Annotated in this window: 50 protein-coding genes and 1 pseudogene (2 of these 51 cut by a window edge); 37 read left to right on the top strand and 14 right to left on the bottom strand. The window is 62.1% G+C overall.

What is annotated here, in order from left to right; genetic code table 11:
- A protein-coding gene (locus AC19YR_RS09100; RefSeq protein ID WP_095108463.1) for a hypothetical protein crosses the window boundary here: on the top strand, positions 1-222 show its 3' portion. Its footprint begins 9 nt before the window's first position; 222 of the gene's 231 nt are visible here — the last part of the coding sequence; its start codon lies beyond the left edge, outside the window; it ends in the stop codon at positions 220-222.
- Between the two features lie 15 nt (positions 223-237).
- On the opposite strand, the gene AC19YR_RS09095 is transcribed toward AC19YR_RS09100, so the two are convergent.
- Together AC19YR_RS09095 and AC19YR_RS09090 are read right to left on the bottom strand one after the other, a co-directional pair.
- On the bottom strand, positions 238-522 hold the full coding sequence (locus AC19YR_RS09095) for a hypothetical protein (protein WP_500598074.1): 285 nt from the start codon (positions 520-522) through the stop codon (positions 238-240).
- Between the two features lie 131 nt (positions 523-653).
- The gene (locus AC19YR_RS09090) at positions 654-845 is read right to left on the bottom strand and encodes a hypothetical protein (protein ID WP_095108461.1); all 192 of its coding nucleotides are present in this window, start codon (positions 843-845) and stop codon (positions 654-656) included.
- 225 nt (positions 846-1,070) lie between these two features.
- Between AC19YR_RS09090 and galU the strand changes: the two genes are divergently transcribed.
- Entirely contained in the window at positions 1,071-1,910 is an 840-nt protein-coding gene (gene galU / locus AC19YR_RS09085; protein ID WP_095108460.1) for a UTP--glucose-1-phosphate uridylyltransferase GalU, read from the top strand.
- Between the two features lie 129 nt (positions 1,911-2,039).
- Positions 2,040-3,398 (top strand): glutathione-disulfide reductase, encoded by a 1,359-nt coding sequence (gene gorA, locus AC19YR_RS09080; protein ID WP_500598071.1) that lies wholly within the window; start codon positions 2,040-2,042, stop codon positions 3,396-3,398.
- Here gorA and AC19YR_RS09075 read toward each other — a convergent pair.
- Positions 3,395-4,393 (bottom strand): DNA-binding protein, encoded by a 999-nt coding sequence (locus tag AC19YR_RS09075; protein WP_500598069.1) that lies wholly within the window; start codon positions 4,391-4,393, stop codon positions 3,395-3,397. The genes gorA and AC19YR_RS09075 overlap by 4 nt on opposite strands.
- A 178-nt stretch (positions 4,394-4,571) precedes the next feature.
- On the opposite strand from AC19YR_RS09075, the gene AC19YR_RS09070 reads away from it, so the two are divergent.
- The 3 genes from AC19YR_RS09070 (at position 4,572) to ahpF (ending at position 7,897) form a co-directional block, all read left to right on the top strand.
- Positions 4,572-5,510: a site-specific integrase gene (locus AC19YR_RS09070; protein WP_500598067.1), complete on the top strand. Its 939-nt coding sequence runs from the start codon at positions 4,572-4,574 to the stop codon at positions 5,508-5,510.
- Between the two features lie 137 nt (positions 5,511-5,647).
- Positions 5,648-6,211: an alkyl hydroperoxide reductase subunit C gene (ahpC, locus tag AC19YR_RS09065; protein ID WP_020294651.1), complete on the top strand. Its 564-nt coding sequence runs from the start codon at positions 5,648-5,650 to the stop codon at positions 6,209-6,211.
- A gap of 123 nt (positions 6,212-6,334) precedes the next feature.
- Positions 6,335-7,897 (top strand): alkyl hydroperoxide reductase subunit F, encoded by a 1,563-nt coding sequence (gene ahpF / locus AC19YR_RS09060; protein WP_095108456.1) that lies wholly within the window; start codon positions 6,335-6,337, stop codon positions 7,895-7,897.
- A gap of 73 nt (positions 7,898-7,970) precedes the next feature.
- Here the strand turns inward: ahpF and gloA are convergent, their stop codons facing one another.
- The gene (gene gloA, locus AC19YR_RS09055; protein ID WP_095108455.1) at positions 7,971-8,492 is read right to left on the bottom strand and encodes a lactoylglutathione lyase; all 522 of its coding nucleotides are present in this window, start codon (positions 8,490-8,492) and stop codon (positions 7,971-7,973) included.
- A 157-nt stretch (positions 8,493-8,649) separates the two neighbouring features.
- Here gloA and AC19YR_RS09050 point away from each other — a divergent pair, with 157 nt between their 5' ends.
- Positions 8,650-9,180, top strand: coding sequence for a DUF4946 domain-containing protein (locus AC19YR_RS09050; protein ID WP_500598064.1), 531 nt, complete (start codon positions 8,650-8,652; stop codon positions 9,178-9,180).
- A gap of 218 nt (positions 9,181-9,398) precedes the next feature.
- On the opposite strand, the gene AC19YR_RS09045 is transcribed toward AC19YR_RS09050, so the two are convergent.
- Together AC19YR_RS09045 and AC19YR_RS09040 are read right to left on the bottom strand one after the other, a co-directional pair.
- The gene (locus AC19YR_RS09045) at positions 9,399-9,761 is read right to left on the bottom strand and encodes a histone-like nucleoid-structuring protein, MvaT/MvaU family (protein WP_095108453.1); all 363 of its coding nucleotides are present in this window, start codon (positions 9,759-9,761) and stop codon (positions 9,399-9,401) included.
- A 203-nt stretch (positions 9,762-9,964) separates the two neighbouring features.
- The gene (locus tag AC19YR_RS09040) at positions 9,965-11,506 is read right to left on the bottom strand and encodes an EAL domain-containing protein (RefSeq protein WP_500598062.1); all 1,542 of its coding nucleotides are present in this window, start codon (positions 11,504-11,506) and stop codon (positions 9,965-9,967) included.
- Positions 11,507-11,896: 390 nt separating this feature from the next.
- Between AC19YR_RS09040 and AC19YR_RS09035 the strand changes: the two genes are divergently transcribed.
- The 12 genes from AC19YR_RS09035 (at position 11,897) to hppD (ending at position 26,624) form a co-directional block, all read left to right on the top strand.
- Complete coding sequence (locus AC19YR_RS09035) at positions 11,897-12,583, top strand: response regulator transcription factor (protein WP_095108451.1); 687 nt, start codon at positions 11,897-11,899, stop codon at positions 12,581-12,583.
- Between the two features lie 188 nt (positions 12,584-12,771).
- Entirely contained in the window at positions 12,772-13,413 is a 642-nt protein-coding gene (locus AC19YR_RS09030) for a fimbrial protein (protein WP_176465090.1), read from the top strand.
- Between the two features lie 99 nt (positions 13,414-13,512).
- Complete coding sequence (locus tag AC19YR_RS09025) at positions 13,513-14,298, top strand: fimbrial biogenesis chaperone (protein ID WP_500598059.1); 786 nt, start codon at positions 13,513-13,515, stop codon at positions 14,296-14,298.
- A gap of 93 nt (positions 14,299-14,391) precedes the next feature.
- Positions 14,392-17,043 carry a fimbria/pilus outer membrane usher protein gene (locus tag AC19YR_RS09020; protein WP_500598057.1) on the top strand — a complete coding sequence of 884 codons (2,652 nt, stop codon included), beginning with the start codon at positions 14,392-14,394 and terminating at the stop codon, positions 17,041-17,043.
- A gap of 136 nt (positions 17,044-17,179) precedes the next feature.
- Positions 17,180-18,160 (top strand): fimbrial protein, encoded by a 981-nt coding sequence (locus AC19YR_RS09015; protein WP_176465089.1) that lies wholly within the window; start codon positions 17,180-17,182, stop codon positions 18,158-18,160.
- A 14-nt stretch (positions 18,161-18,174) separates the two neighbouring features.
- Positions 18,175-18,909 carry a fimbrial biogenesis chaperone gene (locus AC19YR_RS09010; RefSeq protein ID WP_176465088.1) on the top strand — a complete coding sequence of 245 codons (735 nt, stop codon included), beginning with the start codon at positions 18,175-18,177 and terminating at the stop codon, positions 18,907-18,909.
- Positions 18,910-19,268: 359 nt separating this feature from the next.
- Positions 19,269-19,832 carry a fimbrial protein gene (locus AC19YR_RS09005; RefSeq protein WP_095108446.1) on the top strand — a complete coding sequence of 188 codons (564 nt, stop codon included), beginning with the start codon at positions 19,269-19,271 and terminating at the stop codon, positions 19,830-19,832.
- Between the two features lie 82 nt (positions 19,833-19,914).
- A complete protein-coding gene (locus tag AC19YR_RS09000; protein WP_095108445.1) occupies positions 19,915-20,703 on the top strand; it encodes a fimbrial biogenesis chaperone in 789 nt (262 codons plus the stop codon).
- A 50-nt stretch (positions 20,704-20,753) separates the two neighbouring features.
- Positions 20,754-23,444: a fimbria/pilus outer membrane usher protein gene (locus tag AC19YR_RS08995; RefSeq protein ID WP_500598054.1), complete on the top strand. Its 2,691-nt coding sequence runs from the start codon at positions 20,754-20,756 to the stop codon at positions 23,442-23,444.
- Positions 23,441-24,484: a fimbrial protein gene (locus AC19YR_RS08990; RefSeq protein ID WP_176465087.1), complete on the top strand. Its 1,044-nt coding sequence runs from the start codon at positions 23,441-23,443 to the stop codon at positions 24,482-24,484. The genes AC19YR_RS08995 and AC19YR_RS08990 overlap by 4 nt, the downstream gene beginning before the upstream one ends.
- Positions 24,481-25,206: a fimbrial biogenesis chaperone gene (locus tag AC19YR_RS08985; RefSeq protein WP_500598051.1), complete on the top strand. Its 726-nt coding sequence runs from the start codon at positions 24,481-24,483 to the stop codon at positions 25,204-25,206. The genes AC19YR_RS08990 and AC19YR_RS08985 overlap by 4 nt, the downstream gene beginning before the upstream one ends.
- A 341-nt stretch (positions 25,207-25,547) precedes the next feature.
- Positions 25,548-26,624, top strand: a complete 1,077-nt coding sequence (hppD, locus tag AC19YR_RS08980; protein ID WP_095108442.1) for a 4-hydroxyphenylpyruvate dioxygenase — start codon at positions 25,548-25,550, stop codon at positions 26,622-26,624.
- 57 nt (positions 26,625-26,681) lie between these two features.
- Here the strand turns inward: hppD and rarD are convergent, their stop codons facing one another.
- Positions 26,682-27,560 carry an EamA family transporter RarD gene (gene rarD / locus AC19YR_RS08975; protein WP_095108441.1) on the bottom strand — a complete coding sequence of 293 codons (879 nt, stop codon included), beginning with the start codon at positions 27,558-27,560 and terminating at the stop codon, positions 26,682-26,684.
- A gap of 138 nt (positions 27,561-27,698) precedes the next feature.
- Between rarD and AC19YR_RS08970 the strand changes: the two genes are divergently transcribed.
- From AC19YR_RS08970 to AC19YR_RS08960, 3 genes are all read left to right on the top strand, one after another.
- The gene (locus AC19YR_RS08970; protein WP_095108440.1) at positions 27,699-28,166 is read left to right on the top strand and encodes an Lrp/AsnC family transcriptional regulator; all 468 of its coding nucleotides are present in this window, start codon (positions 27,699-27,701) and stop codon (positions 28,164-28,166) included.
- A 370-nt stretch (positions 28,167-28,536) separates the two neighbouring features.
- A complete protein-coding gene (locus tag AC19YR_RS08965; RefSeq protein ID WP_095108439.1) occupies positions 28,537-30,162 on the top strand; it encodes a methyl-accepting chemotaxis protein in 1,626 nt (541 codons plus the stop codon).
- Positions 30,163-30,200: 38 nt separating this feature from the next.
- Positions 30,201-31,388 (top strand): pyridoxal phosphate-dependent aminotransferase, encoded by a 1,188-nt coding sequence (locus tag AC19YR_RS08960; protein ID WP_500598048.1) that lies wholly within the window; start codon positions 30,201-30,203, stop codon positions 31,386-31,388.
- Here AC19YR_RS08960 and AC19YR_RS08955 read toward each other — a convergent pair.
- From AC19YR_RS08955 to AC19YR_RS08945, 3 genes are all read right to left on the bottom strand, one after another.
- Positions 31,381-32,022 carry a DUF1345 domain-containing protein gene (locus AC19YR_RS08955; RefSeq protein WP_095108437.1) on the bottom strand — a complete coding sequence of 214 codons (642 nt, stop codon included), beginning with the start codon at positions 32,020-32,022 and terminating at the stop codon, positions 31,381-31,383. The genes AC19YR_RS08960 and AC19YR_RS08955 overlap by 8 nt on opposite strands.
- Positions 32,023-32,230: 208 nt before the next feature.
- Positions 32,231-35,329 carry a multidrug efflux RND transporter permease subunit gene (locus AC19YR_RS08950; RefSeq protein ID WP_500598046.1) on the bottom strand — a complete coding sequence of 1,033 codons (3,099 nt, stop codon included), beginning with the start codon at positions 35,327-35,329 and terminating at the stop codon, positions 32,231-32,233.
- Between the two features lie 15 nt (positions 35,330-35,344).
- A complete protein-coding gene (locus AC19YR_RS08945; protein ID WP_095108435.1) occupies positions 35,345-36,502 on the bottom strand; it encodes an efflux RND transporter periplasmic adaptor subunit in 1,158 nt (385 codons plus the stop codon).
- A gap of 276 nt (positions 36,503-36,778) precedes the next feature.
- Here AC19YR_RS08945 and AC19YR_RS08940 point away from each other — a divergent pair, with 276 nt between their 5' ends.
- The 4 genes from AC19YR_RS08940 to nudC all read left to right on the top strand — a co-directional run bounded on the left by AC19YR_RS08940 (position 36,779) and on the right by nudC (position 40,570).
- Positions 36,779-37,480: a response regulator gene (locus tag AC19YR_RS08940; RefSeq protein WP_095108434.1), complete on the top strand. Its 702-nt coding sequence runs from the start codon at positions 36,779-36,781 to the stop codon at positions 37,478-37,480.
- A gap of 4 nt (positions 37,481-37,484) precedes the next feature.
- A complete protein-coding gene (locus tag AC19YR_RS08935; protein ID WP_095108433.1) occupies positions 37,485-38,786 on the top strand; it encodes an ATP-binding protein in 1,302 nt (433 codons plus the stop codon).
- Positions 38,787-38,920: 134 nt separating this feature from the next.
- Positions 38,921-39,733 carry a crotonase/enoyl-CoA hydratase family protein gene (locus tag AC19YR_RS08930; RefSeq protein ID WP_095108432.1) on the top strand — a complete coding sequence of 271 codons (813 nt, stop codon included), beginning with the start codon at positions 38,921-38,923 and terminating at the stop codon, positions 39,731-39,733.
- Between the two features lie 6 nt (positions 39,734-39,739).
- On the top strand, positions 39,740-40,570 hold the full coding sequence (nudC, locus tag AC19YR_RS08925; RefSeq protein WP_095108431.1) for an NAD(+) diphosphatase: 831 nt from the start codon (positions 39,740-39,742) through the stop codon (positions 40,568-40,570).
- Here the strand turns inward: nudC and AC19YR_RS08920 are convergent.
- On the bottom strand, positions 40,538-41,317 hold the full coding sequence (locus tag AC19YR_RS08920) for a TSUP family transporter (protein ID WP_095108430.1): 780 nt from the start codon (positions 41,315-41,317) through the stop codon (positions 40,538-40,540). The genes nudC and AC19YR_RS08920 overlap by 33 nt on opposite strands.
- Before the next feature lie 187 nt (positions 41,318-41,504).
- On the opposite strand from AC19YR_RS08920, the gene pssA reads away from it, so the two are divergent.
- From pssA to nahK, 9 genes are all read left to right on the top strand, one after another.
- On the top strand, positions 41,505-42,848 hold the full coding sequence (pssA, locus tag AC19YR_RS08915; RefSeq protein ID WP_500598044.1) for a CDP-diacylglycerol--serine O-phosphatidyltransferase: 1,344 nt from the start codon (positions 41,505-41,507) through the stop codon (positions 42,846-42,848).
- Positions 42,849-42,940: 92 nt separating this feature from the next.
- Entirely contained in the window at positions 42,941-43,951 is a 1,011-nt protein-coding gene (locus AC19YR_RS08910; RefSeq protein WP_095108428.1) for an AraC family transcriptional regulator, read from the top strand.
- Positions 43,952-44,176: 225 nt separating this feature from the next.
- On the top strand, positions 44,177-45,835 hold the full coding sequence (locus AC19YR_RS08905) for an AMP-binding protein (protein WP_500598041.1): 1,659 nt from the start codon (positions 44,177-44,179) through the stop codon (positions 45,833-45,835).
- 16 nt (positions 45,836-45,851) lie between these two features.
- The gene (locus tag AC19YR_RS08900) at positions 45,852-46,619 is read left to right on the top strand and encodes an SDR family NAD(P)-dependent oxidoreductase (RefSeq protein WP_095108426.1); all 768 of its coding nucleotides are present in this window, start codon (positions 45,852-45,854) and stop codon (positions 46,617-46,619) included.
- 12 nt (positions 46,620-46,631) lie between these two features.
- Complete coding sequence (locus AC19YR_RS08895; protein ID WP_095108425.1) at positions 46,632-47,825, top strand: acetyl-CoA C-acyltransferase; 1,194 nt, start codon at positions 46,632-46,634, stop codon at positions 47,823-47,825.
- Between the two features lie 10 nt (positions 47,826-47,835).
- Positions 47,836-48,963, top strand: coding sequence for an acyl-CoA dehydrogenase (locus AC19YR_RS08890; RefSeq protein ID WP_095108424.1), 1,128 nt, complete (start codon positions 47,836-47,838; stop codon positions 48,961-48,963).
- Between the two features lie 14 nt (positions 48,964-48,977).
- Complete coding sequence (locus AC19YR_RS08885) at positions 48,978-49,751, top strand: enoyl-CoA hydratase (RefSeq protein ID WP_095108423.1); 774 nt, start codon at positions 48,978-48,980, stop codon at positions 49,749-49,751.
- 274 nt (positions 49,752-50,025) lie between these two features.
- On the top strand, positions 50,026-51,189 hold the full coding sequence (gene nosP / locus AC19YR_RS08880) for a nitric oxide-sensing protein NosP (protein ID WP_095108422.1): 1,164 nt from the start codon (positions 50,026-50,028) through the stop codon (positions 51,187-51,189).
- Entirely contained in the window at positions 51,119-53,758 is a 2,640-nt protein-coding gene (gene nahK, locus AC19YR_RS08875) for a hybrid sensor histidine kinase/response regulator NahK/ErcS' (RefSeq protein WP_176465086.1), read from the top strand. The genes nosP and nahK overlap by 71 nt, the downstream gene beginning before the upstream one ends.
- A gap of 92 nt (positions 53,759-53,850) precedes the next feature.
- Here nahK and AC19YR_RS08870 read toward each other — a convergent pair whose 3' ends face one another.
- Positions 53,851-54,516, bottom strand: coding sequence for a response regulator transcription factor (locus AC19YR_RS08870; protein WP_095108420.1), 666 nt, complete (start codon positions 54,514-54,516; stop codon positions 53,851-53,853).
- A gap of 57 nt (positions 54,517-54,573) precedes the next feature.
- Positions 54,574-55,131, bottom strand: a complete 558-nt coding sequence (locus AC19YR_RS08865) for a PQQ-dependent catabolism-associated CXXCW motif protein (RefSeq protein ID WP_500598038.1) — start codon at positions 55,129-55,131, stop codon at positions 54,574-54,576.
- A gap of 589 nt (positions 55,132-55,720) precedes the next feature.
- On the opposite strand from AC19YR_RS08865, the pseudogene AC19YR_RS08860 reads away from it, so the two are divergent.
- Both AC19YR_RS08860 and AC19YR_RS08855 read left to right on the top strand, forming a co-directional pair.
- Positions 55,721-56,377: pseudogene (locus tag AC19YR_RS08860) on the top strand (sensor histidine kinase); the annotation flags it as partial.
- Complete coding sequence (locus tag AC19YR_RS08855) at positions 56,374-57,015, top strand: response regulator (protein ID WP_095108417.1); 642 nt, start codon at positions 56,374-56,376, stop codon at positions 57,013-57,015. The pseudogene AC19YR_RS08860 and the gene AC19YR_RS08855, both read left to right, overlap by 4 nt.
- Before the next feature lie 106 nt (positions 57,016-57,121).
- On the opposite strand, the gene AC19YR_RS08850 is transcribed toward AC19YR_RS08855, so the two are convergent.
- Positions 57,122-57,488, bottom strand: the final stretch of a protein-coding gene (locus tag AC19YR_RS08850) for a pre-toxin TG domain-containing protein (protein WP_500598036.1). The gene runs 1,844 nt beyond the window's last position; the window shows 367 of its 2,211 coding nt (coding positions 1,845-2,211); the start codon falls outside the window, past its right edge; it ends in the stop codon at positions 57,122-57,124.

Raw genomic sequence — 57,488 nt, 5'->3', positions numbered from 1 at the left:
GAACACGTCACGCAACGGCATGCCGAGGGTCATATCTCGGCGACCCATGTGATTCAAAATCCGGCGAACTCCGGGGAATGGATCGTATTTTTCAAGAAAAGCGCTGGGCGCAGTTTTTTCCTGGTGGACGACAACGATGAGGTCGAGTCCTTCGCTCGCCTCGACGACTTGATCGAAGTGGTGCGCGGGTTGGGGATCAAGTTCGCGGAAATCCATATGTAGAAGGCCCAGGGCCTTTTACTTGCAAACGACCACCACGCTACGGCCCTTGAAGTTGCCCACGTCCACGCCCAGGGTCTTGTCGCTTTCCGGCACCGATGGGGTGCCGTCGGTGCCGATGATGTTGTAGCCGGTCCCGGCGCAAGACGCATCGGCCTTCTCATAGCAGGTGGCCCAGGAATTGGCTTCGCCTGAGCAATCAATCGTCAGCCCCTGCTGGCCGTTGTTCAGGTAGGTTTTTTCGGCCGTGGCGCAACCGCTCAATGTGACCGCGAAGGCGCAGATAAACAGGGCTTTTTTCATGTGTCGATTCATCCGGATGCTGAAGTCGCCGCGGGCGCGGCAAATACCTTTGCGCAGGCTATAGCCAAAGGCCATTTACGTACAGGCAAATACGCCGGGGCGTTGCGGGGAGCAAGGCCCTGGCGCGGGCATCAGGACTGTGGGTTCTTGCGTTTGCGGGTGAACGCAGTGGGCTGGTCTTGCAGCACGCTGGCCACTTCGATGGCCAGTTCCTGGGTGGGGAAGGGGCCGGCGATGTTTTCGCCGCCAACGCTGTCTACCCACCATTGGCCGTCTTTGGCCTGGTTGATCTGGTAACCGTTAACACTTTTTGTTGCCGACATCTAATCTGTCTCGTTGGTTGAATCAGGGGCGCAATGATAGCCCCAAATTCGCGCTCATGGCATTTCGTCGCAGGTGTGCGGCCCTTTATAGCGGTACGGCAGGAACTTACGGGCGGATTATTTCTCTATGTTGACATCGGTTCGCCATCGCAGGCCATTGTAAGCTCTACCGCGCCTGATTAGACTGCGCCAAAATTCGTCCATACAGCCCTTTCAAGGACTCATATGATTAAGAAATGCTTGTTCCCAGCAGCCGGCTACGGCACTCGCTTCTTGCCAGCGACCAAAGCCATGCCCAAGGAAATGCTGCCGGTGGTCAACAAGCCACTGATCCAGTATGGCGTCGAAGAAGCGCTGGATGCCGGCCTGACCGAGATCTCCATCGTCACCGGTCGCGGCAAGCGGGCGCTGGAAGACCATTTCGATATCAGCTATGAGCTGGAAAACCAGATCAAGGGCACGGATAAAGAGAAGTACCTGGTCGGCATCCGCAAACTGCTGGACGAGTGTTCTTTTTCCTACACCCGCCAAACCGAAATGAAAGGCCTTGGCCACGCGATTCTGACCGGCCGCCCACTGATTGGCGACGAGCCTTTCGCCGTGGTACTGGCGGACGACCTGTGCGTCAACCTGGAAGGCGACGGCGTGCTGACCCAGATGGTCAAACTGTACAAACAGTACCGTTGCACCATCGTGGCGATCCAGGAAGTCGATCCGCAGGAAACCCACAAGTACGGCGTGATCGCCGGCGACCTGATCGGTGATGACCTGTACCGCGTACGCAACATGGTCGAGAAACCAAAACCCGAAGATGCGCCGTCGAACCTGGCGATCATCGGCCGTTACATCCTGACCCCGGACATCTTCAAGCTGATCGAAGAAACCGAGCCGGGCAAGGGCGGTGAAATCCAGATCACCGATGCCCTGATGAAGCAGGCGCAGGACGGTTGCGTCATTGCCTACAAGTTCAAAGGCACGCGCTTTGACTGCGGCGGCGCAGAAGGCTACATCGAAGCGACCAACTTCTGCTTCGAACACTTCTACAAGACTGGCAAGGCCTACTGATACGTTCAGGCTGTGCTGTCAGGAAAAGCCACCTTCGGGTGGCTTTTTCATTTTTGATCACCAGGCCCCTTACGGCGCTGGCCGAAAAAAATACAGCGGGTATGCTGCTTGCCTGCCGAGGAGAATGAAATGGCCTACGATTTTGACCTTTATGTGATTGGCGCCGGTTCCGGTGGTGTTCGGGCTGCGCGCTTTGCGGCCGGTTTTGGCGCGAAGGTGGCAGTGGCCGAAAGCCGCTACCTGGGCGGCACCTGCGTTAACGTGGGCTGCGTGCCGAAAAAACTGCTGGTGTACGGGGCGCACTTTGCCGAGGACTTTGAGCAGGCGAGCGGGTTTGGCTGGTCGTTGGGCGAAGCGAAGTTCGACTGGGCGACCCTGATCGCTAACAAAGACCGGGAAATCAACCGGTTGAACGGCATCTACCGCAATCTGCTGGTCAATAGCGGCGTGACTCTGCATGAAAGCCACGCCAAGGTGCTGGGGCCACACGAAGTGGAGGTCGACGGCCAGCGCTTCACTGCCGAGCACATCCTGATCGCCACCGGTGGCTGGCCGCAGATTCCGGATATTCCGGGCCGTGAACACGCCATCAGTTCCAATGAAGCCTTCTTCCTTAAAGCGCTGCCCAAGCGGGTGCTGGTGGTGGGCGGTGGGTATATTGCGGTGGAATTCGCTGGCATTTTCCATGGCCTGGGCGCGCAGACCACGCTGGTGTATCGCGGCGATTTGTTCCTGCGAGGCTTTGATGGCGCGGTGCGTCAGCACTTGCAGGAAGAGTTGGTCAAGCGCGGGATGGATCTGCAGTTCAATGCCGACATCGAGCGCATTGAGAAGCAGGCCGATGGCAGCCTGAATGTCACCCTCAAGGATGGCCGCCAGTTGGCCGCCGATTGCGTGTTCTACGCCACCGGTAGGCGGCCGATGCTCGACAACCTGGGCCTGGAAAACACCGGGGTCACGTTGGACAAGCGTGGCTTCATCGAGGTCAATGACCTGTACCAGAGCGCCGAGCCGTCGATCCTGGCCATTGGCGATGTGATCGGCCGCGTGCAACTGACGCCGGTGGCGCTGGCCGAGGGCATGGCGGTGGCGCGGCGGTTGTTCAAGCCTGAGCAGTACCGCCCGGTGGATTACAAGATGATCCCGACGGCAGTGTTCAGCTTGCCCACCATCGGCACTGTCGGCTTGAGCGAAGAGCAGGCCCGGGAAGAGGGCCATACGGTGCAGGTGTTCGAAAGCCGCTTCCGCCCGATGAAACTGACCCTCACCGACTGCCAGGAGCGCACCTTGATGAAGCTGGTGGTGGACGCCAAGACCGATAAGGTTCTGGGTTGCCACATGGTCGGCCCGGACGCTGGGGAGATCATTCAGGGCCTGGCCATAGCGGTGAAGGCGGGCGCGACCAAGCGTGATTTCGACGAAACCATTGGCGTACATCCTACAGCCGCTGAAGAATTCGTCACCATGCGTACACCTGTCGAGCGTTAGCTATCGCTTTGCGTCGCCGCCTCTAGCGCGGCGGCTTGCAAAGCCTGTAGCTGGGCCTCGGTGTTGGCCAGGCGCAGTTGCAATTGCTGCCCGGCCTGCTGATGTTCCGCGCTGCTGCGCTGCAGGGTCTCGCACTCCAGGCTCGCCACCCGCAGGCGTTCCTGGAGGAGGGTGCGCTCGCTGTCGCTGTGACGGGAATGCGCCATGTGTTGTTCATGCTGCTGGCGAATCTCGCTCAGTTGCTCCCGGGTCAGGCTCAGTTCCCGCAGCGTGGCGCGGTTTTCCGTGAGTAAACGTTCGTTATCGCGGTGCAACTGGGTGATTTCATCCTGGCGCACCATGGCGCTTTGCTGCGCCTGACGCACCTCCATTTGCAGTTGCTGCAACTGCCCCTCATGCCGACGCTGTTCCTGTTCGCGCTGCTCCTTGATTGCACTGCGGTAATGCTCCAGTGCATCGCGGGCGTGCAGGTGTTTTTCCTCCAATGAGCTGATCTGCTCTTGCTTGTCCTTTAGGCGCACCTGTGCGTCGCTCAACGCCTGGCTGAGGCCGGCGTTGCGGGTTTGCTCGCTTTGCAGCATCGAGTGGGTTTCCCGCAAGCGGACGCTTTCCTCGCTCAGTGCCACGCCTTGGACGTTCAATTGTTGCTGCAAGCGAGCCTGTTCGGCCGTTGCCTGGGTGAGGGTTTGTTGCAGGCTGGCGCGCTGTGCTTCAAACGCCGTTGCGGCCTCGGCAAGCGGCGCTTGGGCCTGCTCCTCCAGGCGCTGAGCCAGACGCGCGACCAGTTCTGTCAGTTCTTCATTCAGAGAGGCCGTTGCACCGGTGGGCTTCGGATCGCTGCCCTCCAGCTCTTTTAAATAGCGGTGGATGGTGGTTTTGGAGCCGGTATTGCCCATCTCGATACGTACCGCGTCGATGCTCGGGTGCTCACCCCGGGCCAGCAGGGCCAGGCGTGCCGTTTGCACCACCGCTTTGTTTATACCGCCGCGCGCCATGTCATCTCCTACGATTTCGTACTGTGGTATGTACCCTGTAATTACATACCATATCATAACCCAGCAATATTGATATCAAGGCAATAACTGGCATGGGATATACTGGTATTACCCCGTGCCAGAGTCTTTTTCGCGAGATTTGGTCCCTTTATGCCGTACACCCGCCCGGGATTTGCCCATGAGTGATCTGGATCGCTATTTACAAGCGGCCACCCGCGACAACACGCGCCGTAGCTATCGGGCGGCCATCGAGCACTTCGAGGTGACCTGGGGCGGCTTCCTGCCCGCCACCAGCGACAGTGTGGCGCGCTATCTGGTGGCACACGCCGGCGTGCTGTCGATAAACACCCTCAAGCTGCGGCTTTCGGCGCTGGCGCAATGGCACAACAGCCAAGGGTTCGCCGACCCGACCAAGGCCCCAGTGGTACGCAAGGTGTTCAAGGGCATCCGCGCGCTGCATCCGGCCCAGGAAAAACAGGCCGAACCCTTGCAGTTGCAACACCTGGAGCACGTCATCGCTTACCTGGCGTTAGAGGCCGAGCAAGCATTGGCTGGGCACGATCAGCCCCGTTTACTGCGTGCCCGGCGCGATACGGCGCTGATTCTGCTGGGTTTCTGGCGTGGCTTTCGCAGTGATGAGCTATGCCGCTTGGAGGTCGAGCAGGTGCAAGCTGTCGCCGGCGCAGGCATCACCCTCTACTTGCCCCGCAGCAAAAGTGACCGGGAGTACCAGGGCAAAACCTATCAAACCCCGGCTTTGGCGCGATTGTGCCCGGTGCAGGCCTATATCGAATGGATCACCGCCGCGGCGTTGGTGCGAGGGCCGGTGTTTCGCAGCATTGACCGCTGGGGCAACCTGGGGGACGAGCCGCTGCACGCCAACAGTGTGATCCCGCTGCTGCGCCAGGCGTTGTCGCGCGCCGGGATTGCTGCCGAGCACTACACCAGCCATTCCTTGCGCCGCGGCTTTGCCACGTGGGCACACCGCAGTGGCTGGGATTTGAAGTCGCTGATGAGCTATGTGGGCTGGAAGGACATGAAGTCCGCGATGCGCTACATAGACGCCAGCCCCTTTGTGGGCATGACGCAACTGAGCGAGCGCAGCGTGGGCGACTGACTCAAGGTTTCTTCTATTAATAAGCTGCGCTGATAGTCAAAACCAATCGGTAGCATCAGCTTTGGCAATGAGCCAGTACGCCGATGAATGGCTAAGATTCTCCCCATCAACTTTTCAACCCTGACGGAGAATCAACGATGCCTATCATCAACAGCCAAGTTAAACCGTTCAAAGCCACCGCATTCAAAAACGGCGCATTCGTCGAAGTGTCCGACGCCGACCTGAAAGGCAAGTGGTCTGTGGTGTTCTTCTACCCGGCTGACTTCACCTTCGTTTGCCCAACCGAGTTGGAAGACCTGGCCGACAACTACGCCGAATTCCAGAAACTGGGCGTCGAAATCTACAGCGTCTCCACCGACACCCACTTCGCCCACGCGGCCTGGCACAACACTTCGCCAGCCATTGGCAAGATCCAGTACACCATGATCGGCGACCCGACCCTGACCATCTCGCGCAACTTCGATGTGCTGATCGAAGAAGCAGGCCTGGCAGACCGCGGCACCTTCGTCATCAACCCTGAAGGCCAGATCAAAATCGTTGAAATCAACGATGGCGGCGTCGGTCGCGATGCTTCCGAGCTGCTGCGCAAAATCAAGGCCGCTCAGTATGTGGCCGCGCACCCGGGCGAAGTCTGCCCAGCCAAGTGGAAAGAAGGCGAGGCCACTTTGGCGCCGTCTCTGGACCTGGTCGGCAAGATCTGACACTGCGTTCAGGTCGAGGGCGATGAGCACTTGAGCATGTAAACCGCATCGCCCCACAAAACGCCTGGGCGAATCTGCCCGGGCGTTGTTTTTTCTACCGAACCAAACATGGAGATCGCCCGTATGTTGGACGCCAATCTTAAAGCTCAATTGAAGTCTTACCTGGAGCGGGTCACACAGCCGATCGAGATCGTTGCCTCACTCGACGACGGTGCGAAATCCCAGGAAATGCTCGCGCTGCTCAAAGACGTCGCCAGTCTTTGCAGCCTCATCACATTGCTCGACAACGGCACCGATGCGCGCAAGCCCTCGTTCTCGTTGAACCGCCCGGGTGCCGATATCAGCCTGCGTTTCGCCGGCATCCCCATGGGCCACGAATTCACCTCCCTGGTATTGGCCCTGCTGCAAGTCGGCGGCCATCCATCGAAGGCCAGCGCCGAAGTGATCGAGCAAATCCGCTCGCTCAAAGGCGAACTGAACTTCGAGACCTATTTTTCATTGTCTTGCCAGAACTGCCCGGACGTCGTCCAGGCCCTGAACCTGATGGCGGTACTCAACCCCAACGTGCGCCATGTCGCCATCGACGGCGCGCTGTTCCAGGCTGAAGTGGACGAGCGCCAGATCATGGCGGTGCCCAGCATTTACCTCAACGGCGTGAACTTTGGCCAGGGCCGCATGGGCCTGGAAGAAATCCTCGCCAAAGTCGACACCAGTGCCATCGAGAAACAGGCGCAGAAAATCAGCGCCAAAGATGCTTTTGATGTGCTGGTGGTGGGTGGCGGCCCGGCCGGCGCGGCGGCGGCGATCTACGCAGCGCGCAAAGGCATCCGCACGGGCGTTGCGGCGGAACGCTTTGGTGGCCAGGTGCTCGACACCATGGCGATCGAGAACTTTATTTCGGTGCAAGAAACTGAAGGGCCGAAACTGGCCATGGCGTTGGAAGAACACGTCAAGCAATACGATGTGGACATCATGAACCTGCAACGGGCCAATGCCTTGGTGCCTGGGCAGCACGGCGTACTGCACGAAGTGCGTTTTGCCAGTGGCGCGAGTCTCAAGGCCAAGACGGTGATCCTGGCCACCGGCGCCCGCTGGCGCGAAATGAATGTGCCCGGCGAGCAGGAATACCGCAACAAGGGTGTGGCTTACTGCCCGCATTGCGATGGCCCGCTGTTCAAAGGCAAGCGCGTGGCGGTGATTGGTGGCGGCAACTCGGGTGTCGAGGCCGCCATCGACTTGGCCGGCATCGTCGCCCACGTCACCCTGTTGGAGTTCGACGTGCAATTGCGCGCCGATGCGGTCCTGCAACGCAAGCTGCACAGCCTGACGAACGTGACGGTGATTACCCATGCGCAAACCACTGAAGTCACCGGCGATGGGCAGAAGGTCAACGGTTTGCGCTACAAGGATCGCCAGAGCGACGAAATACGCAGCGTTGAATTGGAGGGGATTTTCGTGCAGATCGGTTTGTTGCCCAACACTGATTGGCTCAAAGGCACCGTCGAGTTGTCGCCCCGTGGCGAGATCATCGTCGATGCCCGCGGCGAAACCTCGATTCCGGGCGTGTTTGCCGCAGGCGACGTGACCACCGTGCCGTACAAGCAGATCGTGATCGCGGTGGGCGAGGGCGCAAAGGCTTCCCTCAGTGCGTTCGACCACCTCATCCGGACGTCGGCACCGGCCTGATTGCCCGATTGCAGGGCCCGTAAACGACAAACCCCAGGAGCGATCCTGGGGTTTTTTTTTGTATGCGCGGCGTTTACAAGGCCGCAGGCTGGATGATTTCCACCCAATAGGCGTCAGGGTCTTTGATAAAGGCCAGGCTTTTCATGCGCCCGTCGTTGAGGCGTTTCTGGAAGTCGCAGCCCAAGGCTTCAAAGCGCTCGCACGCGGCGCGGATGTCCGGCACCGAAATGCAGATATGGCCAAAGCCGCGTGGGTCGGTGTTGCCGTTGTGGTAGCTGAAGGTGGGGTCGTTCTCGGTGCCGTGGTTGTGGGTCAACTCGAGAATGCCGGGGATGGATTTCATCCACTCGGTACGGGCCCCAGAGTCGGCGGGGATGCTGTTTTTATCGACGAGCGCGAGGAAGTACAGGCTGAACTCGGCTTCAGGGAAGTCGCGTTTTTCCACCAGCGAAAAGCCGAGGATGCGGGTGTAGAAGTCCAGGGATTTGGTGATGTCCTTGACGCGCAACATGGTGTGGTTAAACACGAATTGGGCGGTGGCGGCGTCAGGTTGGGCGGTCACGCCCGGGAAGGTGTTCAGTTCGTGCAGGCTCATGAGCCCTCCGGAAAATAGAGAAGTGGGCAAACGGCGTGGCTTGCGGTCAACCGCTGGCATGATACGCAACGGCTGGTGCCAAGGCCAACGGGCTATTGCCTCGCTGCCCGCGTGGGCCCAGACTTTACCGCTTCGCCCGTGAGCCTTGAGTACCTTGATGATCCCCCGTGTGCTGCGCGCTTTACTCTGTGCCCTGGCCCTGCCGGCCACCGCCAATGCTTTGGCTGCCGCCCCGGTCGTCAACTGGCCTGCTGGCTGGCAACCCGAGGAGGTGACGGTGGATGCCCACGCGGCAGCTTCCTCTCTATCCCGGCAACGTGCGGTCAAGTATGACGCCACGGGCACGCCGGTGATGGTGATGGAGTTGACCATGACCGAGGTGGCTCTCGACCATGTTGTCAATGTGCAGGGTGTGTTATTGGAAATGCGTAAAGCTGTCCAAAAGGATTTTTCCGCCGCGGGTTATCAAAGCGTTTGTAATCGAATACATCCAGCCAAGTTGGCGCAGTTGCCGGCATTCGAGACAACCTGCACTGTCACCCGCAACGGCGAACATGTGTTGTTGCAAACACTGGTCACGGCTGTGGATGCCCGCCGGGCTTTTGTTTTTTCCTATGCTGGACAGGCTGCCGAGTTTTCCTTGAATCAGGCGCAGATACTCGCTACGCGCAATAGCTTGCAGCTCTAGTTTAAAAGTCGATGTTCAAAAGCGTGCCTTCGTGGCTAAAAACTAATCATAAGGCGCTATGTAAAAAGTTGTGCGACAGGTTGATCCGGTGAATTTCCGCGGATCTGCGATGGGTATACATGGGGGACTACGGCGCAGGCCTATTTGAACCGCCCCGCAACTTTCGGCATAACTAAAAAAGCCCTGCACAGGCAGGGCTTTTGATGAGCGGGTATCGCTTACCCACGTAGCCAGGAATCAACGGTCGTAGCGCCGTATTGTTCCTTCCAGGCCTTGAGGCCGCGGTGGTTGCCACCCTTGGTCTCGATCAGTTCGCCGGTGTGTGGGTTCTGGTAAACCTTGACCACACGGGCGCGGCGGGTTTTCGGCGTGACTGCCAGCGGGCTCGATTTGCTCGGGTGCGGATCAAGGATCGCGATAATATCGCGCAGGCTTTTACCGTAGGTTTTCATCAGGCCCTGGAGTTTTTCCTCGAACTCGATTTCTTTTTTGAGTCCGGCGTCATTCTTCAACGATTCCAGCTGCGCGAGCTGTTCTTGAAGGGCCTTTTCAGCGGCACGAAATTCAGCGAGTCTGGACAATATCTTTACTCCAATAATGTATTTGGCTGATACCAACCGAGAACCTGGCTCTAAGCCAAAATCTTGAAATGACCTGGTGTAAATGGCGTGCCTGCGATTTTGCGCAGACAGGAAAAATTGTAGTAGTTAAAGACGCCGGAGTAAATCACGGCGTGGCGCTTATCTACTTCGAGCGGTTTAGTACGCTTGTATGTACAGCCTGGTTAATGTTTGCTTAATGCAACAAGGAACTCATCGCCTGGCATCGGGCGGCCGAACAGATAGCCTTGCAGATAGTCCACGCCCTGGGCGGCCAGATACTCACTCTGGAGCACTGTCTCCACCCCCTCGGCGACAATCCCCAGGTCCAGCTTGGCCGAGAGTTCGATAATGCTGTCGAGTATGTGCCGGGAGAGGGCGTCAATACCGATCATTGCCACAAAACTCTGGTCGATTTTCAAGAAATCCACCTTGAACTGGCGCAAATAATCCAGGCTGGAATGCCCCGTGCCGAAGTCATCGATGGCGATCAGCACGCCCAAGCCGTGCAATTGTTCAAACAGTTGATGGGTGATCTCGGTGGGCTGAATCAGCTCGCGTTCAGTCAGTTCCAGTACCAGGGAAACCTTGCCCGGTGGGAAAGCCGCCAGAAACTCGCGGCAATCGTCCACCAATGCCAAATCCAGGCAGTGGCTGGCGGTGATGTTCACGCCCACATGGAAGCCATCGACCAGTTGCGCGGCATGGGGGGCGAGCACGGTGGAGGTTTGGCGCATCAGCGAGCGGGTCATCGGCACGATCAACCCGCAGTGTTCGGCGAACGGGATGAACATGTCGGGGCGCACAAGGCCTTGCTTGGGGTGCTGCCAGCGCATCAACACTTCAATCCCGGCCCACTGCAGGGTGTCGCCGCGCACCACTGGCTGGAAATATGGAATGAACTCGCCGGCCTCCAGCGCGCGGTGCAATTCATGCCCGGGCCAGGACGTGCGTTTTTGCAGCCAATGGCCGAGGACGGCGGACAATGCCCCGAAAAAAATCAGCAGGCTGAACAGTGCAGGGTAGCGGGCCTTCATGTAGCGCCAGACCTCACCTTGCGGCATGCCCGCGGCGACGCTGTAGGGATAACGCGAGGAACTGAGGTGACTCGGCGCCACCGGGTAAGAGGGCGGCGTGGAATCGAGCACCTTGCCCTGTGAAGACAACCAGTTTGGCCCAACTTGCAATAGCAGATCGCTATAAGGACTGATGAGGCGCAGCGCATTGGTCAGGTGATAGCCATCGACCGTGGCCAGCGCCCCACGGCGGCCTTCGCTTTGGCGATAGACCAACAGTGCCGTGTCAGGGGTGACGGGATTGCCAGGCATTAGCAGCAACTGGCCCGCGACGTAATCCTCGGCCTTGAGTTCGGCCACGAAGCGGTCGCCAAAAAGCGAGCTGCAATAGTTGACGCTATCGAAAATCAGATTGGTAGAGCGCACGAACGGGCGCCGAGTCACTTGTTCACGCAACGCCAGTTGCCTGTCACGGTCGCATGCTTGTCCGGCCAACGGCAGTAGTGCGCGTGCGGCTTGTTCGGTGTTGTCGAGCATCAGGTCGAATTGACGTACCGCCTCCTGTGCGGTGCGGGCCGTGGAGTCCTCTAGGCTGCGCTGCGCCTGCAGATAAAGAATGGCGAAGCCCAGGGCGATGGGCACGGTGCCAATCAGCAGGGTGATGACCAAACGGGCTGATCGCGACCGGCGACCTTTGACAGTCAATGGCATTGGCAAAACCTGTGGGGAGCTTGAGGATCTTCGTTAAAGGGAAGAAGCCGCCAATGAAAGCGCTATCAGCAGATCAACGCATGATAGATGGCAACCGGGAAGTGCGCTTGTCTGAAAGGGCTTGGCGAGTGAATGCACCGTCAGGGGCGGGTCAGTAAATGGTCGCGAGGGCAACTTTTATGTTTCTCGTTATTTATGTTCACCGCAAATAAATAAATGGTCGGCGGGGGCAGGAATTGTATTGCGACAATAAATAAAACATTGTTTAAGTTGATTCATTTTGAGGTCTGTGTCTTTTTGCCGGCAGGGAGAGTAGGAGCCTGATATGCCTTGTATTTTTCAGGTGCGTGTCAGACATATTTTGAATAATCAGAAAAAGTTTCAGGTGATATGAGCGTGTCTACAGCTGCATTGTTAACCATTATCGTGCTGGATAAACAGGCCTTGATCCGAGAGGCGCTCGAGGCCAGATTGTCGCGGGAAAGCGATTTCCAAGTAGTGGGCGTTTATGCCTGTAGTGCGCAGCTAATAGAGGCCCTGCGCCGATCGGCCAGCGATGTGCTCATCGTGGACTATCAGTTGGGTGAGGAAGACCTTGACGGGGTGAGCCTTCTACAACTACTGCATAATCGCTACCCGCACCTGCGGATTCTCATATATTCCGCGCTGGAGATGCCATCAACGATAAAAATGGCTCTGCGGGCAGGCGCCAGCGGCTACTTTGGGAAGAGCCAAGCTACCGATCAGTTGATTCCAGCAGTGCGCGCAGTGGCCTCGGGGCGCCGTTATTTACCCCCGCCCTTATTGGCTGAACTCAACGCGTTCTCCGGCATGGCCATGTCCGGGTTAGATATGCCCAAGGCAAGAACCAAAAGCCCGATGGAGTGCCCGTTGCTGAGCCCGAAAGAAATAGAAGTTATCCGTTGCTGTTTACTCGGGATGTCGGTATCGCAAATTGCAACAAAATTTATGAAAAGCCGTAAAACCATTAGCGGACAAAAACAAGCAGCCTTCAGAAAACTAAGTATTCGTACGGATATAGAACTTTTCAAAATGCAGGCGAGCGGCGTGATATAACCACTCGGCTAACTGAGAATGATTATTGCGTCATATTCGCTAGTTGTATAGGCAACTAGCGAGTGCATCAAAAAATATAAAGCGCAGTAGATTTTGGGACTTGTCTCGTATCTGCATGCTCCCCACTTGTGGGATATTTTTCGTGTTCTGGCGCAGGTCGTCGGAACGTCGATGGATTAATTGGCGTCTTGAAAGGCAGTAAGTCCCTACTGTTGGTAAAGGCCTCTTTTTATTGTTCTTCTCTCGTGAGTGAAATTTTCATCATGAAAAAAAATGTAATTGCTTTGGGTTTTCTGGCGGCCTCCAGTGTATTCGCAGGAGCTGCTCTCGCAGCCGACGGTACTATTAACATCACGGGCGAGATCAGGGGCATTACTTGCACCATCAGCGGCGGTACCGGCGGTGCGCCGGGTTCGGGTGCAAACTTCCCGGTGGTGCTCGATACCATCCAGAACACCGCGTTGTCGGCAGAAGGTGAATCCGCCGGTGCCAAGCCTTTCGCTATCTATGTCGGTGGTCAGCATTGCCCGGACGGCACCAACGTTGCCGTGCTGTATGAAATCGGCAGCCCGGCGATCAGCCCGACTACCGGTAACCTGCGTAACCGTGCCACGAGCAGCCCGGCAAGCAACGTAGAAGTGCAGATCATTGATAGAGCGCTGGCCAACGATGCAGTCATCGATCTGCGTAAAGGCCAGAGCACCACGGCCGCTCAGGTCACTTCCGGCCTGGCCACCCTGCCTTTCGCCGCACGCTATGTGGCAGTAGGTGGGGCGGCCAGCCCAGGCAAGGTGGAAACCAGTGTCCAGTATTCCGTGACCTTCCCCTGATAAGTTCTGAGTTCGTTCGGGCTCAGTAACCTGATTGATAGGCTTGGCGCCCAACTTTCGCGGTTGGGCGCTACTTCCTAATCTGTAGAGATCAATGCAATGTCGTATTTACTTAGCGAATCATTTCGCCAACTTGCGGTGGGTGTGGTTTGCCTGTCGACCGCAATAGCGTCTTGGCACGCGAGCGCCGGCGTGGTTATTGAAGGGTCCCGCCAGATTTATCCAGAGCAGCGCCGGGAAATAACGGTAAGGCTGACAAATGATGATCGTCAGCAATCTCGCCTGGTGCAAGTCTGGTTAAGTGGGGCCGAACAAGACGCCGATGCCGCTGATGCGCCTTTTAATATAACGCCCCCGGTATTTCGCCTGGATGCGGGGAAAAGCCAGGCATTGCGCGTGACTTATACAAAGGAGCCGTTGCCTGTCGATAAAGAGTCGGTGTTCTGGCTCAATGTCCTGGAAGTTCCGCCAAAAGTTGACATTAAAAACCAAGAGTCCGATGAGGGCAGCAATCAGCTGACATTCGCCTTCCGCATTCGCACCAAGTTGTTTTTCCGCCCAAATTCCCTGCCGGGTAATTCAGAGCAGGCTCCCGCTCAGCTGCGTTGGACGCTGAGGCCAGGCAATAAAAATGGCACCCTGGAAGTATTCAATCCTTCGGCTTTCCACGTCACGTTCAATGAAGTGGCACTTACTGCGCCGGACGGCACACAAGTACCGTTGGCCTTGATCGCTAGCGATGCGATGGTTGCACCAGGCCAGGTAATGCGTTTTGCACAGGCTAATATTCCAAGTTCGTTTCCTCAGCAGATGCATGTTGAATTTAAATACATCAATGATTACGGCGGGTTTTCACTGCCACAGCGAGCCCCGCTGCACAGGTAGTGTTTGAAGGGTTAGATTAGTTCGATAACTACAGCCTGCTCTTTGTGTAGGTGTTCAGTTCGTCCTGCGAATTGTTTATATGAAGCGATAATCATGCCTGTCGAAAAGCAACTGTTGTTGCGCCGTCGTCCTGCTGTCGGCGTTATTTGTAATGGGTTCGCCCGTGTATTTCCGCTGGTCGGTTGTTTGTTTTTCACTGCAGGGCCGAGTGTGCAATTAATGGCGCAACCCCTAACGCCGCTCACTTTTGATCTTGATGCTTTTACCCAGACTATCGGGCCAAAAGTTGATTTATCGCGTTTTGAAAAGAGTACGCCCCTGGCACCAGGTACTTACCGTGTGGACGTATACATCAACGGTTATTCCACGGGCCGCTGGGACATTGATTTTGTCGACAAGGTCAATAGCTCTGAACTGGTTCCCTGTTTTAACCAGGTGCTGCTGACCAAGCTGGGTATTGCCTTGGAAAAAATCCCGCCTCGCAACAGCCAGGCGCCGAATGCGCTTGAATGTGCCGAGATCGGCAGTTGGCTGTTGGCCGCCGACGTCCTGTTCGATCCTGGCTCCCTGGCACTGACCCTCAGTATCCCGCAGCTGTACATGAAGCCTTCGGCCCGCGCTTATGTGGATCCGTCGCAGTGGGACAGTGGCATCACTGCCGGTCTGTTGAACTACAACTTCAGCACCTCCCTCACCACTGAGGGCGAGCGCAATGACCGCACCTACCTAGGCCTCAACGGTGGCGTCAACCTGGGTCAATGGCGCCTGCGGCACCAGGGCGCGCAGGCCTGGAGTAATCGTGGGCGTTCGCCATACCAGAGCACGGCCACCTATGTGCAGCGGTCCGTCGCGCCGCTTCAGTCGTTGCTGACAATCGGCGACAGCTTCACTGGCGGGCAGATCCTGGACAATGTCGGCCTGCGCGGCATCAGCCTGGCCACGGATGAGCGCATGCTTGCCCAGTCGCAGCGTGGCTATGCGCCGGTGGTGCGGGGGATTGCCGACAGCAATGCGACGGTGAGCATCAGCCAGAACGGTTACCGCATCTATGAAACCACCGTGGCGCCGGGCCCATTCGTGATCGATGACTTGTTCGCTACAGGCTATGGCGGTGACCTGACGGTCAGCGTGACCGAAGTGGGGGGGCGCAAACGCAGTTTTGTCGTGCCGTTTTCCGTTACCCCGCAACTGCTGCGCGCCGACGCCATGAAGTACAGCGCCGCGCTCGGCCAGGTCCGCCAGAACAGCAGCTCCCGCAGCTCCCCCGCGGTGGTGCAGGGCACTTTATCGCGCGGGTTGAGCAACGCGGTGACGCTGTATGGCGGCAGCCTGGTTTCCGAAGGCTATGCCCAGGCCAAGTTGGGTACGGCATTCAACACTTGGTTAGGGGCGTTTTCCTTGGAGGCGGGTGGCGCGCGTACCGCGATCCCCGGCCAGGGTACGTCCACGGGGACCAACTTCGGTATTGCCTATAACAAAAACCTTGTGGACTCGGGCACCAACGTAGTCCTGGGCGCGTACCGTTTCACCTCCGAGGGCTACCTGAGCCTGATCGATGCGATCAACATCCGGGAGTGGGCGCGCAAAGGCACGGATCCGTCCTCCTATGCCCGGCAGAAAAGCCGGGTCGACCTGACCCTCAGCCAAAAACTGGGGAGCGGCACGCTCAGCTTGTACGGCAGTTCGGCGGACTATTGGGGGCGCAGCCAAGGGCGCCAGACCTCATTCACCCTCGGCTATGGCGCGTCCTGGCAAAAGGTCAATTGGAACCTGTCCTGGCAGCGATCGCGCATTGACGATGGACGGCAGCTGTCTTCGCAGGAGTCTAGCGATGACGTGTTCTTTGGCCGGCAAAGCAACGCGGGGCGGGCCGACAACCGCTTTGTGCTGAGCCTGTCGTTGCCTTTGGGTGGGAGTTCGCGAGCACCCAGCCTCAATAGTTCGCTTTCGCGCAACAGTGGCAGCACTGACTCCAGTCACTATCAGGTCGGCCTTTCCGGCCTGGCCGGGGAGCAGAACGAACTCAGTTACGACCTGTCGGGAAGCCGCAATGCCGATGACGGGGCGACCCACGACAGTCTCAATGCCTATGGTGGCTACCGCACCAGCGCCGCCAACCTGCGGGCCGGCTACGGGCGCTCGGGGCATAACAGCCAATTGTCGTTCAGTGCCGATGGCGGGCTCGTGGCGCATCGCGAGGGTGTGACCCTCTCTCAGTCTCTGGGGGAAGCCGTTGCACTGGTGCATGTGCCGGATGCGCAGGGGGCCTTGTTGAGCAGTGCTGGCAATGTGCGGGTGGACGGGCGCGGTTACGCCGTGGCGCCATCGTTGCTGCCGTTCCAGCAAAACAGGGTGAGCCTCGACCCCAGTGGCACCTCTTTCGATGTTGAGTTGAGCGAAACCTCGAGAACGGTGGCACCCACCCTGGGGGCGGTGTCGTTACTGGAGTTCGCCACCGTCAGCGGCCGCGCCGTGGTTCTCAAGAGCCAGCAGGAAGGAGGACGCAACCTGCCATTCGCGGCGCAGGTATTCGATGAGCAAGGGGTCGAAGTGGGTGTGGTCGGGCAGGGCAGCAAGGCCTTTGTACGAGGGATTGCCGAGAAGGGAACCCTCACTGTCCGCTGGGGGGAAGGGCAGAGCGAGCAATGTCATATCGCCTACCAGCTACCCGCGCAGGACAAGCGCCAGCGCCAGGTTTCGGCGGATTGGCTGCAAGGGCAATGCCTGGCGCGCGCGGCCCCTTAACCGGCGCCATCGGACTGTGAAAGATACGGGGCCTGCCTGCTGGTCGGTGGCGGGCGCTCGACTCGTTATGAATTGAAAAGGTACGCACGTGTTTGATTATCGTTATTTCTGCGGATTTTTACTGGGTGGGTGCCTGATGGCCCAAGAGACTTATGGTTATGGCAAGTGCACGCCGCAGCCAGCGGCCCATATCAGTATTCCTCCCGTCACCCTGGCTGCCCCGCCTGTCGTGGGGGAGGTGATTGGGAATGCTGACGGGTACTTCTTTGGTGCCGATGCCGGGTTGATTTGTTACTACTACGGGCATCGAGAGTTCCACACGTCTTGGGCGCGGGTGGTTAACAGCCAGCCCACCGCACTGACCTTCAGCGCCATGGGCCTGACGATGCCGGTGTTCGCCACTAACGTGCCGGGCGTGGGCTTTGCCATGATGGCGCAAGACCCCAATCGCCCATTGCGTGCCATTGGCCTGGAGAACGTCGGCCTCTATGGCACACCCGACGAAATCCGCTATTGGGGCGTTCACGGGCGCGTCTTTCTGGTGGCCACGGGGCCGGTGACGGGCGGGACAATCAATGGATTCAATGTGGGCCGCTTCACGCTCGACAAGTCCGACATCAACAGCCCCGGCTACCATGCCATCAACTTCAATGCGACCGTTATCCACCCACCGAGAAAACCGACCTGCACGGTTTCGACCCCCGGGGTGAACATGGCCCTGGGCACTATCGCCACCCATGACTTCCAGGGCCCGGGCAGTACGGCGGGGTCTGTTACCGAATCAATTGCACTCGACTGCGCGGCAGGCACAGGCTCGAAGACCGACGTCCTGATTACCCTCACGGACCAGAGCCAACCGGCCAACCGCAGCGACGTGCTGTCCCTGAGTAATACTTCGACGGCGCAAGGCGTGGCCCTTCAACTGCTGCATGGCACGACACTGGTGCGCTATGGCCCGGACTCGTCGGCTATCGGCAATCCTAACCAATGGCTGGCTGGCAGCACGGGCAACGGCGTTTTCCGCATTCCCCTGACCGCGCGGTACGTGCAAACGGACACCCGCATTATCCCGGGCAAGGCCAATGGGGTGGCGACCTTCACCCTGAGTTACCGCTGACTGTGCCCGCGTTCATGAGTCGATCAAGGCGCCTGTGGCTGCCGGTGGTGGGCCTGGCAGCCAGTTTCCACGCCGCTTCGGCCTGCGCCGAAATAGTGCTGGGGCACACCCGGGCCGTCTACCACACCGAGAACCGCGATATCACCCTGGCACTGAGTAACACCGCACGCGGTCCGCGCCTGGTGCAGGCCTGGATTGACCGGGGTGACCCACAGGCAGGCCCGGGGCAGGCCGAAGCACCTTTTACGGTCGTGCCGCCGGTTCTGCGGATCGAAGGTGGAAAAAGCACCGCGTTACGCATTGCCTGGGTTCCCCAGGAGCAGGCATTGCCGGTTCATCAGGAGTCGGTGTTCTGGGTGAATGTGTTGAGTGTTGGGCCGCAGGCCCAGCATGCCCAGGCAGGCTCGGTGAGCTTTGCCTTTCGCACCCGGATCAAGCTGTTTGTGCGCCCGCCCGGGTTACCCGGGAAGGTGGAAGAGGCGCCGGCCGCGCTGCAATGGCGTTTGCCCGACCCGGGCCGGGCAGAGTTGGAGGTGTACAACCCGACGGCTTACCACGTGACCCTGTCTCGGCTGTCGTTGATGACCGACAGCGCCTACACCGCCGCCGACCCGCCGATGGTCGGCCCTGGGCAGGTACTGCGCATTCCTCTTTCGGGCGCAGCGCTCAAGGCCAAGGGCACGGCCAGGCTGAGTTTCAGCAGCATCGACGACCATGGTGCAACCCAGCATCATCGCCTGGATCTATGAACATATCTCATGTTGCTTCGCCTGTTTTGCGCCCCTGATCTCGTTTTGCCAGTGGCGCAATCTGAACATTTTCTTTCCTGATTGCGACCGCCTATCCGTTCGGTCAGTGGTTAGAAAATGTGCACTTTGGCAAAGTGCGCGCCATCGCCAAGGGGCTACTGCTCCTTATTTAACGGGCACTGTTGGAAAAGTCGGGGTTGCTTTGGCGCGCACCCCGGAGATGGATTTCCACTGCCTGGCGACGTGTGCCCTACCGTGAGGTTCACGCCCTTGGGCCTGACTCTGACGGGATGAGCCAGCCTTGTCCGTTGATTGCACAGCGATAAAGCGTGATACCTAACCATGAGAGAAATTCATTTATGAAAAAGTGCGTACAGGCCATTGCCTTGCTGGCCGCTTCCAGTCTTGCTGCAACCTCCGCGTTTGCCGCAGACGGAACCATCACCATCACTGGGGAGATTGGTGGCACCACCTGCACCATCAGCGGCGGCACGGGAGGCGCGCCGGGTAGCGGCGCCAACTTCCCGGTGGTGCTGAACAAGGTTCAGACCAGCTCCCTGGCGGCCGACGGCGTGACCGCAGGCGCCAAGCCTTATTTCATCTACGTCGGCGGTTCGGCCACCTGCCCGGATGGCACCATCGTCGCGGTGATGTATGAAACCACCAGCCCGGCCATCAACCCGGCCACCGGCAACTTGCGCAATACCGCTGCGACGTCGCCTGCGGCCAACGTCGAAGTGCAGATCGTCGATGAAGCCACCAAAACCCCAATGGACCTGCGGACCGGCCAGAACTCCACGACGGCGACGGTCAACGCTGGCCTGGCAACCTTGCCATTTGCTGCCCAGTACATCGCCACTGGTGGCGCTGCCGGCGCCGGTATTGTCAGCACCGCCGTGCAGTACTCCGTGACCTTCCCCTGATCGAATCCCCCGGATTCGTTTGTTCCAAGCAGGCGCCCGCCCCAACCGGCCGGGCGCAGCCTTGATGTTGAGGGAAGTGAACATGTTTCGTTTTTCCAGCCGTTTGCCCCGTTGCCTGGTTTACGCCGCACTGGGCCTGGCTATTGGCGCGCCTCTGCTGCCTGCCCAGGCGGGCGTGATTATCAGTGGGACCCGCCAGGTTTATCCCGAACAGCGACGCGAGATCACCGTACGCGTGACTAACGATGACAAACACGCACCGCGTCTGGTGCAGGCGTGGCTCGATGCCGGTGATGCCAGCGTGACCGCTGAGCAAAGCGACGTGCCGTTCAGCCTCACTCCACCGGTTTTTCGCGTTGATCCTGGCAAGAGCCAGGCCATGCGCCTGGCTTACACACGTGAACCATTACCCAAGGACAAGGAGTCGGTGTTCTGGCTGAACGTGCTGGAAGTACCGCCGCTTGTATCGCCACCTCCAGGGGCCGCGCAAGACGAGGAGGACAACCTCAACCATCTGCGTTTCGCTTTTCGCATCCGCACCAAGGTGTTCTTCCGGCCTCAGAGCCTGCCGGGCAAGCCCGAAGAAGCCCCCGCGCAACTGCGCTGGAGTGTGCAGGGCTCGACACTGAAAGTGCACAACCCGTCGGCGTACCACGTGAGTTTCAATGAAGTGGCCGTGGCGCTTGGCACCCACGAGGGCGCCAAGGTAATCCAGACCGCCCAGCAGGGCATGGTCGCTCCCTTCACCAGCCTGGAATTTGCCCTGACCAGTGCATTAGGTGCGCCACCTGCCCAGGCGCGGGTGCAGTTCAAGTACATCGACGATTTTGGTGGGTTCTCTGCCATGCAGCAGGCCCCCCTGAACCCCTGATGCGCCCCATCGAGCCACAGGGGTCGACTCTTTACGCGTTAGCTGAAGCCATGACTATGCCATTTCAACGACCTATACGGGCGGGCCGCCATTTGGGCCCGTCGACCTTGCGCCTGGCCGGTGTCATGACCGGCGGTTTGATGTGTGCCGCCTTCGCCCGCACCGATGCGCTGGCGGCGCCTTTGCTGTTCGACCTGGACGCCTTTAGCAGTGGTGTTGCCTCAGCGGTAGACATTACCCGGTTCAACCAGGGTAATAACCTGAGCCCGGGTAAGTACCGCATCGATATCCTGGTCAATGGCCATCAGGCCGGGCGCCATGAGTTGCCGTTTAGCAGATTGCCCGGCGAAACCGGCGCTGTGCCGTGCCTGGATTGGGCGCTGCTCACGCGCCTGGGCATCTCCGAGGAAAAGATCGACGCCGAAAAGCCCAAAGACAATGCCCAGCCCCCAGCCGCCCCGGCACCCACTGCGATGTGCGGGGATATTGGCCAATGGATCCCCCAAGCCGTCGCCAACTTCGACGCCGGAGCCCTGGAGTTGTCCCTCAGCGTGCCCCAGGTGTACATGAAGAGTTCGGTACGCGGTTATGTCGATCCCTCGCTGTGGGATGACGGCATTGATGCGGGGCTGGCGAGTTATCACTTCGCCGCCTCCAGCGCCACCCGCGGTGAGGGTGACGACCGGGCCTATCTGGGGGTCAACAGCGGCCTGAACCTGGGCAGCTGGCGCTTGCGCCACCAGGGCGCGCAGGCCTGGAACTCGAAAACCGGCATACAGACCTACCAGAACACGGCCACTTACCTGCAACGCAACTTCAATACCTGGCAGTCGCGCCTGACCATCGGCGACAGTTTCAGCAGCGGCCAGGTGCTGGAAAGCACGCGGATGCGCGGTATCAGCCTGGCCACCGACGATCGCATGTTGCCGCAGTCGCAGCAGGGCTATGCGCCGGTGGTACGCGGTGTCGCCGACAGCAATGCCACCGTGACCGTCAGCCAGAATGGCTACACCATTTACGAAACCACAGTGGCCCCTGGCCCCTTTGTAATCGACGACCTGTTCCCGACCGGGTATGGCGGTGACCTGACCGTCCGTGTCACCGAGGCCAACGGGCGCATCACCAGCAACATCATTCCTTACTCGGTGGCGCCGCAGTTGCTGCGCTCCGGTACCAGCCGCTACAGCGCCACCTTCGGCCAGGTACGCCAGAGCGGTTTCAAGGGCGCTAACCCGATCACCTTCCAGGGCACGTTGCAATATGGCCTGCTCGATGACCTGACACTGTATGGCGGCACCACCTATTCCGAGGGTTACCTGCAGGGCAAGGTGGGCGTGGCGGTGAACACGCCGCTGGGGGCGTTTTCCCTCGATGCCACCGATTCGCGCACCCAAGTACCGGGGTATGGCGATGGCGTGGTGTCGGGGCGCAACCTGGGTATCAGCTACAACAAGAACCTGCCCCAGTCGGGGACCAATTTCGTGCTGGGTGCCTACCGTTTCTCCACGCCGGGCTACTTGAGCCTGAGCGACGCGGTCAGCGTGCGGCAGTTGAACAGCCTGGGCAGGGATATCGACACCTATGCCCGGCGCAAAAGCCGTATCGACCTGACGGTTAGCCAGAAAGTCGGCAGTGGTTCGCTGAGTTTCTATGCCAGTTCGTCCGATTACTGGGGCCGCCAGCAGGGTCGCGAAACGTCCTACAGCATTAGCTACGGCGCAGCCTGGCGCCGCATCAATTGGAACCTCTCGGCCCAACGCTCGCGCGTCGAAGACAGTGGCGAGCCCAGCCAACAACAATTGAGTGATGACGTTTTCTTCAGCCGCACCAGCGCTCTCGGCAGGGTCGACAACCGATTGATGTTGACCCTGTCCATGCCTCTGGGCGGCGGTGTGCGCGCTCCGAACATCAGCACCACCCTGGTACGCAATACCGGGCAAACGGGCAGCACCCTGCAAGAGCAAGTGGGCATCGACGGAATCCTCGATGACGAGGCGTCCCTCAGCTACGGCCTCTCGGGCAGCCGGGCCACGGGCGCCGGCAACCCCCAGGGCAACTTCAATGCGTATGGCAACTACAACGGCGGCCTGGCCAACATGCGCGCTGGCTACAGCCATGCCAACGACGACAGCCAGGTGTCCTTTAGCGCCAACGGTGGGCTGATTACCCACGCGGGGGGCCTGACCTTCTCTCAATACCTGGGCGAAGCTTCGGCCCTGGTGCATGTGCCCAACGCCGAAGGGGCGTTGTTGAGCAATAGCTACAACGTCAAGGTGAACAAGGCTGGCTATGCGGTGGTGTCATCCCTGCGGGCCTATCAGACCAACAATGTGGGCATCGACCCCCATGGCACGGCCCAGGATGTGGAACTCAAGGAAGCGACCCAAACCGTGGTGCCGACCTTGGGCGCGGTGGCGTTGCTCAAGTTCGAGACAGTCAGTGGCCGCGCCGTGGTGGTCAAGGCCGCGCAGGAAAACGGCCAACCCCTGCCATTTGCCGCCCAGGTGTTCAATGAACAGGGCACTGAAGTGGGGGTGATCGGCCAGGCCAGCAAGGCGTTTGTGCGGGGGATCGCCGAGCAGGGCACCCTCACCGTGAAATGGAGGGACGGCGCCGATGGCCGCTGCTACATCCACTATCAACTGCCGCTGCAACCGCGCGGGCAACGGCAGCAGAGCGCCGACCTGCTGCACAGCCGTTGTGTCTCCACGCCCGTACGTCAAGAAGTGAGTACCCGATGAAGCAGTGCACTGCGAAAACACTCCTGGGCGCAGCAGGGCTGTTCGCCTGCGCCGTCTTGAACATCCCTGTGGCCCACGGCTTGGGCATTAGCTGTGACGGAAACCCGCCAACCGTACTGTCGGTGCCGCCAATCAGCGTGCCGGCCAACCCGGTTGTGGGGCGCCCGATTGGCGAGCCCGACGGTTATGTCATCAACGCCCCCAACGGCTTGCGCTGCACTTACGACCCCACCGTTGTGATTGACCGTTACTCGCATATGGGCATGCCGGCCAACACACCATGGACAGGCTTGGAGTTCGGTCATTCCGGCCTGGCCTTGCCGGTCTATGCAACGGGCTTGCCCGGCGTTGGCTTTGTGATGATGGCTAAGGATCGCGACATGGGGCCTATGAAACGTGTTACTACCGGGGTGACCATTCTGCGCGGGCCCGAGAGGCCGGGGCTGCCGGTCTGGGGAATGGAGGGGCGGGTGATCTTCATCGCCACGGGGCCTATCCAGGGCGGCGCGATACCGTCGCGTTACTACGCACACCTGAGCGCCGGCTACTACCAGCATCACCAGTTCCACTTCGGCAACATTATCGTTAACCCTCCGCGCAAACCCACGTGCTCGGTATCCACCCCGGCTATAGCGATCAACCTGGGCAAAGTCGCGGCGCGGGAGTTTACCGGGGTGGGCAGCGTCGCCGGCTCGGCCAGCGACACTATTGCACTGCAATGCAGCGGCGGCGAAGGACCGACCCGGGACGTATGGGTGACCCTGACCGACCAGACCAACACCGCCAACCGTGGCGATCAACTGTCCCTGACCCCAACCTCCACCGCCCAAGGCATCGCCCTGCAATTGCTCCACAACGGAACACTGCTGCGCTATGGCCCGGACTCCGCGGCCGAGGGCAACCCCAATCAGTGGCAGGCCGGCGCTGCCGGAAATGGTGTATTCAACATTCCCCTGGCGGTGCGCTACATCCAGACCGAAGCGGTGGTCAAGCCTGGCAGCGCCAATGGCCTGGTCACATTCACGATGAGCTACCGATGAAGCGCCGTTTGCTCTGGGGGTGGGTGGCGGCGTTGCTGGTGGGCAGTGCCCGGGGGGAAATCGTGATCGACAGCACCCGGGTGATCTTCCCCATGGAGCGGCGCGAGGTCACCCTCAAGTTGAAAAACGAAGCCCCGGATCCACGGCTGGTGCAAGTCTGGATCGATGAAGGCGACCCCCAGGTGCAAGCCGAATACAGCGATGTGCCGTTCACCATCAGCCCGCCGATCCTGCGCATGGAGGCCGGCAAGAGCGCGGCCCTGCGCGTGGCTTACCAGGCAGCGCAAGGGCTAGGGGTGCCGACGGACAAAGAGTCGGTGTACTGGCTCAATGTGCTGGGTATCCGGCCCAAACCTGCCCAGGCCGACGAACAGGCCAGCAGCCTGCAGTTTGCCTTCCGCACCCGCATCAAGTTGTTTTTGCGCCCCGTTGATCTGCTGGGGCAGGCCCGCGACGCCCCTGCTCAACTGCAGTGGCGTCGAGGGGAGGGCACGGTGGTGCAGGTGCACAACCCTGGCAGCTATCACGTCACCTTGTCTTCGGTGGTCGTGAGCCTGGGGGGGGTGGAGTATCGTAATGAAGACCCGCCGATGATCGCCCCGGGGGCCTCGGCGACCCTCCCGCTTGATGGCTTGCCCGACACATGGCCGCCCAACGTCAAGTTGCGCTTTAGCACCCTGGACGACTACGGCAACACCCAACAACACGAGGCCACTCTATAAGGCGGTAAACACCCGGCGTGCCCCGATGCGTTGGTTCTGCTGGGGGCTCTACAGGTGCAACAAACCCCTTGTCTCTAGGGCAGAGAAAGGGATTTGATACAGAATGCGGACAAAGCCATTTACGCTGTGTAGAATCCGGTTACGCATACAATAATAAAGCCTCCTGTGCAGAGGCCTCGCCCGTACGAGAGTGGGTCGACAATGAAGCTACTCGGGTTCCAACTGATCTACGGTGATTTTCTTGCCCGCAGCGTGCGTGGCATCTCCTGCGCGCCACCCGCGCCCATCGGTTATTGAGCAACTAACGTTCCGTTAACTCTAATAATGATGAGGCGCCAACCATGGCAGATTTATACGAAAACCCAATGGGCCTGATGGGCTTTGAATTCATTGAATTCGCATCGCCTGTGCCCAACACCCTGGAACCGATCTTCGAGATCATGGGTTTCACCAAAGTCGCGACCCATCGCTCCAAAGCCGTGCATCTGTACCGCCAGGGCAGTATCAACCTGATTCTCAATAACGAGCCCAACAGCGTGGCCTCGTATTTTGCCGCCGAGCACGGCCCGTCGGTGTGTGGCATGGCGTTTCGCGTCAAGAATGCCCAACTGGCCTACTCCCGCGCACTGGAACTCGGCGCCCAGCCGATCCACATCGCCACCGGCCCGATGGAGCTGAACCTGCCGGCCATCAAGGGCATCGGCGGCGCGCCGCTGTACCTGATCGACCGTTACGGTGAAGGCAGCTCCATCTACGACATCGACTTCGTCTACCTCGAGGGCGTCGATCGCAACCCACCGGGTGCGGGCCTGAAGATCATCGACCACCTGACCCACAACGTGTACCGCGGCCGCATGGCCTACTGGGCCGGGTTCTACGAGAAGCTGTTCAACTTCCGCGAGCTGCGCTACTTCGACATCAAGGGCGAATACACCGGCCTGGCCTCCAAGGCCATGACCGCCCCCGATGGCATGATCCGCATCCCCCTCAATGAAGAGTCGTCCAAGGGCGCGGGGCAGATCGAAGAGTTCCTGATGCAGTTCAACGGCGAAGGCATCCAACACGTGGCCTTCCTCACCGATGACCTGGTCAAGACCTGGGATCAACTGAAAAGCATCGGCATGCGCTTTATGACCGCGCCGCCCGACACCTACTACGAAATGCTCGAAGGCCGCTTGCCCAACCACGGCGAGCCGGTAGACCAACTGCAATCGCGGGGCATCCTGCTTGACGGCGCCTCGGAATCCGGAGACAAACGCCTGCTGCTGCAGATTTTCTCGGAAACCCTGATGGGCCCGGTGTTCTTCGAGTTCATCCAGCGCAAGGGCGACGATGGTTTCGGCGAGGGCAACTTCAAGGCATTGTTCGAGTCCATCGAGCGCGACCAGGTGCGCCGTGGTGTGTTGAACGCCGAATAAGGCCATAGAAAATCCCGGGCGGCTGCGATGCCGTCCGGGATTTTTTTCGCCTGCCCGTCAGCGCCGCTGGCGCATCACGTGCTTGGCGCCTTCGCCCGCCAGCACCAGCACCGCGAGCCAGATCGGGAGGTAGGTCAGCCATTCCTCGGGCTTGATGCCGTCGCCCAGCATCAGCGCCACGGCCAGCAGCAATACCGGCTCGACATAGCTGAGCAAACCGAACAAGCCAAAGGCCAACAAGCGGCTGGCGATCACATAGCACGCCAACGCCGAAGCGCTGAGCAGCCCCAGCAGTGGAATCAACCCGTACATGGCCGGGTGGGTGGTGCCCACGGCAAAACCCTGGGCGCCGCTGTGCACAAACCACCAGGCAATGGGCAGCAGCAGCGTCATATCCAGCCACAGGCCGCCCATGTTGTCGGTGCCGATGCGCCGGCGCAGCACGAAGTAACCGGGGTAGCCCAAGGCCACCAGCAAGGTGGTCCAGTTCACGCTGCCCACTTGGTACAGCGCATTGGCCACGCCGAGCAGGGCCAGCACCGCGGCGATTTTCTGTGGGCGCGACAGGCGCTCACCGTACACCACGCGCCCGGTCAGCACCATGGTCAGTGGCAGCAGGAAATAGCCCAGGGACACGTCCAAGCCGTGGCCATTGACCGGCGCCCACAAAAACAACCACAACTGCACCCCCACCATCGCCGATGACAGCAGCAGCACCGGGATCAGCCGCGGAGCGTCCAACACCCGCCTCAGCAGTTGCGTAACCTGCTTGAGTTCGCCCAGGGCCAACATGAACAGGGTCATGCACGGCACCGTCAGCAGCATGCGCCAGCCGAAAATCTCCATCCCGTCCAGTGGCCCCAGCAACGTGGTGTAGAAGTACATGACGGCGAACAACACCGAGGCCAGAACCGATAAAGCAATACCTTTAGACACAGTGTCCTCGCGAGACCTTGGCGTTTTACGCAGATGAAGGGTGGTTGTTCTGGGGTGGGAATATATTGCTTTTGCTGTGAGACGTTTACTCTGTTTCCGGGCTTAATATGGGAAATTTTCTCGCATCTGGATTTGGCCATGTCCTACCCCGACCTCGACGCCTTCGACCTGGCGATCCTTGAGCACTTGCAGCGCGACAACAGCATGGCGCTGCGCATCATCGGCGAGCAGGTCAGCCTGTCCACGGCAGCGGTACAGCGGCGCATCAAACGCCTGCAAAACAAAGGGGTCATCACCGCCAATACCGCAGTGATCGACCCGCAATCGGTGGGCAAACCCATCACCTTGCTGGTGGAAGTGCACGCCGAACGCACCCACATCGAAGACCTCGACGTGCTCAAGGCGCAAATGTCGGTGCCGCAAGTCCAGCAGTGCTACTACGTCACCGGCGAAGCCGATTTCATGCTGGTGATTGTGGTGGAGACGATGAAGGCCTATGAAATCCTCGCCCGCCAACTGTTCTACGAAAATCGCAACATCAAGTGGTTTCGCAGCATCGTGGTGATGGACCGGGTCAAGGTCAGCCTGGATGTGCCGTTGGCTTGATAGCGCGGCAGGGGTAGGCCTTATGTGGGGACAAGCCTGCTCGCGATAGCGATCTATCCCCTACCTCAGTACTGGATGTAGCACTGTCATCGCGAGCAAGGCTCGCTCCCACCAAGCCCCATGCATTGCGCCAAGGCCGGGTAAGGTTTATGGCCCTTTGCCCTGGGTCAACAACCCAACCTGGCACGATAGTCACAATTAGAAATATTTTTCCGAAATCCCCTACATAAAGCCTCAAGCCTGGCCGATATCCCAATCAGGCCCACACACTAACTACAACAGTGGCGCCAGCCTGTGAGGGGGAACATTCCCGGCCTGACAGTGTGAACGGCACGGAAGCTCGCCGCCCTACATCACCGAGAGTCGTCCTATGTCCCTTCGTCAACTGAACATTGCGCCAAGAGCTTTCCTGGGTTTTGCGTTCATCGCATTGCTCGTCGTCATCCTGGGGGTATTTGCGGTGAACCGCATGGCGGTGATCCGCCAGGCTTCAATCGATATGGAACAGGTACAACTGCCCAGCGTCGCTTACCTGGGCAACATCACCGATAACGTGTTGCGCTTGCGCATTATGTCGTTCCGTATCCTGGTCAACCGCGACCCCGCGGCGCTGCAAGAGGCCCAGACTCGCGTCGGTGATTTGGTAGGCAAACTCAAACAGGCGCAAAACAGTTATGCCGCGCTGCCGGCCGAAGTCGACGAGGCCGCGTTGTACAAAACCTTCGTCGCTACCCTGGACAACTACCTGCAAGCCCAGGAGCAGATGCTAGCGCTCTCGCGCCAGAACAAGCTCGACGAGATGCAGGCCCTGATTAACACCCGAATCAAGGACGGCACCGACAAAATGGGCGAGCAGCTCAGCCAGTTGGTGAACATCAACAATGCAGGTGCCAAGGCTGCCTCGGCAGTGGCTGGCGAGCATTACAGCGAAGCCATCAGCGGGATCGTCGGTGTCGCGGTGATCGCTGCGCTGCTTACCGTGCTGCTGGCCTGGCTGCTCACCCGCAGCATCGTCGCGCCGCTGAACAAGGCGCTGTACGCCGCGCAAACCATCGCCGGGGGCGATCTGACCAAAGCCATCGAAGTGGACGGCAAAGACGAACCGGCCCAACTGCTCAAGGCCCTTTCCGACATGCAAAGCAGCCTGCGCCGCACCATCGAGCAGATCGCCGGTTCGGCCACGCAGTTGGGCTCAGCCGCCGAGGAACTCAGTGCCGTCACTGAAGAAGCCTCCCGTGGCCTGCAACAGCAAAACAACGAAATCGAACAGGCCGCCACCGCCGTCAACGAAATGACCGCTGCGGTAGAAGAAGTGGCGCGCAACGCGGTGTCCACCTCCGAGGCGTCCAACCAATCGACCCAGGCGGCCCGTGAAGGCCGCGACCGTGTGGTGGAAACCGTCGGCGCGATCCAGACCATGACCCAGGACGTGCAAAACACCTCGGTGATGATCGAAGGCCTGGCGGCCCAGGGCCGGGATATCGGCAAGGTGCTGGACGTGATCCGCGCCATTGCCGAGCAGACCAACCTGCTGGCCCTCAACGCGGCCATCGAAGCGGCGCGCGCCGGTGAAGCGGGCCGTGGCTTTGCGGTGGTGGCCGATGAAGTGCGGGCCTTGGCCCACCGCACGGCGCAATCGACCCAGGAAATCGAAAAAATGGTCGCCGGTATCCAGAACGGCACCGGCGAAGCGGTCAACTCCATGCAGCAGAGCAACCAGCGCACCCAGACCACCCTGGAAATGGCCCGTGCCGCAGGCGTGGCCCTGGAACAGATCACCAGCTCGATCCACATGATTAACGAGCGCAACCTGGTGATCGCCAGCGCCTCGGAAGAACAGGCGCAAGTGTCCCGCGAAGTGGACCGCAACCTGGTCAACATCCGCGACCTGGCCACCCAGTCGGCGGCGGGCGCCAACCAGACCAGCGCCGCCAGCCACGAACTGTCGCGCTTGGCGGTGGATTTGAATGCGATGGTGGCGCGTTTTGTGATCTAAGGTTCAGGGTCCCATTCGCGCCACTCAAGGAGAAGTGCATGCGCTATTCGGCCCTGACTCAACGAATCGCCGGCGAGGGAGCGGCAGCCTGGCGGATTCATTACCGCGCTATAGAACTGATAGGGCAGGGCGTGGACGTCCTGCTGCTGTCGGTGGGTGACCCGGATTTCGACACCCCGGCGCCCATTGTCCAAGCAGCCATCGATAGCCTTCGCGCAGGCGATACCCATTACTCGGACACTCGCGGCAGGCCTGGGCTACGCGCCGCCATTGCGCGCCGCCAGCAGCAACGCAGCGGCCAAGCGGTGGGTATCGACCAAGTGCTTGTGCTGCCCGGGGCGCAATGCGCGGTGTACGCGGTGGCACGCTGCCTGCTGGACCCAGGGGATGAGGTGCTTGTCGCCGAGCCCATGTACGTGACCTATGAAGGCGTATTCGGCGCCTGCGCCGCCACGGTGGTGCCGGTGCCGGTGCGTTCGGCCAACGGTTTCCATATCGACCCCGCCGACGTCGCCGCGCGCATCACCGGCAACACTCGCGCGCTGTTGCTCAATAGCCCCAACAACCCGTCCGGCGCCAGCCTGTCCCTTGCGACCTGGCAGGCCCTGGCGCGACTGTGCATCGACCACGACCTGTGGCTTATCAGCGATGAGGTGTACAGCGACTTACTCTACGAGGGCGAGCACGTCAGCCCGGCGAGCCTGCCGGGCATGGCTGGGCGCACCGCGACCATCAACAGCCTGTCCAAGTCCCACGCCATGAGCGGCTGGCGCCTGGGCTGGGTGATTGGCCCGCCGGCCCTGGCCGATCATCTGGAGCATCTGTCGCTGTGCATGCTGTTCGGCACCCCGGAGTTTGTGCAAAAAGCCGCCCAGGTCGCGTTGGAGGCCGATTTGCCGGAGTTGGGGCGCATGCACGAGGAATACCGCCAACGTCGCGACCTGGTATGTGCCGCGCTGCTCGGCTGCCCGGGGCTTAACCCGGTCAAGCCCGACGGCGGCCTGTTCGTGATGGTCGATGTTCGTGCCACCGGCCTGGGTGCCCAGGCGTTTGCCGAACGGTTGCTGGAAGATCACGGCGTCGCGGTGCTGGCTGGCGAAGCGTTCGGGCCCAGCGCCGCGGGGCATATCCGCATAGGGTTGGTGGTGGATCAGGCGCGGCTGGCTGAGGCATGCCGGCGGATCACGCACTGTGCCGCGCAGTTGTTGGCGGTGCCGGTCAGTTAATCAAACCGGCGGCGATGTTGATGGAAAACCCCAGGATGGCGGTGTTGAACAGGAACCCGATCAGCGACTGTGCCAGCACCACCTTGCGCATGCCCCGGGTGGCAACGCCGACATCGGAGGTCTGCACGGCGACGCCGATGGTGAAGGAGAAATAAAGGAAGTCCCAATAATCCGGCGTGACCTCGCCTTCGGCAAAGCGCAGGGCCGGGCCTTTGCCGTCCCAGGTGTAGTACAGCCGGGCGTAATGCACGCTGAAGATCATGCCGATCAACAGCCACGAGCCGACCACCGTCAACCCGGTAAACCCGTAGTGCTGCCAGCGCTCGGCGCTGGCCAGTTCGCGGCTGCCGCTCAGTTCCAGGCCGATGGTGGCCAGGCTGGCAATCGCCGCCAGGCACACGATAAACAGCACCAGGGCGGCGTTTTCGTCCTCCACCTCGGCAATGCGCCGCACCCGGTCGGCGTTGGCCCGCAGGGTCAGCCACAGCATCAGTACCAGGTAGGTCCAGACACCGCTGTTCCAGCCGATGAGGATTTTATTGAGCAGGGTGTCGGCGGGTGCCAACACCCCCACCGCCACACCCAACAGGGCGGCGGCGGTGAGGCGAGGGTGGGTGCGGATGAGATGGGGCATGGTGGCTCGACGGCATTGATGTCAAAACACCATAGCCCAGTTGGAAGGGAGATTGCTGCAAATGTACGCTCCCGCGCTACGGGCGCGGGCTTGCGTGGGCGCGGGCTTTGCCAGCGATGAGGCCCGTACCGCCGACACAGGCCTATCAGCAGTCACGCTGTCATCGCGGGCGAGCCCACTCCCACAGGGTTTTGCCCCCTGCCATCGGTCAATCCTTGCCCGGGCGCTTACGCACCAGTTTCATCACCACCACAAAGAACACCGGTACGAACAGCACGGCCAGGGTGGCAGTTATCATCCCGCCAATCACACCCGTGCCGATGGCTTGCTGGCTCGCGGAACTGGCGCCGGTGGCCAGCGCCAGGGGCACCACGCCGAGGATGAAGGCCAGGGAGGTCATTACGATCGGCCGCAAGCGCAGGCGCGCGGCTTGCACCGTGGCGTCCAGCAGGTCGTGGCCTTCGTCGTAGAGGCTCTTGGCGAACTCGATGATGAGGATCGCGTTCTTCGCCGACAGGCCAATGATGGTAATCAGGCCCACTTTGAAGAACACATCGTTGGGCATGCCCCGCAACGTCACCGCCAGCACCGCGCCCAGCACGCCCAGCGGCACCACCAGCAACACCGAAGTGGGGATCGACCAACTCTCGTACAGTGCCGCCAAACAGAGGAACACCACCAGCAACGACAGCCCCAGCAGGATCGGCGCCTGGGCGCCGGACAAGCGTTCCTGCAACGACAACCCGGTCCATTCCTGGCCCAGCCCGGTGGGCAGCAGTGCCACCAGGCGTTCGACTTCCGCCATGGCTTCACCGGTGCTGTGGCCCGGCGCCGGTTCGCCGGAAATGGCGATGGCCGGGTAGCCGTTGTAGCGGGTCAACTGCGCCGGGCCCTGGATCCACTTGGCCTGGACGAACGCCGACAGTGGCACCATTTTGCCGCTGCTGTTACGCACGTGGATGTTGAGCAAATCCGCCACCTGGCTGCGCTGATCGCCTTCGGCCTGCACGATCACCCGCTGCATGCGGCCCTGGTTGGGGAAATCGTTGATGTAGGCCGAACCCACCGCCGTGGACAGGATGTTGCCGATCTCGGCAAAGGACACGCCCAAGGCGTTGGCCTGCTTGCGGTCTACCTCCAACTGCACCTGTGGCGCTTCGGCCAACGCGCTTTCACGCACGTTGACCAGCACCGGGCTCTTTTCCGCGGCGGCCAGCAGTTCGGTGCGCGCCGCCATCAGCGCTGCGTGGCCGAGGCCGCCACGGTCCTGCAAGCGGAACTCGAAACCGCTGGAGGTGCCGAGGCCATCCACGGGCGGCGGCAGGATGGCGTAGGCCACGGCGTCCTTGATCTGGCTCAGGGCGGCGTTGGCGCGGTCGGCAATCGAGGCCGCCGAGTCGTCGCTGCCACGGTCGGCCCAATCCTTGAGCGTGGTGAAGGCCAGCGCCGCATTCTGCCCGCTGCCGGAAAAGCTGAAGCCCAGGATCATCGTGGTGTCGCCCACGCCCGGCTCGCCGGCGTTGTGCGCCTCGATCTGCTTGGCCACCTCGATGGTGCGCGGCTGGCTGGCGCCTGGCGGCAACTGGATATCGGTGATGGTGTAGCCCTGGTCTTCCACCGGCAGGAAGGAGGAGGGCAGGCGGCTGAACAACAGCCCCAGGCCCACCAGCAGCACGCCGTAGATCAGCAAGTAGCGCCCGGTGCGCTTGAGCGCATAGGCCACCGAACGCTCGTAGCCGTCGCTCAACTGCTCGAAACGGCGGTTGAACCAGCCGAAGAACCCGCCCTTGGCGTGGTGTTCGCCCTTGGCAATCGGCTTGAGCAGGGTCGCGCACAGGGCAGGGGTCAGGGACAACGCTAGGAATGCCGAGAACAGGATCGACGTGGCCATCGACAGCGAGAACTGCTGGTAGATCACCCCCACCGAGCCCTGCATGAATGCCATGGGGATAAACACCGCCACCAGCACCAGGGTGATGCCGATGATCGCCCCGGTGATCTGGGTCATCGCCTTGCGCGTGGCTTCACGCGGCGAAAGGCCCTCGTTGACCATGATCCGCTCGACGTTCTCCACCACCACAATGGCGTCGTCCACCAGGATGCCGATGGCCAGCACCATGCCGAACATGGTCAGCACGTTCACCGAAAAACCCAGGGTCAGCATCACCGCAAAGGTGCCCATCAGCGCCACCGGCACCACCAGTGTGGGGATCAGGGTGTAGCGGATGTTCTGCAGGAACAGAAACATCACTGCGAATACCAGCACCATCGCCTCCACCAGGGTGTACACCACCTTGGTAATCGAGACTTTGACGAAGGGCGAGGTGTCGTAGGGGATCTTGTACTCCACGCCGGCCGGGAAATAGCGCGCCAAGTCGTCCATCTTCGCCCGTACCGCGTTGGCGGTGCTCAGGGCGTTGGCCCCTGGCGACAGTTGCACGCCCACAGCGGTGGACGGCTTGCCGTTCAGGCGTGTACCGAACTGGTATTCCTGGCTGCCCACTTCCACCCGCGCCACGTCCGCCAGGCGCACGGTGGAACCATCCGGATTGGCCCGCAGGACGATGTCGGCGAACTCTTCAGGTGTGGACAGTTGGCCCTTGACCAGCACAGTGGCAGTGATTTCCTGGCCCGGGCGGCTCGGCAAATCGCCGATGCTGCCCGCCGAGACCTGGGCGTTCTGCGCGGCGATGGCGGCATTCACGTCCGCCGGGGTGAGGTTGAAGCCCTGTAGCTTCTGGGGGGCGATCCACACCCGCATCGCGCGCTCGGCGCCGTACAACTGGGCCTTGCCGACGCCATCGAGGCGGCGGATCTCGTTCATCACGTTGCGCGCCAGGTAGTCGCTCAGGGCCACGTCGTCGAGCTTGCCGTCGCTGGAGGTGAGGGTGATGAGCAAGAGGAAGCCCGCCGACACCTTTTCTACCTGCAAACCTTGCTGGATCACAGCCTGGGGCAGGCGCGGCTCCACGGCTTTGAGGCGGTTCTGCACATCTACCTGGGCCATTTCCGGATTGGTGCCGGGTTGGAAGGTGGCGGTGATGGTGGCGCTGCCCAGGCTGCTCTGGGAAGAGAAGTACAGCAAGTGATCGGCGCCGTTGAGCTCCTGTTCGATCAGGCTGACCACGCTCTCGTCCACCGTTTGCGCCGAGGCGCCGGGGTAGGTGGCGTAGATCTCCACCTGGGGCGGCGCGACGTTGGGGTACTGGGCCACCGGCAACTGCGGGATGGCCAGGGCACCGGCGAGCAGGATGAACAGGGCGACCACCCAGGCGAAAATCGGGCGGTCAATAAAGAATTGCGGCATGAAAAGGCTTCCCGATTACTGGCCAGACGTCTGGGCAAGTGGCAGAGGGCTGCTGTCGATCTGTACTTTCTCGCCGGGGCGTGCGTGTTGCAGGCCCTCAGTGACGATGCGGTCACCGGGCTTCAGGCCTTCGGTCACAATCCAGCGGTCCTGTTGCACCGAGGCCAGTTGCACGTTCCGCTGGCTGACCCGCTCTTCGCCGTCCAGCACCAACACCTGGGCCTGGCCGGCGCTGTCCCGTAGGATCGCCCGTTGCGGCACGCTGATGCCCTGGCGATCGACGGCTTGCTCGACCCGCACCCGCACGAAACTGCCCGGGAGCAGGTCCAGGTCCGGGTTGGGGAACTCGCTACGCAGGATGATCTGCCCGGTGCTGGGGTCGACGGTGATGTCGGTGAACAGCAACTTGCCCGGCAAGGGGTAGAGGCTGCCGTCGTCCTGGATCAGCGTCGCCTTGGCCTGGCCCTGGCCGACCTGCTGCAACTGCCCGGCGCGCAGGGCGCGGCGCAGGTCGTTGAGTTCACGGGTCGATTGGGTCAGGTCGGCGTGGATCGGGTTCAGTTGCTGGATCAGTGCCAGGGGCGTGGCTTCGTTCTGGCCCACCAGGGCACCCTCGGTGACCAACGCACGGCCAATGCGCCCGGAAATCGGCGCCGTCACCGTGGCATAGCCCAGGTTCAACCGCGCCCGCTGCACCGCGGCCTCATTGCCGGCGACGTCGGCAGCGGTTTGCCGGGCGGCGGCGCGGGCGTTGTCGTAGTCCTGGGCGCTGATGGCTTTTTCTTCGATCAACTGGCTATAGCGCTGCTCTTGCAGGCGCGCCTGAAACGCATTGGCCTGAGCCTTGCGCAGGTTCGCCTCGGCACTGTCCAGGTCAGCCTTGAACGGCGCCGGGTCGATGCGAAACAGTACGTCGCCTTTTTTCACGTCGCTGCCCTCGGCGAAGGTGCGTTGCAGCACCACGCCCGCGACCCGGGCCCGCACCTCGGCCATGCGTGGCGCGGCAATGCGCCCACTCAATTCACTGCTGATGGACAGCGGCCGGGCCTGCACCGTCTCGATCCGCACGCTAGCCAGGGGGGGCGGAGCTTCGGCGGTGGACGTTTTCTCGCAAGCGCTCAATAACAAGGCCATGGCCAACAGGCACAGCGGCGCAACCAGTTTTCTCGACATGCGGATACCCCAATAATGACCCCGGCATGCTACGGGCAGCGGTCAAGGGCTGCTGTGAAGCTATGTAGTGCCTGTGTGAAAAAGTGTGAAGGCGGGATTCCCACAGGGCGCAAGGCGTATATCCTGCGCGGCTTGAACCTTGTGTTCGGCCCGTGGGAGCGAGCCTGCTCGCGATAGTGGCCTATCAGCCGATAAGAGGCTGGCTTGGGTCACACCATCGCGAACAGGCTCGCTGCCACAACCGGATACCGCCACCGCACTGCCCGGACGCCCCCCATGCCCAACATTCTCCTGGTCGAAGACGACCCCGCGCTCTCCGAGCTGATCGCCAGTTATCTGGAGCGCAACGGTTATCACGTCAACGTCATCAGCCGCGGCGACCAGGTACGCGAGCGCGCCCGCAGTACGCCGCCGGACCTGGTGATCCTCGACCTGATGCTGCCTGGCCTCGATGGCCTGCAAGTGTGCCGCTTGCTGCGCGCCGACTCGGCGAGCCTGCCGATCCTCATGCTCACTGCCCGTGACGACAGCCACGACCAGGTGCTGGGCCTGGAAATGGGCGCCGACGATTACGTGACCAAGCCCTGCGAGCCGCGGGTATTGCTGGCGCGGGTGCGCACCTTGCTGCGCCGCAGCAGCCTGGGCGAACCGCAGTCGGCCAGCGACCGTATCCTGATGGGCAACCTGTGCATCGACCTGTCCGAACGCACGGTGACCTGGCGCGAGCAACCGGTGGAGCTGTCCAGCGGCGAATACAACCTGCTGGTGGTGCTCGCCCGCCATGCCGGTGAAGTGTTGAGCCGCGACCAGATCCTGCAACGCCTGCGCGGCATCGAGTTCAACGGCACCGACCGCTCGGTGGACGTGGCCATCTCCAAGCTGCGGCGCAAGTTCGACGACCATGCCGGCGAGGCGCGCAAGATCAAGACCGTGTGGGGCAAGGGCTACCTGTTCAGCCGTTCGGAATGGGAATACTGAAGCCATGTTGCGGATTCTGGTGCGCCTGTACCTGATAACCATCGTCACCTTCAGCGCGGCGCTCTACCTGGTGCCGGACCTGGTGATAAAGGTCTTCAACGAGCGTTTCCTGAGCTACAACCTGGACCAGTCCCGGGGCCTGCAAAACCTCATCGTGCAGCAGTTTCGCACGCTGCCCGCCGAGCAGTGGCCGGCCCTGGCCGCCCGCATGGACGGCGAGTTCCACCCACTGCAAATCGCCCTGGTGCGCAACGACGACCCAGACTTCAGCCTGTATGAAACCGAACGCCTGCAACGGGGCGAGAAGGTCGTGCGCCTGGGCGCCTGGGGGTGGCGCACCCTGGCGGTGGCACCGCTGGACGACCAGGTGGCGGTGAAACTGGTGGTGCCGCCCGACCCGTTGGATGTCAACTTGCTGTACTGGAGCATCAACGTGCTGATCGGCGCCGCGCTGTTGGCGTGCCTGCTGCTGTGGCTGCGCCCCCACTGGCGCGACCTGGAGCGCCTGCGTAGCACCGCCGAACGCCTGGGCAAGGGCCACCTGAGCGAGCGCACCCATATTCCGCCCAGCTCCAACATCGGCGCCTTGGCCCACGTGTTCGACACCATGGCCGATGACATCGAAAACCTGCTCAACCAGCAGCGCGACCTGCTCAATGCCGTGTCCCACGAACTGCGCACGCCCCTCACACGCCTGGATTTCGGCCTGGCCCTGGCCCTCTCCGACGAAATGCCCGCCGCCAGCCGCCAACGCCTGCAAGGGCTGGTGGCGCATATCCGCGAACTGGACGAGTTGGTCCTGGAACTGCTGTCCTACAGCCGTTTGCAGCACCCGGCGCAGTTGACCGAACGGGTGCAGGTGTCCCTCGACGAGTTCATCGACAGCATCCTGGGTAGCGTTGACGACGAGCAGATCTCCCCGGAAGTGGTGATCGACGTGCTCCTGTACGGCGAACTCGACCGTTTCACCCTCGACCCGCGCCTCACCGCCCGGGCCCTGCAAAACCTGCTGCGCAATGCCATGCGCTACTGCGAAAAGCGCATCCAGGTCAGCGTCCAGGTGCTGGCCGACGGTTGCGAGGTATGGGTGGACGACGACGGCATTGGCATCCCGGACGACGAACGCGAACGGATATTCGAGCCGTTCTATCGCCTGGACCGCAGCCGCGATCGTGCCACCGGAGGCTTCGGCCTGGGCCTGGCCCTCAGCCGCCGGGCCCTGCAAGTGCAGGGCGGCAGCCTCACCGTAGAAGCCTCGCCCCTGGGCGGCGCGCGGTTTGTGCTGTGGCTGCCGGTGCAGGAGTGAGCACGGCGCGGTCAGGCCCGCCCCACTGGGGTTTGCTGGGCAGTCCCGCTTTTGGCCGATGCGCTGCCTTACTCCGCCGGGGGATGGCGCGTTATAGTTCGGCCTTCTTTTTTCTCCGGTAAAGGATCACTGCCATGTCGCAATACCAAGCGTTCAGCGTCGAACTGACAGACAACATCGCCCATGTGCAGATAAACCGCCCGGAAAAAATCAACGCCATGAACGCCGCGTTCTGGACCGAGATCATCGAGATCTTCCAGTGGGTCGAGGACACCGACGCCGTGCGCGTGGTGGTACTCAGTGGCGCCGGCAAGCATTTTTCTTCGGGCATCGACCTGATGATGCTGGCCAGCGTGGCCAACGAGTTCGGCAAGGACGTGGGCCGCAACGCGCGCTTGCTGCGGCGCAAGATCCTGCAACTGCAAGCCTCCTTCAACGCCGTGGACCAATGCCGCAAACCGGTGCTGGCGGCAATTCAGGGCTATTGCCTGGGGGGCGCCATCGACCTGATTTCGGCCTGCGACATGCGCTACGCCGCTGATGACGCGCAGTTCTCCATCAAGGAAATCGACATCGGCATGGCCGCCGACGTTGGCACCCTGCAACGCCTGCCGCGCATCATCGGTGACGGCATGCTGCGCGAACTGGCTTACACTGGGCGCACCTTTGGCGCCGAAGAAGCGCTGCGCATCGGCCTGGTCAACCGCACCTGGAGCGATGCCGCCGGCCTGCTCGACGGCGTACTGGGCATTGCCCGGGAAATCGCCGCCAAGTCGCCGATCGCCGTCGCCGGCACCAAGCAAATGATTAGCTACATGCGTGACCACAGCATCAACGATGGCCTGGAATACGTAGCCACCTGGAACGCCGCGATGTTGCAATCGGCCGACCTGCGCGTGGCCATGGCCGCCCATATGAGCAAGCAGAAACCTGAATTCGCGGACTGAGCACCTATGACTTCACGCTGGACCACCGCCGTACTGGATACCGATGTGCCGGGAGGCTGGGCCGTGGCCCGCAGCCGCGATGGCTTTTTGCTCGATGACAATGGCGCGCTGTTCCCGCGCGAATGGCTCAAGCGCCAGGATCTGTCGATCCTGGGCGAGCACGGCATCGGCCACCTCGATGGCGAGCCGGTGTACCTGCTGGAGCTCAATGCCCCCGCCGACGTGGCGGGTTGCCGTTGGCAGGGGCTGCGCGGTTTCATGCTCGACGGCGATCACACCCTCTACAAGGTGCTGGGCTACGCCGCGCAAATCGGCACCTGGGCCCGCGAACACCGCTTCTGCGGTAACTGCGGCCAGGCGATGGCGCAGATCCACTGGGAGCGGGCGATGTACTGCCAACCCTGTGACCTGCGCCATTACCCGCGCATCTCGCCGAGCATGATTGTGCTGGTTACCCGTGGCGACGAGGTGCTATTGGCCCGTTCGCCACGTTTTGTCAGCGGCGTCTACAGCACCCTGGCTGGGTTCGCCGAGCCAGGGGAGTCGGCCGAAGACTGCCTGGTGCGCGAAGTGCGCGAAGAAGTGCAGGTGCAGGTGCGCAACATCCAGTACGTGGGCAGCCAGTGCTGGCCGTTTCCCCATTCGATGATGTTGGGTTTCCACGCCGAGTACGCGGGCGGTGAGATCGTGCCGCAAGCAGACGAGATCGAAGATGCCCAGTGGTTCAACATCCATGCGCTGCCGCCATTGCCGGCGTCACGCTCGATCGCCCGCTACCTGATCGACCTGTATGTGGCGCGGCGCCTAGGCCACAGCGAACCAGTGCTGCCAGGCTAGGCGCACGGTCAGGCCCAGCACCACGGTAATGAACACCGGGCGAATGAACTTCGCCCCACCACTGATGGCCGAGCGCGCCCCGAAGAACGCGCCGACCATCACCGCCAGGCCCATGCTCAGGCCGATGATCCAGTCCACCTGCCCGGAAAAGATGAACACCGACAGCGCCGCGATGTTGCTGACGAAGTTCATGCTGCGTGCCACCCCGCTGGCCTTGACCAGGTCGATGGGGTAGAGCAGCAGGCTGCTGACGGTCCAGAACGCCCCGGTGCCGGGGCCGGCCACGCCATCGTAGAAACCCAGGCCGAAGCCTTGGGTCGATTGCCACTTTTTCTTGATCGGCGCGTCGGCGTCCAGCGGCGCCTTGGGCGTGCCGCCGAATAACAGGTACAGGCCACAGCCGAAGACAATCACCGGCAGCATCTTGTTCAGCCACTCGGCGGGCAGGTAATGGGCGACGATGGCGCCGGTCAGCGCCCCCACCAGGGTGCCGACAATCGCGTGCAGCCACTGGCGCGGGTGGAACAGTTTGCGCCGGTAGAACGTGAAGCTGGCGGTGGCTGAGCCGAAGGTGGAACTCAACTTGTTGGTGCCCAGCACCAGATGCGGCGGCAACCCGGCGGTGAGCAGGGCGGGAGTGGTGAGCAAACCACCACCTCCGGCAATGGCATCGATGAAACCGGCGACAAAGGCCACGAGGGCAAGAATGGCGAGGGTGGTGAGGTCTACGCTGAGTTCCAAAGGCATGGGATCGACTTATTCGGCGGGGCAGGAGGGCAAGGGCAGGGCGCTATCTTACCCATAAGCCCTCTACCTGTGGGAACCCGCTCCCTCAGGCGTTCCTGCCAGGCGATAGACATTCGCGCCACAAGACCCAAACCTTTCCTTGGTGTAAGCTCTTGCGCTCTTCGGAATAGACCTTTTTGCGAGCCTTATGCCGTCGCTTTTCAAACGCTCCCTGTTGCCCAAGCTGCGCGGTTTCCCGCTGACCGCCGACGCCGTGACCATCCTCGACAGTGCCGCCGACTACCGGCGTTGCCTGCTGGAGAAAATCGCCCAGGCCACGCGGCGCATCTACATCGTCGCCCTGTACCTGCAACACGATGAGGCCGGCCAGGAAATCCTCGACGCCCTACACGCCGCCAAGGCCGCCCGGCCGCAGCTGGATATCGTGGTCATGGTCGACTGGCTGCGCGCCCAACGGGGCCTGATCGGCGCCGGCAAGCAACCGGGCAACAGTGCCTGGTACCAGGAACAGACGCGCCTGCACAGCAGCGAAGTGCCGATCTACGGCGTGCCGGTGCAGACCCGCGAGCTGTTCGGTGTGCTGCACCTCAAGGGTTTCGTGATCGACGACTGCGTGCTGTACAGCGGCGCGAGCCTGAACAACGTCTACCTGCACAAATTCGACAAGTACCGCTTCGACCGTTATCACCTGCTGCAATGCCCGGCCCTGGCCGACTCCATGCAGCACCTGGTGGAACATGGCCTGGTGGCGTCGCGGGCGGTGCATCGCCTCGACCTGCCGAACCTGCCCACCACCCGCAGCCTGCGTAACGACATCGGCGATTTGCGTAGCCGCCTCAAGCACGCCGCCTACGACACCAGTGCCGGGCGTGTGGTGATGGGTGAATTGTCGGTCAGCCCGCTGCTCGGCGTGGGCAAGAACAACCCGCTGAGCCGGGTGATCTGCGAGTTGATCGCCAGTGCCCAGCAGCAACTGACCATCTGCACGCCGTACTTCAACCTGCCCCTGGCGGTGACCCGGGAGATCAACCGCGCCCTGGCGCGCGGGGTGAAAATCGACATCGTGGTCGGCGACAAGACCGCCAACGATTTCTATATCCCGCCCTGCGAGCCGTTTCGCGTGATCGCGGCGCTGCCGTACCTCTACGAAATCAGCCTGCGCCGCTTTGCCAAGCGCCATCAGCACATGATCGACAGCGGCAAGCTCAACCTGCACCTGTGGCGCGACGGCGACAACACCTACCACCTCAAGGGCATGTGGGTCGATCAGCGCTACACCTTGCTCACCGGCAACAACCTCAACCCCCGGGCGTTTCGCCTGGACCTGGAAAACGCCTTGCTGCTGGACGACCCCAAGGGCGAGTTGTTGGCACCACGGGAGCAGGAGTTGCAGGCGATTTTCCGCCACACCCAGCGCATCGAGCGCTACCAGCAACTGGAAACCCTGGCCGAGTACCCTGCCGCCGTCGGCAAGTTCCTGCGCCGGGTCAGCCGGGTGCGTATCGAGCGGCTGCTCTATCGCATCCTCTGAGCGCCAGCCTTCAACCAATGGCTACTGGTTTTTTTGCCGTCCCCGCCTAAGATGGCCGTCACCTCAACCCGATCAAGGCTCAATTCGGTCAAATGGCGGAAAAAGACAGCATCTCCATCCACCTGGTCCGCGAAGCGCTGCTCCAGAGCTGCGAGCCCGATGGCGCTGCCGAGGTGCTGGGCAAAGTAGGCATCGACCCGCTTCTGCTGGCCGACCCCACTGCCCGCGTGCCCGCCACTGCCTATGCGCGGTTGTGGCGCTTGCTGGCCCGGCGTTTGGACGACGAGTTCTTCGCCATGGACCCACGCAAGCTCAAGTCCGGCAGCCTGGCGTTCCTCTGCCGCAGCGCCATGGCCCAGCCCAGCCTGGCCGCGGGGCTGGCCACGGGGCTGGAGTTTCTGTCGCTGATGCTCGAACACCTGCCGGCGCAACTGGTGCGCCAGCAAAGCCTGGCCGAGATCGTGTTGTTGGAGGACAGCGCCGAACCGCGCCGGGCCTTCACCTATTTCACCTACTGGATGATCGTCCATGGCGTAGCCTGTTGGCTGGCCGGGCGGCGCATCCCGATCCTGGCCATCGAACTGCGCTGCGCGGCACCGGACTTTTGCCACGACTACCAGGTGATGTTTTCCGACAACCTGCGCTTTGATCGCCCGCGCACGCGGATGATTATCTCGGCCGAATACCTGGACCTGCCGATCAAGCGCAGCCTCGATGAACTCAAGCGTTTTCTGGCCCAGGCCCCGGCCAACATCCTGGTCAAGTACCGCGACCCGCAAAGCCTGGCCAGCCGCATCAAGCACGAGCTGCGCCAACTCCCCGCTGCCCACTGGCCGGAAACCCAAGCCCAGGCCCAGCGCCTGTGCATGTCCGCCTCGACCCTGCGCCGGCGCCTGGCGCAGGAGGGCCAGACCTACCAGGGCCTCAAGGACAGCGTGCGCAAGGAGCTGGCGATTGTCTGGTTGGCCGAACCGCAGATCAGCTTCGCCGAGATCGCCACGCGCCTGGGCTTTGCCGACGTCAGCTCGTTCTACAAGGCCTTTCGCAAGTGGTCGGGCTCCAACCCCGGCCACTACCGCAGCCTGATCCTCGACGAACCGTAGCAAGCGCTCGCGCGTGCAGCGGCCGCAACATCGCCACGGCACAACCCCGTCGAGGGGCGCTGCGCAGGCGAGCCTGCTGGCTACAAACGCGATGTCGATCAACCATGGCCAAACCAGTCAAGTAACTTGGTGGCTTTGACCATTGTCCCCCCAGGCCCAGGGCGCCAGTATTTGCAGGCTTTTGTGTAGCTCCCATCCTAATAACAACAGCGAGGGATTCTGCTGATGCGCGATTACCTGACGGCCGCGGCGCAATTCGATTACCACCACACTGTAAACGCCACCCTGGCGGGCAATCTGCAGGCACTTAATGCCTGCGTGGAGTGCTGCGACCGGCATGCCTTACCTGGGCGCATTGCGCTGTTCTGGGAGGGCCGCGACGCCAGCAGCGCGACCTATACCTTCAGCGACTTGCAGGACAAAGCCGCGCGTTTCGCCAATTTTCTGCGTGCCCAAGGGGTCAAGCAGGGCGACCGGGTCGCAGGCCTGCTCCCGCGCAATGTCGAGTTGCTGATTACCGTGCTCGCCACCTGGCGCCTGGGGGCGGTGTACCAACCGCTGTTCACCGCGTTCGGGCCCAAGGCTATCGAACATCGCCTCGTCAGCTCCGGCGCCACCGTGGTGGTCACTGACGCGGTGAACCGGCCCAAACTCAGCGAAGTGGCGGATTGCCCAGCCATCGTCACCGTCGGCGGCCCCAAGGGCCAGGGCATCGTGCGCGGCGATTGGAGTTTCTGGGCCGAACTGGGCAACCACAGCGCCGACTGCGAACCGGTGTTGCTGAGCGGCGAAGACCCGTTCCTGATGATGTTCACCTCCGGCACCACCGGCCCGGCCAAGGCCCTGGCCGTGCCACTCAAGGCACTGGTGGCGTTCCAGGCTTACACCCGCGATGCCGTGGACCTGCGCCCCGAAGACGCCTTCTGGAACCTCGCCGACCCGGGCTGGGCCTACGGCATTTACTTCGGCGTGGCGGGGCCCTTGTCCATGGGCCACCCGATCACCTTCTACGATGGCCCGTTCACCGTGGAAAGCACCTGCCGGGTCATCAACAAATACGCCATCAGCAACCTCACCGGTTCGCCCACCGCCTACCGCATGCTGATCGCCGGGGGCGACGAGTTCGCCCGCGCCATCAAGGGCCGTTTGCGCATCGTCAGCAGCGCCGGCGAGCCTTTGAACCCAGAGGTGATCCGCTGGTTCGCCGACAACCTGGGGGTGGTGATCCACGATCACTACGGCCAGACCGAACTGGGCATGGTGCTGTGCAACCACCACGGCCTGGCGCACCCGGTGCACCTGGGCGCGGCGGGTTTCGCCTCGCCGGGGCACCGCATCGTGGTGCTGGACGACAACCATCAGGAACTGGCGGCCGGGCAACCGGGGATTCTGGCCATCGACCGCCGCCAGTCGCCGATGTGCTGGTTCGCCGGTTACCAAGGCGCGCCGACCAAGGCCTTCGTCGGCGACTACTACCTGAGCGGCGACACCGTGGAACTCAACCCCGACGCCAGCATCAGTTTCGTCGGGCGCAGCGACGACGTGATTACCACCTCCGGCTACCGGGTCGGCCCCTTCGACGTGGAAAGTGCCCTGATCGAACACCCGGCCGTGGTCGAGGCCGCCGTGGTGGGCAAACCCGACCCGGAGCGCACCGAACTGGTCAAGGCCTTCGTCGTGCTCGGCGCCCGTTTCGAGGGCCACCCGGAATTGGCCGAAGAACTGCGCCAACACGTGCGCAAACGCCTGGCCGCCCATGCCTACCCCCGTGAAATCGAATTTGTCAGCGAGCTGCCGAAAACCCCGAGCGGCAAGTTGCAGCGCTTCATCCTGCGCAACCAGGAAATCGCCAAGGCTCAAGAGGCCGCGGCCCACAAGGTCTGAACCCAAGGACACGACGATGCAGATTGAAAACAAGGTATTTATGGTCAGCGGCGGCGCCTCGGGCCTGGGCGCGGCCACCGCACAGATGCTGGTCAAGGCCGGCGCCAAAGTGATGCTGGTGGATTTGAACGCCGAGGCGGTCGCCGCCCAGGCCGAGGCCCTCGGCCCGCAGGCGCAGAGCGTGGTGGCAGACATCAGCCAGGAAGCGGCGGCGCAGGCAGCGGTCGAGGCCACGGTGGCGGCGTTTGGCGGTTTGCACGGCTTGGTCAACTGCGCCGGTGTGGTACGCGGCGAGAAGATCCTGGGCAAGAACGGCCCCCATGCCCTGGCCAGTTTCAGCCAGGTCATCAACGTCAACCTGATCGGCAGCTTCAACCTGATGCGCCTAGCCGCCGAGGTCATCGCCCAGGGCGAGGCCAACGCCGACGGCGAGCGCGGGGTGATTATCAACACCGCGTCGGTGGCGGCATTCGACGGCCAGATCGGCCAGGCTGCCTACGCGGCGTCCAAGGGCGCCATTGCCAGCCTGACGCTGCCGGCGGCCCGCGAACTGGCACGTTTTGGCATCCGCGTAATGACCATCGCCCCCGGTATTTTCGAGACGCCGATGATGGCCGGCATGACCGAAGAAGTGCGCGCCTCCCTGGCCGCTGGCGTGCCGTTCCCGCCGCGCCTGGGCAAACCGGCCGAGTACGCCGCGCTGGCCCGGCATATCATTGAAAACAGCATGCTCAACGGCGAGGTGATCCGTCTCGACGGTGCCTTGCGTATGGCCGCGAAATAAGGAGGATTTGCCATGACTATTGCCCACGACCCGATTGTGATTGTCAGCGCTGTACGCACGCCCATGGGCGGCTTCCAGGGCGATTTGAAAAGCCTGACCGCGCCGCAACTGGGCGCGGCAGCTATCCGCGCCGCCGTGGAGCGGGCGGGTGTTGGTGCCGATGGCGTCGATGAAGTGTTGTTCGGCTGTGTGCTGCCCGCGGGCCTGGGCCAGGCTCCGGCACGCCAGGCCGCCCTCGGCGCCGGCCTGGACAAGGGCACTCGCTGCACCACCCTGAACAAAATGTGCGGCTCGGGCATGGAAGCGGCCATCCTGGCCCACGACATGCTCCTGGCCGGCAGCGCCGACGCGGTGGTGGCCGGCGGCATGGAAAGCATGTCCAACGCGCCGTACCTGCTGGACCGCGCCCGCAGCGGCTACCGCATGGGCCACGGCCGGGTGCTCGATCACATGTTCCTCGACGGCCTCGAAGACGCCTACGACAAGGGCCGCCTGATGGGCACCTTCGCCGAAGACTGCGCCGAGGAACACGGTTTCAGCCGTGAAACCCAGGACGCCTTCGCCATCGCGTCCACCACCCGCGCCCAGCAAGCCATCGCCGACGGTTTGTTCCACACCGAAATCGTGCCGCTGCACGTGACCGTGGGCAAAGAACAAAAAACCATCCGCGACGACGAACAGCCGCCCAAGGCCAAGCTGGACAAGATCGCCGGGCTCAAACCGGCGTTTCGCGAGGGCGGCACCGTTACCGCGGCCAACTCCAGTTCCATCTCCGATGGCGCGGCGGCGTTGCTGATGATGCGCCGCAGTGAAGCGCAAAAGCGCGGCCTTACGCCGCTGGCAGTGATCCACGGCCACGCGGCGTTTGCCGATACGCCGAGCCTGTTCCCGGTGGCCCCGGTGGGCGCGATCCGCAAGCTGATGAGCAAAACCGGTTGGGCCCTGGACGAGGTCGAACTGTTCGAGGTCAACGAAGCGTTTGCGGTGGTCAGCCTGGTGACCATGAGCCAACTGCACATCCCCCACGAAAAAATCAACGTCCACGGCGGCGCCTGTGCTCTGGGTCATCCGATCGGTGCCTCTGGGGCGCGGATCCTGGTGACCCTGCTCTGGGCCCTGCGCCAGAAAGGCCTGAAACGCGGTGTCGCGGCCATCTGCATCGGCGGCGGTGAAGCCACGGCCATGGCCGTTGAAGTGTTGTACTGAGGAAACCCCCATGCTGCCCAATGACGAACAACGACAAATCAGCGACGCCGCCCGGCAATTCGCCCAGGAGCGGCTCAAGCCCTTCGCTGCCGAGTGGGACCGGGAACACCGCTTCCCCCACGAGGCTGTGGGCGAAATGGCCGAGCTGGGTTTTTTCGGCATGCTGGTGCCGGAGCAGTGGGGCGGTTGCGACACCGGTTACCTGGCCTACGCCATGGCCTTGGAAGAAATCGCCGCCGGCGACGGTGCCTGCTCGACCATCATGAGCGTGCACAACTCGGTGGGTTGCGTACCGATCCTCAACTACGGCAGCGACGAGCAGAAAGAACGCTTCCTCAAGCCCCTGGCCAGCGGCGCGATGCTCGGTGCCTTTGCGCTAACCGAACCCCAGGCCGGCTCTGACGCCAGCGGCCTGACAACCCGCGCGCGCCGTGAGGGCGACCACTACGTGCTCAACGGCTGCAAGCAATTCATCACCTCGGGCAAGAACGCCGGGGTGGTGATCGTCTTCGCCGTCACCGACCCCAGCGCCGGCAAGCGCGGCATCAGTGCCTTTATCGTGCCCACCGACGCCCCGGGCTACAGCGTGGCGCGGGTGGAAGACAAGCTCGGCCAGCACGCCTCCGACACCTGCCAGATCCTTTTCGAGGACGTCCAAGTACCGGTGGCCAACCGCTTGGGCGAGGAGGGCGAAGGCTACCGCATCGCCCTGGCCAACCTCGAAGGCGGGCGGGTGGGCATCGCCTCGCAATCGGTGGGCATGGCCCGCGCCGCATTCGAGGCTGCCCGGGACTACGCCCGCGAGCGGCAGAGCTTCGGCAAGGCGATCATCGAGCATCAAGCCGTGGCTTTTCGCCTGGCGGACATGGCCACCCAGATCGCCGTGGCACGGCAGATGGTGCATTACGCCGCCGCCCTGCGCGACAGCGGCAAACCAGCCCTGGTGGAGGCCTCGATGGCCAAGCTGTTCGCCTCGGAAATGGCCGAGAAGGTTTGCTCGCAAGCGTTGCAAACCCTGGGCGGTTATGGCTATTTGAACGACTTCCCGCTGGAGCGCATCTACCGCGATGTGCGGGTGTGCCAGATCTACGAAGGCACCAGCGACATTCAGCGCATGGTCATTTCGCGCAATCTTTGAACAGGAGTTTATCTGTGAGCTACGAAACCATTGTGTTGGACATTCACGACCGCGTCGGCCTTATCACCCTCAACCGCCCGCAGGCGCTCAATGCGCTGAACGCGCAAATCGTCAGCGAAGTGAACCAGGCCCTCGACAGCCTGGAAGCCGACCCGCGCATCGGCTGCATCGTCATCACCGGCTCGAAGAAAGCCTTCGCCGCCGGTGCTGACATCAAGGAAATGGCCGAGCTGACCTACCCGCAGATCTACCTCGACGACCTGTTCAGCGACAGCGACCGCATCGCCAACCGCCGCAAGCCGATCATCGCGGCGGTGGCCGGCTTCGCTTTGGGCGGCGGTTGTGAACTGGCGCTGATGTGCGACTTCATCCTGGCCGGCGACAACGCCAAGTTCGGCCAACCGGAAGTCAACCTCGGCGTGCTGCCAGGCATGGGTGGCACCCAACGCCTGACCCGCGCCGTGGGCAAGGCCAAGGCCATGGAAATGTGCCTGACCGGGCGCTTGATCGATGCGGTGGAAGCCGAGCGTGCTGGCATCGTGGCGCGCATCGTGCCCGCCGATGAATTGGTGGAAGAAGCCCTGAAAGTCGCCGCGGTGATCGCCGCCAAGTCGCTGCCGGTGTCGATGATGGTCAAGGAAAGCGTCAACCGCGCCTTCGAAGTGAACCTGGCCGAGGGCGTGCGCTTCGAGCGTCGTGTGTTCCATGCCGCCTTCGCCACCCAGGACCAGAAAGAAGGCATGGCCGCCTTCATCGCCAAGCGAGCGCCACAGTTCACTGACCGTTAAACCCTTCCTCTCGTCGATAGCAAGCGGGGTCGCCCGCTTGCTAGTCGAACACAAGGCCGAAGGCCACTGCGCTGGCCCCTGCGTCTTAGCAGGCTCCTCGCACGTCGCGGTGTCATTGGCTCAAGCCTCTCGCACGTCCGCTGCAAAGGGCGGTCCTGACCGCCAGCCCATGTCCTCCCATCGAACCCCTCACCCAGTACCCAAGTAGCATAGGGTGCCGCCCCGGGGCTTCGTACACTCAGCGCTCAAGACAGCGCACCCGCGGGAGGCGAACATGCAGCAAGGCCAGGCCGAAGGTGTCGTCAGTGCCATGTCCCAAGCGACCGATGCGGAGCAAGCGGCCCAGGATCTGGCGCGGCAGTTGTTGCACCCGCATCTGGGCTTCGTGTTGTTTTTCTGCTCCGCCGAGTACGACTTGCAGGCCCTGGGCCGTGCCCTGGCACAGAGTTTTGGCGGTATTCGCCTGGCGGGTTGCACCAGCGCCGGCGAGATCACCCCCAACGGCTACGGGCGCGGCTGCATCACGGCGGTGGGGTTTGACCATCGGCATTTTTCCATCGCCCTCGAACTGATCGACCAGATGGAGCACTTCAGCCTGATCGACGCCCAGCAGATGGTCGAGCGCCTGGCCGGCGATTGCCGCAGCAACAGCCTGGCGCCGATCAAGGGCAACAGTTTTGCCCTGACCTTGCTCGACGGTTTGTCCAGCCGCGAGGAAATGGTCCTCGCCGCCTTGAGTGCCGCCCTGGGCGATATCCCGCACTTTGGCGGTTCGGCCGGGGACGACAATTACCTGACCCATACCCACGTCTACTTCAACGGTGAATTCCACAGCGGCGCGGCGGTGGTGGTGCTGGTCAATACCTGGCTGGATTTCGAGGTGTTCACCACCCATCACATCCTGCCGCGGGCGGAAAAACTGGTGGTGACCCACGCCGACAGCCCGCAGCGCCGGGTTTACGAGCTCAACGCCGAGCCCGCCGCCCAAGAATACGCGCGGCATATCGGCGTGCCGGTGGCCCAGTTGGACCACCGGGTGTTCGCCGCCCACCCCTTGGCCGTGCGCATCAATGAGCAGTACTACGTGCGCGCTATCCAACAGGTGCACGAGGACTTGAGCCTGAGTTTCTACTGCGCGGTGGAGAACGGCATCGTCCTTACGGCCATGACCCCCGGGCCGCTGCTGCCCAACCTGCATACCTTGTTCGATGGTTTGCAGGCGCGCCTGGGGGAGTTGCTGCTGACCATCGGCTGCGACTGCTTCCTGCGGCGCCTGGAACTGGAAGACGACGGCAGCCTGGAGCAGATCGGCGCTTTTTTGCGCGAACAACGGGTGCTGGGTTTCAACACCTACGGAGAACAGTTCAATGGCATGCACATCAACCAGACCTTCACCGGCGTCGCCATTGCCCGCAACCGCACCCGCCACGGCCGTTGACCTGCAAGGGCAGGTCGATGCCCTGCGCGAGCAGAACCGCAAGCTGCAACGCATCAATGGTGCGCTGATCGAGCGCATCGAATCCGGCGGCACCCGTGGCAACGACCCTTACTCGGCGTTCCAGCACTCGGTGGTGCTGGCCGAACAGGTGCGCGAACGCACCGATGCGTTGAACCAGGCAATGGCCGAACTCAAGGCCGGCAACCACTTGCTTAGCGAAGCGCGGCTGCGCGCCGAAACCGCGCACCGGCACCTGATCGACGCCATCGAGAGCATTTCCGACGCCTTCGTGCTGTTCGACGAAGAACAGCGCATCGTGTTGTTCAACAGCCGCTTCAAGGCGTTCTGGGCCAACAGCCGGGTGCGCATCATCGCCGGTATGCGCCTGAGCGAAGTCAAACGCCTAATGACCGGCACCGGGCTGTTCAGCGAAGAGCCGCGCGGCCACGCCGACGAACACCTGCTGTACCGCTTGCAGGACGGGCGCTGGTTGCAGGTCAGCGAGCGGCCGACCCAAGAGGGCGGGCGGGTGATCCTGTTCACCGACATCACCGAGGTCAAGCTCAGCGAAACCGTGCGCCGCGAACAAGCGGTGGCGCAAAAATCGCACCTGCTGCAACGGGCCGTGGACAACCTGTCCCAGGGCGTGGCCATGGTCAACGCCGAGGGCATCCTGGAGCTGTGGAACCGGCGCTTCCTGGAACTCAGTGGCCTGGCGCCGGTGGCGGCCCACCGGCCGTTCGCCGAGGTCATCGGCGACAGCGAACTGAGCCTGCTCACCCCGGCCAGCCGCGACCTCAATGGCCGTGTGGTGCGTGAGTGCGAGCAACGCCTGTACGATGGCCGGGTGCTGGAGATCCGCACCCATCCGTTGCCCACGGGTGGGTTCGTCAACACCTTCACCGACATCACCGAGCGCTACCAGCACGCCGAAGCCCTGAGCGAAAGCGAACGCTGGATCCGCCTGATTACCGACCACGTGCCCGCGCTGATCGCCTACCTCAACGCTGACCTGGTGTATGAGTTCACCAACAAGGTCTACGAAGAATGGTACTGCTGGCCCCGGGGCGTGATGCTTGGCCAAAGCCTGCGCCAGGTGCACAGCGAAGAACACTACCGGCGCCTGGAGGCCTACGTGGCGCGAGCGCTGGACGGCGAGAGCGTGACGTTCGAGTTCCCCGAAACCAATATCAATGGCCAGGAGCGCTACATGCTGCGCTCCTATGTGCCCAATCGCCTGGCCAGCGGCGAGGTGGTGGGGATTTTCGTGCTGATCCGCGACATCACCGAACGGCGGCGCACCGCCGAAGCCCTGCACCAGGCCTACCAGAACCTGGAACTGCGGGTGCGCGAGCGCACGGCCGAGCTGACCAGCCTCAACGACCAGTTGCTGCGCGAGATCGACGAACGCAGCCGCGTCGAATCGCGCTTGCGCGAAGCCAAGCTGGAGGCCGAACAGGCCAACCTGTCCAAGACCAAGTTCCTCGCGGCGGTCAGCCATGACCTGCTGCAACCGCTCAACGCCGCGCGGCTGTTCACCAGTGCCCTGCTGGAGCGCCGCGAGCCGCTGGCCAACGCGGTGCTGGTGCGCAACGTCAGCAACTCCCTGGAAGACGTGGAAAACCTGCTGGGCACCCTGGTGGACATTTCCAAGCTCGATGCCGGGGTGATAAAGGCCGATATCGCGCCATTCGCCCTCAGCGAATTATTGGAAAACCTGGCCGCCGAGTACGCCCACGTGGCCCGCAGCGAAGGCCTGCAACTGCACTTTGTCGCCTGCTCGGCGCTGGTGCGCAGTGACGTGCAGCTGCTGGCGCGGATCCTGCGCAACCTGCTCAGCAATGCCATCCGCTACACCCCCAGCGGCCGTGTGATGCTGGGTTGCCGACGCCACCGCCAGCGCTTGTCCATCGAGGTCTGGGACAGCGGCATGGGCATCGAGGCCCACAAGCTGCAAGAGATTTTCCAGGAGTTCAAACGCGGCGACGTGCAGCGGCCCAACCAGGACCGTGGCCTGGGTTTGGGCCTGGCCATCGTGGAAAAAATCGCCGGCATTCTTGGCCACCGCATCAGCGTGCGCTCGTGGCCGGGCAAGGGTTCGGTGTTCGCCGTGGAGGTGCCGCTGTCGGCCACCGCGCCGAAACCGGCGCCGCGCCTGGCCCTGAGTGAACTGCTGGTGGAACGCTTGCGCGGGGCGCGGATCTGGGTACTCGATAACGACGCGGCGATCTGCGCCGGCATGCGCACCTTGCTCGAGAGTTGGGGCTGCCAAGTGGTCACCGCACTGTCGGAAGAAGACCTGGCGCGCCAGGTGGACAACTACCACAGCGAGGCTGACCTGCTGATCGCCGACTATCACCTGGACCAGGGCAAGAATGGCGTGGACGCCGTGGCCCAGATCAACGCCCGCCGCGCCAGTGCCTTGCCAGCGCTGATGATTACCGCCAACTACAGCAATGAACTGAAACTGCAAATGCGCGAACTGGGCCACACCCTGATGCACAAACCGGTGCGGCCGATGAAACTGAAGACGGCCATCAGCCATTTGCTTGGGCAAGTGCAGGGTTAGGCAGCGCGCGCTGTAAGCGGGCTTGCAGCCTCTAGAGGCAATGGCGGGCGAGCGGAGCGCCGCCCGGCCCGCTCCCACAGTGGGCCCGCCAGTCAGCGGCGCAGGTACGCCGCGAAATCAATATCCCCGGCACTGAGGATCGCCTGCACCCGGTTGTGCACGTTGAGCTTGCGCAGGATCGCGGAAACGTGGGCCTTGACCGTGGTTTCGGCGATTTCCAGGGTGTAGGCGATCTGCTTGTTGGATTCGCCCTTGGTCATGCGTTCGAGCACCAGCAATTGCTTGCGGGTCAGGGCCTGGAGCAGTTCGGGCGGGAAGTTGGGAGTGTCGTTCATCGTTCGGCGGGTGCCGGTTTTTTGCGTGCGGATGATGTCCGAAGGCAAGTACACGTTGCCGTTGAGGATCTGCTGGATGGCCTCGGTCATTTGTGCCCGGGGCGAGGATTTGGTGATAAAGCCCACCGCGCCATAGGTGATGGCTTGCAGCACGATCTGCTTGTCCTGCTCGGCGGAGACGATCACCACCGGGATGGTGGGCGCCTCGTTGCGCAGGTTTATCAAGCCATTGAGGCCGTGCATGCCGGGCATGTTCAGGTCCAGCAGGATCAGGTCCAGGTCGTCGTGTTCCTGGGTCAGGGCCATGGCGCTGTCCAGGTCGGCGGTTTCCAGCACTTGGCTACCGGCAAAACCGTCGCTGATGACGTTGCAGATCGCTTCGCGAAACAGGGGGTGATCGTCGGCAATCAGAATCTTGTACATGGCCTTTCACCTCGGTTTTTATGGGTTGGGTGGGCAGTGGCACGCAGGGTGTCGCGGTCAGGGAAAGGGTTCGGGCTGTGCCGGCGCCAGGGGCAGGTGCGCCGCTTCCCAGGCGTCCAGGCCATCGCGATACCAGTACACCTGGGTATAGCCTAGCGCCGTGGCGCGTTTTACCGCGTTCCAGCTCAACCAGCAATCGGAACGGCAGTAGAACACCAGTGGGCGCGCAGCTTGGCCGGCGCTGGCAGCGCTTAGGTGGCGGGCGAAATAGGTTTGCCAGGGTGGCGTCAGGTCGCCATCGCCAGTGTTGGCCAGCCACAAGCTGCCGGGCAGGTTGGCGTGGGGCTGGTCTTCGATGAAACGCCCGTGCAGCCACTGGCGGCGGTAAACGTCCACCAGTACCGGCGCGGGCGATTGGGCCAGTAGCTGCTGCAATTGCGCGGTATCGACGATCCTGCCGCCGTCCACCTGGGCCGGTGTCGGGCTGCGGTACAGGCTGATGCGGTAGCCTTCGGCGGAGAACAGTGGCTCCTGGGCCTGCGCCGCGCCCAGCCAGAGGCTCAGGCACAAGGCAGCAGCAAAGGGCAGCGGCAGGTGGCGCGGTGCAAGGGGCATAGGGGGCAATCCTTCTTGTTATAAGCCCATTACATGCCAGGGGCGCTGCTTTGTGAATGCGACGATAGACAGCAAAACCGCTACTAAAGTCGTAGTTTCAAGGGCTAAAAGCCATTCCCCCTATGGGAGCAACGGTCTTACCCTCTGCCATTGGTCACTGCCATCGCGAGCAGGCTCGCTCCCACAGAGGAAAATGAAAACCCCACCCACGCCACCGTTCAACGGTGGGTGCGGGCCTTGCCCGCGATGGGGTGAGCCCGTTCCCACACAAACCGCCCCCCTTGGGCCAATGGGGTCGGTAAACCCTGCACAAAGTACCGATCAGCCAGTACCAAGGTAGTAAACCGCGCGGTGGGCAGCGGTCTTAGGATGGACGCTCGGCCTACCTATAAAAAAGAGAAACCCAGCCATGCGTATTCTCAAAGCCTTGTTGTTGCCCTTGCTGTTGATCCTGAGCCTGGTGGGGGTGGACAAGCTGCACACCCCGGTGAGCTTGCCGTTGCCTACGCTGGCGGGGCATTGAGCCGTGTTTGCCGGATGGCCGCTGCACCTCTGGGCCACGGCGTGGCGGCGCCGGGCTGGCCGCGATGCGGCCCTTGAGCAACTGCGCGCCGAAAACCGCCAGTTGCGCCACAGCCTGCTGGCCGCCCGTGAGCAAGAACGTACGCGCCTGGGCCAGGCCCTGCACGACGACCTGGGCCAATACCTGGCGGGCATCCGCGCCCAGGCGTGCTTGCTGCGGGTGGTGGCAGGGCAGCCCGAAACCGTGACGCAAACGGCCCTGGCCCTGGAGCACAATTGCCAGCAGTTGCAGCAAGGCTTTCGCGCCTTGGTGCGCGACTTGTATCCCGAGGTGCCGCAGCCCTTGCCCCAGGCGTTGGCGTCGCTGGTTGGCCAGTGGCAAGGCACCCACGGCATCGACTGCCGCCTACAGGTCAGCCCACGGCTGCCGGTGTTGCCCGTGGCCAGCCAAACCCACCTCTACCGGTTCATCCAGGAAGCCCTGACCAACGTGGCACGCCATGCTTGCGCCACCGGCGTGCGTGTACGCCTGCAAACCCGAGGCACTGGGTTGCGCTTGTTGATCCGCGATAACGGCCAGGGCGCGGCGCGGCCACAATCCCCCGGCGTAGGCCTGCGTTCGTTGGCGCAACGGGCACACAGCCTCGGCGGCGGGTTGCGCATTGTCAGCCCCGCGGGCGGCGGTTGGGCGCTGATTTTGAGTATTGCGGGGGAGGGCCGATGAATATTTTGCTGGTGGATGACCACGCCGTGGTGCGCCAAGGCTACGCCAGCCTGCTGCGGGCGGTGCTGCCGACGATGCAGGTGCGTGAGGCCGCTAACGGCGAGGAGGCGCTGGCGCGGGTGCAGGAGGAGATCCCGCACCTGGTGATTATGGATTTCGGCCTGCCGGGGATCAGCGGCCTGGAAACCACCCGGCGCCTGCGCCAGCGCTTGCCGCAATTGCGGGTGCTGTTTTTCAGCCTGCACGATGAGTTGCCGCTGGTGCGCCAGGCCCTGGATGCCGGTGCCTCGGGCTACCTGACGAAAAACGCCGACCCCGAAGTGCTGATCGAGGCGGTGCGGCGCATCCTCGCCGGGCACGCGTACATCGAGCAGCCCTTGGCCACACAGTTGGCCTGTAACCCGCAAGCCCACAACGCCCAGGACCCACGCCTGCAAAGCATGACCCAGCGCGAATTCGAGATTTTCGTGATGTTGGCCAAGGGCACGCCCACCCGCTCGATTGCCGAGCAGTTGTGTATTAGCGCCAAGACGGTGTCCAACCACCTGACCTTGCTCAAGAGCAAATTATCGGTCAGCTCCCATGCCGAGTTGGTGCACCTGGCCATCGATACCGGGATCATGCGCGTGGCCTGTTAGCCGCTAGCGCACAAACGCCTGGGGGCGCCTGGCTTGCCGGTGATGGCGGCCTTGAGACCGCCATCGCGAGCAAGCTCCCACAGCAATGGGGGGTGGAACGGGCGGGTTAGTTGAGCAACCCGCCCATGCCCTTGGTCAGGCTGTTGAAGCCATTGCCCAGGGCGTCGCCCATGCCTTTGACCGCATCACCGACCTTGCCCGGTGCGGAGAGGATGTTTTCCTCGTACTTGACCTTGCCGATTTCGGTCTGGTCGGCGGTGTTGGCCGCCACCGACAGGGCGGCGGTGGACTTCATGCAACTGGCCCGCTGCGCGCCTTTGCAGACGTGGGTGGCGGCCAGTTTCATGGCGCTGCTGAACACCTTGCACTTGTTGTCGTCGTAGGCGGCGGCGATCAATTCGCCCGAGGTGTTGACCGTGCTCGCGGTGCTTTGCGCGCGGTCGCCGTACTCCCAACCCTTTTTCGCAAAGTTG

Source organism: Pseudomonas sp. MF08817 (assembly GCF_059862705.1).
The sequence above is the reverse complement of the archived record's forward strand: the minus strand, read 5'-3'. Positions and strand labels throughout refer to the sequence as shown.

Coding starts and splice junctions, on each gene's coding strand:
- AC19YR_RS09095 (WP_500598074.1), bottom strand. CDS start 522: ATGAAAAAAGCCCTGTTTATCTGCGCCTTCGCGGTCACATTGAGCGGT.
- AC19YR_RS09090 (WP_095108461.1), bottom strand. CDS start 845: ATGTCGGCAACAAAAAGTGTTAACGGTTACCAGATCAACCAGGCCAAA.
- galU (WP_095108460.1), top strand. CDS start 1,071: ATGATTAAGAAATGCTTGTTCCCAGCAGCCGGCTACGGCACTCGCTTC.
- gorA (WP_500598071.1), top strand. CDS start 2,040: ATGGCCTACGATTTTGACCTTTATGTGATTGGCGCCGGTTCCGGTGGT.
- AC19YR_RS09075 (WP_500598069.1), bottom strand. CDS start 4,393: ATGGCGCGCGGCGGTATAAACAAAGCGGTGGTGCAAACGGCACGCCTG.
- AC19YR_RS09070 (WP_500598067.1), top strand. CDS start 4,572: ATGAGTGATCTGGATCGCTATTTACAAGCGGCCACCCGCGACAACACG.
- ahpC (WP_020294651.1), top strand. CDS start 5,648: ATGCCTATCATCAACAGCCAAGTTAAACCGTTCAAAGCCACCGCATTC.
- ahpF (WP_095108456.1), top strand. CDS start 6,335: ATGTTGGACGCCAATCTTAAAGCTCAATTGAAGTCTTACCTGGAGCGG.
- gloA (WP_095108455.1), bottom strand. CDS start 8,492: ATGAGCCTGCACGAACTGAACACCTTCCCGGGCGTGACCGCCCAACCT.
- AC19YR_RS09050 (WP_500598064.1), top strand. CDS start 8,650: ATGATCCCCCGTGTGCTGCGCGCTTTACTCTGTGCCCTGGCCCTGCCG.
- AC19YR_RS09040 (WP_500598062.1), bottom strand. CDS start 11,506: ATGCCATTGACTGTCAAAGGTCGCCGGTCGCGATCAGCCCGTTTGGTC.
- AC19YR_RS09035 (WP_095108451.1), top strand. CDS start 11,897: ATGAGCGTGTCTACAGCTGCATTGTTAACCATTATCGTGCTGGATAAA.
- AC19YR_RS09025 (WP_500598059.1), top strand. CDS start 13,513: ATGTCGTATTTACTTAGCGAATCATTTCGCCAACTTGCGGTGGGTGTG.
- AC19YR_RS09020 (WP_500598057.1), top strand. CDS start 14,392: ATGCCTGTCGAAAAGCAACTGTTGTTGCGCCGTCGTCCTGCTGTCGGC.
- AC19YR_RS09015 (WP_176465089.1), top strand. CDS start 17,180: ATGGCCCAAGAGACTTATGGTTATGGCAAGTGCACGCCGCAGCCAGCG.
- AC19YR_RS09010 (WP_176465088.1), top strand. CDS start 18,175: ATGAGTCGATCAAGGCGCCTGTGGCTGCCGGTGGTGGGCCTGGCAGCC.
- AC19YR_RS09005 (WP_095108446.1), top strand. CDS start 19,269: ATGAAAAAGTGCGTACAGGCCATTGCCTTGCTGGCCGCTTCCAGTCTT.
- AC19YR_RS09000 (WP_095108445.1), top strand. CDS start 19,915: ATGTTTCGTTTTTCCAGCCGTTTGCCCCGTTGCCTGGTTTACGCCGCA.
- AC19YR_RS08995 (WP_500598054.1), top strand. CDS start 20,754: ATGACTATGCCATTTCAACGACCTATACGGGCGGGCCGCCATTTGGGC.
- AC19YR_RS08990 (WP_176465087.1), top strand. CDS start 23,441: ATGAAGCAGTGCACTGCGAAAACACTCCTGGGCGCAGCAGGGCTGTTC.
- AC19YR_RS08985 (WP_500598051.1), top strand. CDS start 24,481: ATGAAGCGCCGTTTGCTCTGGGGGTGGGTGGCGGCGTTGCTGGTGGGC.
- hppD (WP_095108442.1), top strand. CDS start 25,548: ATGGCAGATTTATACGAAAACCCAATGGGCCTGATGGGCTTTGAATTC.
- AC19YR_RS08970 (WP_095108440.1), top strand. CDS start 27,699: ATGTCCTACCCCGACCTCGACGCCTTCGACCTGGCGATCCTTGAGCAC.
- AC19YR_RS08965 (WP_095108439.1), top strand. CDS start 28,537: ATGTCCCTTCGTCAACTGAACATTGCGCCAAGAGCTTTCCTGGGTTTT.
- AC19YR_RS08960 (WP_500598048.1), top strand. CDS start 30,201: ATGCGCTATTCGGCCCTGACTCAACGAATCGCCGGCGAGGGAGCGGCA.
- AC19YR_RS08955 (WP_095108437.1), bottom strand. CDS start 32,022: ATGCCCCATCTCATCCGCACCCACCCTCGCCTCACCGCCGCCGCCCTG.
- AC19YR_RS08950 (WP_500598046.1), bottom strand. CDS start 35,329: ATGCCGCAATTCTTTATTGACCGCCCGATTTTCGCCTGGGTGGTCGCC.
- AC19YR_RS08945 (WP_095108435.1), bottom strand. CDS start 36,502: ATGTCGAGAAAACTGGTTGCGCCGCTGTGCCTGTTGGCCATGGCCTTG.
- AC19YR_RS08940 (WP_095108434.1), top strand. CDS start 36,779: ATGCCCAACATTCTCCTGGTCGAAGACGACCCCGCGCTCTCCGAGCTG.
- AC19YR_RS08935 (WP_095108433.1), top strand. CDS start 37,485: ATGTTGCGGATTCTGGTGCGCCTGTACCTGATAACCATCGTCACCTTC.
- AC19YR_RS08930 (WP_095108432.1), top strand. CDS start 38,921: ATGTCGCAATACCAAGCGTTCAGCGTCGAACTGACAGACAACATCGCC.
- nudC (WP_095108431.1), top strand. CDS start 39,740: ATGACTTCACGCTGGACCACCGCCGTACTGGATACCGATGTGCCGGGA.
- AC19YR_RS08920 (WP_095108430.1), bottom strand. CDS start 41,317: ATGCCTTTGGAACTCAGCGTAGACCTCACCACCCTCGCCATTCTTGCC.
- pssA (WP_500598044.1), top strand. CDS start 41,505: ATGCCGTCGCTTTTCAAACGCTCCCTGTTGCCCAAGCTGCGCGGTTTC.
- AC19YR_RS08910 (WP_095108428.1), top strand. CDS start 42,941: ATGGCGGAAAAAGACAGCATCTCCATCCACCTGGTCCGCGAAGCGCTG.
- AC19YR_RS08905 (WP_500598041.1), top strand. CDS start 44,177: ATGCGCGATTACCTGACGGCCGCGGCGCAATTCGATTACCACCACACT.
- AC19YR_RS08900 (WP_095108426.1), top strand. CDS start 45,852: ATGCAGATTGAAAACAAGGTATTTATGGTCAGCGGCGGCGCCTCGGGC.
- AC19YR_RS08895 (WP_095108425.1), top strand. CDS start 46,632: ATGACTATTGCCCACGACCCGATTGTGATTGTCAGCGCTGTACGCACG.
- AC19YR_RS08890 (WP_095108424.1), top strand. CDS start 47,836: ATGCTGCCCAATGACGAACAACGACAAATCAGCGACGCCGCCCGGCAA.
- nosP (WP_095108422.1), top strand. CDS start 50,026: ATGCAGCAAGGCCAGGCCGAAGGTGTCGTCAGTGCCATGTCCCAAGCG.
- nahK (WP_176465086.1), top strand. CDS start 51,119: ATGGCATGCACATCAACCAGACCTTCACCGGCGTCGCCATTGCCCGCA.
- AC19YR_RS08870 (WP_095108420.1), bottom strand. CDS start 54,516: ATGTACAAGATTCTGATTGCCGACGATCACCCCCTGTTTCGCGAAGCG.
- AC19YR_RS08865 (WP_500598038.1), bottom strand. CDS start 55,131: ATGCCCCTTGCACCGCGCCACCTGCCGCTGCCCTTTGCTGCTGCCTTG.
- AC19YR_RS08855 (WP_095108417.1), top strand. CDS start 56,374: ATGAATATTTTGCTGGTGGATGACCACGCCGTGGTGCGCCAAGGCTAC.